The following is a 57,671-nucleotide window of genomic DNA, read 5'->3' as shown; positions in this document are numbered from 1 at the left end:
GCGCTTGCCCGACGTCATCAGCTGGAGGTAGTCGACGACCACGAGCTTGAGGTCGTGGCGCTGCTTGAGCCGGCGGGCCTTCGCACGGATCTCCATCATCGTCATGTTCGGGGAGTCGTCGACGAACAGCGGCGCCTCCGAGACCTCGCTCATGCGGCGGGCCAGGCGGGTCCAGTCGTCGTCGGACATCTTGCCACCGCGCATGTCGGCGAGGCGGATCTTGGCCTCGGCCGACAGCATGCGCATCACGATCTCGGTGCGGCTCATTTCCAGCGAGAAGACGACGCTGGTCAGGCCGTGGCGGATCGACGCGGATCGCACGAAGTCGAGGCCCAGCGTCGACTTACCGACACCGGGGCGGGCGGCGACGATGATCATCTGGCCGGGGTGCAGGCCGTTGGTGAGCTCATCGAAGTCGGCGAAGCCCGTCGGGATGCCCCGCGACTGCCCGCCGCGCGACGCGATCGCGTCGATCTCGTCCATCGTCGGCTGCAGGAGGTCTTCGAGCGCGACGTAGTCCTCGCTGGTGCGGCGCTCGGTGACGTCGTAGATGGCGGCCTGCGCGCGGTCGACGACCTCGTCGATGTTCGCGCCGTCGGCGGCCGCCGCGCCGTAGCCGTACTGCACGATGCGCGTGCCCGCCTCCACGAGCCGGCGCAGCACCGCCTTCTCGGCGACGATCTCGGCGTAGTACCCGGCGTTGGCCGCGGTGGGGACGGTTGCGATGAGCGTGTGCAGGTACGGCGCGCCGCCGACGCGGCCGAGCTCGCCGCGGCGTTCCAGCTCCGCCGACACCGTGATCGGGTCGGCAGGTTCGCCGCGGCCGTAGAGGTCGAGGATGCAGTCGTACACGGCCTGGTGCGCGGGCCGGTAGAAGTCGCCGGGCCCGAGCGCCTCGATCACGTCGGCGATCGCGTCCTTCGACAGCAGCATGCCGCCCAGCACCGACTGCTCCGCCGCCATGTCCTGCGGCGGCTGCCGGTCGAACCCGCCCGGACCCGGGTCACTCGGCCCCGGGTCGGAGTCCGCGTCGTACATCGGACCGCGGTCGTCGGTCAGCGCCACCGCCCCGGACACCTCCTCGACCGGCGGGCTAAGCCGCGGTCATCCCCTGCCACTCGTCACGTCCTGTGTCGAACGGTGCCGCGCGAGCTCTCCTCGTGCGAACACCTGTTCGAGTATGCCGGATCCTCTCCGACTTTCCCAGCCCAACCGCCGGGCCCTTCTTGATGATGGACTGGCGTCCCCTCACCGATGACTTGCCACGCCGGGCGCCACCGTGAGTGCTGGCCGAGAGGGCACGCTAGATCCCCCGGACGGACGAGCGCAATTCAGGGTGTTGACCGTCCTGTGGATAACTTGTGGACGACTGGAGGTAACCAGTCACAGGTAGCCGCCACGCTGTGGACAAGTTGGGGACAGTACTGATCAGCTTCAAAGAATCCCCAGGTCAAGGCCTGTGTAGAGACTGTGGAGAACTTTGTCGAAACTCGTCCGGCGTGTCGCGCGTGGCGCGTCGTTCGGCGTGTCGCCCGGGCGCGTGCACACATGCCTGTGGATGAATGCTACGGAGCGTAGAGGCGGGACACGGTGGGCTGAACGAGCAGCCGCGCCGGCGGCGCACCGGTGTTTCGGCGCTCTGAGTAACCGCTGAGTGAGAACACGCTGGTAGGCCGGTCGCAACACAAAAACCGGGTGGGGTTCACCTGGCGGCAATCTGAACGTGCCGCACTCGAAACCCCACCCGGAGTAGCGCTCTGACGGGTCAGCCCAACGCGCTCTGTGCGGTCCGCAACCGATCCCCGATCGCCTTCGGCGTACCGGGCGTGAACACGACGAGCGAGTCGTCCCGCCCGGGCCGCTCCTCCATCAGCCAGCGCCCCTCGGCGGTGTCCACGAAGTTGATCGGCTTCGGAATCCGCCGGCGCCGCCCCCCGTTCGGCCGCGTCGCGACGTACAACGACCCTGCCCCAGTCCGCGGTGCCTTCAGGATCCGCTGAATCTCCTTCAACGGCGCGAGCGCCTCGTTCCGCCCGGGCCCGGTCTGCATGATCGAACGCTGCGACACATCCTCGGACCCCGCGGCGCGGCCACTGTCGAACTCGGACTTGCTGGTGACCAACGGCTGCCCCGATGCACCCTGGCCTGCGGGCATCATGTCGAGGAACGTCGGGAGCAGCAGATCGGGCCGTTGCCGGACGACGGTGACCGTCTGGTCTCCGATGACCCGGAGCAGCGCGAAGCCGCCGCCGTTGCCGCTGCCGACCAGCACGGCGTAGTTCGAGGGGCTGCCGTCGTCGAACTGCCCGTCGAACCACCCGTAGTACTCGATCTGCGGGTGGCAGATCGACTCGATGAGCGCCAGCAGATCGCGGTCCATGCCGCGCGGGCCCATCAGCCCGAGGTCGGTGAGCACCGCGTTGACGTCCTCGTCGATCCGGCGTTCCGCCACCGGGTCGTAGAAGGTCGCCATGTCGGCGATGGTCTGGTGAGGCTCACCGCCCCGACGCCGGATCAGGGTGAACAGCGTCGGGATGGTGAATTTCGTCGGTTGGTCGAGAGAGATCACGTCGTGGGGCCTCATTCACCGATCACGGGTGGCGCGGTCAGCTCGTCGGTGCCGAAGAGCTCGTTGGCATCCTCTTCGACGAGGTACTTGGTCTGGTGTTCCTCGTCTTCGGTGCCCTTGCCGCCCTTGGCGCCGCCCGCGCCCATGCCGCCCATCCCGGACGTACCGGCCTTCCCGGCCGCGCCGCTCATGGCGCCGCCGCGCATACCGGCACCGGCTGCGCCTTCGCCCGCGCCGAGCCCGGCCGCGGCACCGGACGCCGCACCACCAGCCCCGAAGCCACCACCGAACGCACCGGGCCCAAAGCCCGCGACGGCACCCGAACCGGCGCCGCCGCCGCCGAACCCGCCGCCGCTACCGCCGGGCCCGAAGCCCCCGGCGCCGCCACCCGGCCCGAACCCGCCGGCCCCGCCGGGTCCGAACCCACTCGAGTCGAACGACGACGGCGTGAAGCCCTGCGCGGTCGTGCTGTCGGAACCGGGCGGCGTGTACGTCCCGGTCGGGATGCCGGTGTTGTTGGGATTGTTCGGATCGTTGATGCCGCTGTGGCCGGTCGTGAAGTCGGTCGGCTTCGCGTCGAACTTCGGCATGTTGGCTGGGTTGAAGCTGCCGCCTCCACCCCCGCCGACGCCTCCGCCGCCACCGAAGTTGCCGCCTCCGCCGCCACCACCGAAGTTGTTTCCGCCCCCGCCGTCGGACAAATTGTTGCCCTGCCAAGCGCTGTACTGCGGCAGCTGCTGGGCGTTGCTGTTCGACGCGTTGAAGTAGGCCGTGTAAGCCTGGACGTTCGCCTTCGAATTGTCGTTGTACTGGTTGATCTCGTCGTCTTTGTCGCTCAGCGGGTTGATCCCGTCGAGGAAACCGGCCGACGGCGGGTCCTTCGGGAGGTCCTGGACCTTCGACTTGACGGTGTGGAAGCAGTCGACCTGGTTGCCCAGGTACATGTCGCTCTTGCCGAGGTTGCCGGCCGAGTCCTGCAGCCAGATGCCGAGCGGGTGGGCACCGGCCTGGGCGGCCGTCGCGCCGCCACCTTGCCAGGCAGTGTCCATCTTCTTGTTCAGGTTGTCGATCTCGGTGACACGATCGCTGTGCACCGTCTTGAGTTCGCCGGCGGCCTTCGAGCCGTTCTCAAGCGATGCGGGGTCACCGGCGTGGATCTTCTGGTAGATCGAGTACGCGTCGATCGAGCGGCCACCCAGGTCCGCTGACTGCTGCTGCGCCTCGGGACCACCGCTGAACAGGCCCACCAGACCACCGGCGATCGCGCCGACGCCGGCGCCCACCGCGGTTCCGACACCGGGAACGACGGAACCGATCGCGGCGCCGTACCCGGCGCCGATCGCCATGCCCTTGAGCTCCTTGCCCATGGTGTTGGCATCATTCCCCATAATGAGCCACTCCTTCTGAGGTGTTCAGGTGCTCGATCACGCCGCACCCTTGAGGTGTCCGACCATGGCGGTCGCGAACTTCTGCGAAATCGCACACGGGTTGTTCTTGTTGTCGCCCACGTTGATCGCCGAGATCACGGACACCGCGAGCTGATCGGTGACGCCGACCCAGAGGGTGCAGCCGCCGTCGGGACGGCCGTCGTGGATGTCGGCGAACACGCCGGGATAGCCGTCGATCGACACCGGCTGGAAGTAGACGTCCTGATCCTTCTGGTCGTAGATGTCGCTGATGCCGCCCTTGTTCTGCGGCAAGGGGTAGACCGCGACGGAGTTCTGCTCACTGCGGGTCGACTTCCACATGCACCCGGTGAGCTGGCTGCTGCCGGTGTCCTTCTTGCCCGGCAATGCCAGCCCGACCTGGGTGGCACCGTCTGCCGTCAACACACTGCACGGGTCGCTCAGCAGTACGTCGGTGGGCAGTGCCGCCGGCACCTTCGGGCCCGACCCCGCTGCCGGGCTGCTCGCCGGCGCTGAAGACGAGGGGCTGGTACCGCCACTGCTCTCACCGCTGCATGCCGTGAGAGCGGCCAGCGCAGCGACGGTTCCGGCGGCGATGCGAACGGTGCGGGAGATCATGCGGGACTCAGGCTCCAGTCTTGATGTTGTCGCGCGCTTGCTGCTCCGCGACCGTGATCTTGTTCTTAGCCGCCTTCAGCGCCGTGATGAAGTTGTTGACGTACTTGACCATACGATCGTGCTGGTCCAGCAGCGTCTGCCCCGACGGGTTCGCACCGCCCTTGACGAAATCGCCACTGGCGAACTCGTCCGCGGGTGCCGTCACCTTGGAGATCGTCGTGGCGCGGTTGAGGTCGGTCTGCAGGTTGTCAGCCAGGGCCTGCCACTGGTTGATGACGCCGTCGACCTCGTCGTCATCGAACTGGTAACCGCCGCCGGTTCCGTAGCTGCCGACCTTGATCGGCGGAGTGGGTGGAACTTCGGTCATCGGCGTTACCCCCTTGGGCTACCTCTCGCTCCCCAAACGGCGAGATCAGCAGGTTGGATGGTAACGCACGGCCGTTGGTTCCCGCTCGGGTTCGGAAGACCTCGCGCGGAGGCCGGAACCGATCTTGTGGGTCGCCCGAATGGATGGTTCACGCACAGCAAAGCGCCCCCGGGAAAGACCCGAGGGCGCTTTGCTGGAGCAACTGAAACCGTCAGACCGAAGTCGCCTTGACTTCGAGGCGGACGTCGACCTTCACGTCGGGGTGGAGGCGGGCGTTGACGGAGTGCTTGCCGACCGTCTTGATGTGGTCGCGGAGGTCCAGGACGCGCTTGTCGAGCAGCGGGCCGCCCTGGGCCTTGATCGCGTCGACGATCTCGCCGGCGGTGATGGAGCCGAAGAGCTTCTTCGAGCCCTCCGCCGCCTTGCCCGTCAGCTGGATGGCGCCGAGGCCCTCGAGCGTCGCCTTGATTTCCTTGGCGTGGTCGAGGTCGCGGATGCGCCGGGACTCCTGCGCGCGCTGGATCGTGCGCACGTTCTTCTCGGCACCCTTGCTGGCCACGATGGCGTAGCCGCGGGGCAGCAGGTAGTTGCGGGCGTAACCGTCCTTGACCTCGACGATGTCGCCGGGGCCACCGAGGTTCGCCACGTCCGTGGTGAGAATGATCTTCGCCATGACGAGCCTCCTCAGCGAGCGGTCGAGGTGTAGGGCAGCAGTGCCATCTCGCGCGAGTTCTTCACCGCGATGGCGATGTCACGCTGGTGCTGGCTGCAGTTGCCGGTGACGCGACGGGCACGGATCTTGCCGCGGTCGGAGATGTACTTCCGCAGCAGGTTGGTGTCCTTGTAGTCGATCAGTTCCGGGCGGCCCTTCTTCTCGGCCTTGCAGAAAACGCAGACCTTCTTCTTGGGCTTACGGATGGGTGGCTTGGCCACTGTCTTCTCCTGGATTCAAATCTTGAGGTGTAAAAGTGCGAGATCAGAACGGGGGTTCGTCGGCGAAACCGCCGCCGCCACCGCCGCCTGCGGGGGGCGCGGAGCCCCACGGGTCGTCGGCCGGCATGCCGCCGCCACCGCCGCCTCCACGGTTGCCACCGCCGCCGCCGCCACCGCCGCCGCCGAAGTCACCGCCGCCACCGCGGCTGACCTTGTTGACCTTCGCCGTGGCGTACCGCAGCGAGGGCCCGATCTCGTCGACTTCGAGCTCGACGACGGTGCGCTTCTCGCCTTCCTTGGTCTCGAAGGACCGCTGCTTGAGCCGGCCCTGCACGACCACACGGGCGCCGCGGGTGAGCGACTCGGCGACGTTCTCCGCCGCCTGGCGCCAGATGTTGCAGCGCAGGAACAGCGCCTCGCCGTCCTTCCACTCGCCGGACTGCCGGTCGAGGGTGCGCGGGGTGGACGCGACCGTGAAGTTCGCGACCGCCGCGCCGGACGGGGTGAAACGCAGTTCCGGGTCGGAGGTCAGGTTTCCGATCACCGTGATGACGGTGTCTCCAGCCACGGGGACGTCCCTTCGGCTCAGGCCTTGGCGGCGACGGGCTTGGCCGCGGCGCGCTTGACCTCGCGGCGCATGACCTTGGTGCGCAGCACGGTCTCCTGCAGCGACAGCTGACGGTCGAGTTCCTTGACCGCGTCGGAGTCGGAGTTCAGGTCGAGCAGCGCGTAGATGCCCTCGGCGTGCTTCTTGATCTCGTACGCCAGGCGACGGCGGCCCCAGACGTCGACCTTCTCGACGCTTCCGCCCGAAGTGCGGATCACGTTGAGGAAGTTGTCCAGCGTGGGGGCGACCGTGCGCTCGTCGAGCGTGGGGTCCAGGATGACCATTACCTCGTAATGGCGTGACATAACCACTCACCTCCTATGGGCTCGCGGCCACGGACTGTCCGTGGCAGGAGGGTTTGTCCAGGTAAGACTACCTGGGGGTACCGACAGAGCTGTCAGGAGGCCCGGCGCAGCGCCCAGGTGCGCACCAGCCCGGCCGTCACACCCGCCAGCACGATCACCGCGAGCAGCATCGGCAGCTGGATGTCGGACGCGCCGCCGGAGGTCGCGAGCGACTCCGCGTTGCCGGCGTTGAGCACGTCCGGGCCCTGGCTCTGCGTGTCCTGGCCGCCGGTCACGGGCGCGGCCGAGCCGGGCAGCGTGCCGTTGGCCGGATAGCGGATGCCGGGGGCGACGGCGGTGCCGGGTGTCGCGGTGGGGATGCCGTTGTAGTCGCGCTGCGGCGCGGTGCCGGCGGATCCGGGGATCAGGTTCGCGAGCGGGCCGCCCTCGGAGTTCGAGGGCGAGGTGCTGGTCGAGGGCGAGCTGCTGCTCGGCGTCGACGACGAGGTCGGCGGCGTGTAGTTCGTGGCCAGTGTGGTCAGGCCGCAGTTCGAGGTGACCGAGCTGGTGATCGCGTCGAGCACTTGCTTCTTCGTGTCCGCGCTGTAACCAAGTGCGGCGTTGCCCTGCAGTGCCTGCCCGACGGCGCTGCCGATGCTCTTGCCGTCGATGGTGCCGCCCGACGAGCTGGGCACGGTGCCGACCGTGAGCGTCTTCGCGGACAGTGCGTTGGCGACGCCATCGGGGTTCACGCCGTTGAGTGGGATGATCCACAGCAGCGTCTGCTGCTTCGAAGCAGCGGCTTGCTTCGCGAGCGCGCTGACGGAGGAGCCCGGCAACGCGACCGTGTCGCCCATGCTGCCGCTGACCGAGCCCGTGCACTGGTTGGCGAGGGTCGTGGCGGCCGAAGCAGTGCCCGAGCCGAGGAACGCGCCGCCGGTCACCAGGGCCGCCAGCGCGGTGACGCTGAGTATGCGCCGAGTTCTCAGCCAGGTGGGGTTCTTCGGCACGAGCGCTGTCCTCCAGGGTCTTCGGGCGTCGACCATCGCGACTGGTGAAACGAATGGGACCCCGAAAAGATACTGGTGAGTCGGCCTAACTCGCAGCGGCCATTCGGCGGAGGACCCAGGTGCGAACCAGGCCCGCGCTGACTCCGGAGAGTGCAAGAACTGCCACCAGCACGGGCCAATCCAACCCGTTCGCGTGGTTATCCCCGGTGGGGGGTAACGCCTGCGCCTCGCCCGCGTTCTGCACGCTCGCGTTCCCGGCCGACGGCTGACCCGGGTTCGAGAGGCCGTACTGCGGTGCGTACCCCGGGATCTGGCTGCCGTAGCGCAGCGCGGGCGACGGCGAGAACAGCCCGGCCATCGCCATCGGGATGTCGCTGTAGTCGCGCATCGGCGCGTAGCCGGTGCTGAACGGCAAGTTCGAGAAGTTCGCGAAGCCCGGGAACAGCGACGCGAGACCGCCGCCACCACCCGAGAGCGGCAGCAACGGGCTGTTCACCGGCGGGATCGGCGTCTGGCCGGCGGGAGTGCCACCCTGCGGCGCGCCGGGACCGGTCGCCGGCGGCTGCTGCGGGCTGCCGGGGTTCTGCTGCGCGGGCGCCCCGCCCGTCAGCGCGCGCTGCGTCGAATCGACGCCCTGCTGCAGGGTGTTCGTGGTCCCCGCGACGGTCTGGTTCAGTGCCCCCGCGGCCGGCGCGCCGACCACGGGCACCGGCGCGACGACGGTGTTGACCACGTTCACCGTGACTTTGCAGAGGGCACCGAGAACCGAGTTGACGGCGCCGGTCAGCACACCGGAGACCTGGCCGACCACACCGAGGTCGACCGGCAGCCCCAGCAGCGTTTTGACCTGGACCGTGTCCCCGGGCTTCGCGGTGATCGTCGAGCCGCACTGGGTCACGATGGTCGTCGGAGTGGACGTTGCGGACGCCGTACTCGGCGCGGCGAGCGCGGCCGAGCCGGCCAGCACGAAGGCGGCGGCTCCCAGCGCGGTGGCCCTGCGTGTGCGGTGCTGCCTGGCCATCGAGCCCTCCGCCGCGTTCGGTCTGAACCTGTCTCCCCTGGACAACGACGGTAACGGGAACGAGTGACGCCCGCTCAGCCACCGATGTCAGGCATTCGGGTGGGAAGCGGGTGTCACCGCCCGTGTCGATCAGGCGGTCTTGCGGCGCAGCCACGCGCGCACGAGCGCCGCCGCGACGATGGCCAGCGCGAGCACCGCGATGAGCATCGGCAGCTTCGCCGGCGGCGTCACGGCCGGCAGCGCTTCGGCGGTGCCCGACTTCTTCGCGTCGACGGTCGGCACCTGGTCCGCGGGCAGCTGACCCGGGATGACCTGCGTGATCACCGGCGGCGCCTGCACGAGCCCGGACGGCAGCATGGCGGCGTTGGTGAAGATGCCCGCGATGGAGTCCAGGCCGGACAGGTCGCCCGAGCCGGTGATCACCGGGTCGAGGCTGCTGCCGGGGGCGCCCGGCGGAGTGCTGCCGGGAGGCGTCTGGCCGGGCGGGGTGCCACCGGGGGGATTGTCGCCCGGCGGGTTGTCACCGGGAGGGTTGTCTCCGGGCGGGGTCACAACCGGGGCGGTCACGCCACCGACCAGGCTCCCCGTGGCGTTGCCGACGCTGTTGGCCGTGTTCTGCGCGAGCGGGCAGACACCGTTCGCCGCCGCGTCACCGACCGCCGGCACCTCGCCGACGCCCAGCGTGCGCACGACATCGCCCACCGGGAGCGTGAAGAGCGGGTTGCTCCCGTCGGCCTGCTTGGCCTTCGAGTCGAGGCCGACGGTGAGCCGGTTCGGAGCGTTGAGCGGCGCGCCGGCGTCGAGTGACAAACCCTTGCCGGTCTTGCCGTTCTGCAGCGTGGCCGAGCAGTCGCCGTCGAGCGTGGGGCTCGGGTCCGCGGAAGCCGTGGCGGGGAGCGCGAGCGCGGCCGAGAGAACCGGCAGTGCGACGGCGATCCCCAACGTGGTGATCCGGGCGGCGTGCTTCCCCATGCAAAACCCCTCCGACGGCCCGAACTGGATCACGGAACGCGCTCACGGTACTCCACGAGCGTCACCAACTGGGGCGTCAGGTGCGGATTCACCCGGGGGTAGCGTGCTCTCATGCAGATTGGCGCCCATGTCCGCGACGACGATCCGCTGGCCGCCGTAGCCGAGCGAGAAGCCGACGTCGTCCAGTTCTTCCTGTCCGACCCGCAGGGGTGGAAGGCTCCGAAACCGCACCCGTTCGGGGACGCGATCAAGGAGTCGCCGGTCGAGGTGTTCATCCACGCGCCGTACCTGATCAACGTCGCGTCGCTGAACAACCGCATCCGCATCCCGTCGCGCAAGAACGTCGCGCAGCACGCCACCGGCGCCGCCGTGATCGGCGCGAAGGGACTCATCGTGCACGGCGGCCACGTGGGCGCCGGCGACGACGTCGCCGAGGGCTTGGCCAACTGGCGCAAGCTCTTCGAGCGCGAAGCGGACAAGGGCGGCTTCGCCGTGCCGATCCTCATCGAGAACACCGCGGGCGGCGAGAACGCGATGACCCGCGAGCTCGACGTGATCGCGCGCCTGTGGGACGAGGTCGGCGAGTTCGGCGCCGGGTTCTGCCTCGACACCTGCCACGCCTACGCCGCGGGCTGGGATCTGGCCGACGCCGTCGAGAAGGTCAAGGCCATCACCGGCCGCATCGACCTGGTGCACCTCAACAACTCGCGCGACGAGTTCGGCTCCAACCGCGACCGCCACGCCAACATCGTCGGCGGCGAGGGGACCATCGATCCCGAGCTGCTCGCCGACGTCGTTCGCAAGGCCGGCGCGCCCGTCGTCGTGGAGACGCCGAGCGAGGGCCAGGCGGCCGACATCGCCTTCCTGCGCAAGCAGACCGCCTAGGACTCGGGCACGGGTGGCACCGTCGGCACAGCCCGGCGGTGCTTCCTGAAGCCCGCGAACTTCACGCGGTCACGCGCCCGTTCGAGCACGCCGCCGGCCGGGTCGTCGTCTCCGGCGAGCCGGATGAGGTCCGTGCGCGGCCGGTAGATCTCGCGGATCACCAGCACGCAGAGGCCCACCACGGCGAGGTCGCGCACCACGACCGTGCCGAGGAACCAGCCCTCCGGCAGTCCCTTGTGGTCGATGCCGAGGTAGTAGAACATCCGCGGCGCCCACACCAGCGCGTCGATCACCATCCAGCTCAGCAGCAGCCGCCAGCGCGGGATCGCGAGCACCGCCAGGGGCACGAGCCACAGCGAGTACTGCGGGCTCCACACCTTGTTGGTCAGCAGGAACGCCGCCACCACGAGGAAGGCGAGCTGGCCGAAGCGCGGCCGCCGCGGCGCGGTGAGGGCGACGTACGCGATTCCGGCGCAGCAGAGCAGGAATAGCACGGCGATCACGGTGTTGAGGATCGCCGGCGTCTGTCCTTTTTGGAGCACGCCGTCGAAGCCGGTCCAGCCCGTGGTGTAGGAGATGACGTTGTAGAGCGAGTCCGGGTCCATCGGCCGCAACGTGTTGAGCCGGAAGAACTCCCACCACCCGTGCGTGGCCACGAGGATGAACGGCACGTTCACGATCAGCCACGTGAGCACGGTGAACGCCGCCGTTCTGCCCCACGCGCGCAGCTTCCCCGCGCGCAGGCAGAGCACGAACAGCACCCCGAGCAACAGCAACGGGTACAGCTTCGCCGCGGCACCGAGCCCGAGCAGCACGCCGGCGATCTCCGGCCGTTTTCGCGACCACGCGAGGATCGCCGCGGCGGTGCACGCCGTGGCGATGGCGTCGAAGTTCGTGAACGCCTGCACCAGCACCAGCGGCGAGATCGCCACCAGGACCGCGTCCCACGGCCGGCGTTTCATCGTGCGCCCGGTCGCCCACACCGTGATCAGCCACGCGAGCGCGAGCCAGAACGCGGAGATGTTGAAGTAGATCGCCACCGGCAGCGCGCTGGGCAGCCAGCCGGAGTTCGCGACCGAGAGCCAGCCCGCCGCGAGCTTCGCGTTGACCCACTGGAACAGGCCCGTGAGCACGGGGTACTCCATGTAGCGGGTCTGGTTGTCCGCCGTCTGTGTGTCCTCCTGCCAGGACGAGACGTACGGGAAGGTCTTCGGGTCGTTGAGCCGCTCGGAGCTGTAGAGCGGCACGATGTCCGAGTAGCACATCGCGACGAACGGGCGGCCCGCGCGCCAGTCGAGCTGGCTGGCGCCAGTGGAGTCCTGGTACTGCTGGATGCAGGACGCCTTGCCGAACCAGCACAGCACCAGCGCGAGGATCGCCAGGCCCAGTCCCACGCGCTGCGGTGACCAGAACCAATGCCGGCCCACGGCCGCGTGTTCGCCGAGCGGCCCGCCGATCGGTCTCGTCGCCGCGGCGGCCAGCGGGTCGTTCCAGCTCGGCACGATCCGCTCCGCTGGCGTCAGCGTGCGGGGAGCCGCGTCCGGCTCTTCGGCGGTGGCTTGGTCGGGCACGTCGCGGATGCTATCTGCCCGCAGGTCAGGCGCCTGTCATTTAGGGTCGGAGTAGAACCCGGCAAGCACCTCGAAAGCCCCACCGAGGGCCACGGCTTCCTCCCCGAGGTCGCTCAGCTCCACGTCGATGCGCTGCCAGTGCGGCACCGGCAGCAGCTCGCTCAGCTGCGCCGCCACCGTGTCTCGGTATACGTCGGGCTCCGCGCGGATGGCGCGGCCGAACAACACGATCCGCTCCAGGTCCAGGACCTGCACGAGGTCGGCGAGCCCGATTCCCAGCAGCCGCGCGGCCTCGGCGGGGGTGGCCGCGGAGCGGTGCATGATCTCGACGCAGCCGCGCCGTCCGCAGGCGCAGCGCGGGCCGTCGTACGCGATCGTGGTGTGGCCGAACTCACCGGCGTTGGTGCGCGGGCCGCGGTAGACGTTGCCGTCGACCAGCAGCCCGACGCCGATACCGGTGCCCACGAGCACCACGGCGGTGGCGGTCTCCGGCGTGTCGGGCCACGTGTGGGCGACCGCGGCGGAGTTCGTGTTCTTGTCGAGCGTCACGGGCAGTCCCGTGCGCTCGGCGAGGAGATCGCGAAGGGGCACGTCGTGCCAGCCCGGCATGTTCGTGGCGTCACGGACGCGGCCTTCGCGGTGGTCGAGCGGTCCCACCGCGCCGACGCCGAGGCCCAGCACGCGCGCCGGGTCGACGTCGGCGAGCAGCTTGCGCGTCGCGCCGACCACCGCGGTCACGGCCTGCTCGGGCGTGAAGCCGACGGGCAGCGGACCTTCCACGGTGTCCTCGACCTCGCCGGACAGTCCCGTGCGCAGCACGAGGAATCCGTCGCGGTCCAGCTGCGCGCCGAGTGCGCACTTCGCCGACGGCCGGATCCGCAGCTGCGTGCGCGGCTTGCCGACGCCGGCCGCGGCCTGGCGCTCGACGTCGAGCAGCTGCGTCTCGAGCAGCTCGGCGACGATCTTCGACACCGCCTGCTGCGTCAGCCCCGTGCGCTCGGCCAGCTCCACGCGGCTGAGCCCGCCCGCGCGCAGGATGTGACCGAGCAGCAGCGCTCTGTTGAAGCGGCGCAGCCCGCGCAGGTTGACTCCGGTTTCGGCCATCCGGAGATCCTCTCGAATAACTGGCTAGTTACGCAACAGTGTTGTTTAATGGGCGGCATGGCTGATGACTTGCGAGTCGGCATCCTCGGTTACGGCATCGGCGGCCGCGTCTTCCACGCGCCGCTGGTGGCTTCGACGCCGGGTCTGGTGCCCGCGGCGATCGTGACGGCGAACCCGGAACGCGCCGCTCAGGCCCGCGCGGAGTACCCCGGCACCGAGATCGTGCCCGACGCCGATGCGTTGTTCGCCCAGGCGGGCGACCTCGACCTCGTCGTGGTGAGCACCCCGAACCGTACCCACGTGCCGCTCGCGCTGCGCGCCGTCGAGCTCGGCCTGCCGGTGGTCGTGGACAAGCCGTTCGCGCCGACCGCGGCCGAGGCCGAGCAGGTCGTGGCGGCGGCGAAGGCCAAGGGTGTCGGCCTCACCGTCTTCCAGAACCGCCGCTGGGACTCCGACTTCCTCACCGTGCGCAAGGTGATCGAGTCCGGCCGGCTCGGCGACGTGTTCCGCTTCGAGTCCCGCTACGACCGCTGGGTGCCGAAGATCAAGGACAACTGGCGCGAGTTCGGCGACCCCGCCGAGGCCGGCGGCCTGCTCTACGACCTCGGCGCGCACATCGTCGACCAGGCCCTGCAGCTGTTCGGCCCGGTCACGCAGGTCTACGCGGAGGTCGACCGCCGCCGCGCCGGCGTGCAGGTGGACGACGACGTGTTCGTCGCGCTGCACCACGCCAACGGAGTTCGCTCGCACCTGTGGGCCTCCGCCTTGGCGGCCACGCGCAACCCGCGGTTCCGCGTGCTCGGCGACCGCGCCACCTTCACCAAGTACGGCCTCGACGTGCAGGAACCCCAGATCAAGGACGGCCTGCGCCCCGGCGACGAGGGCTGGGGCGTCGAGCCCGAGGCCGACGCCGGCGCCCTCGGCGTCGACGACGGCACGGACCACACCGAGATCGTGCCCACCGAGGTCGGCCGCTACGAGGACTTCTACGCCCAGGTGCGCGACGCGTTGCGTGGCGAAGCGGCGTTCCCCGTGGACCCGGCCGGTTCCGTGGCCGCGTTGCGCGTGATCGAAGCCGCCCACCGCTCCGGCGCCGAGGGCCGCGTCATGACGCTCGAGTAGCTCGCCGCGACTTCGGCAACCCCCAGTGCCGAGCTCGCGGCCTCCCCCGCTTTTCCTTTGCGGGCGCGAAAAAAGGCTCCCCCCGTCCGGAAACCCGGATGGGGGGAGCCTTTTCTCTTGCGACGCCCTGACTATTCGCTGGGAACGCCCGTGTCGCCGGGATCCCCCGTGTCGGTGGGGTCACCTGACGGCGGGTGCTTCGGCGGCTTCGGCGTTTGCGTGGGGAACGACGGGAAGTTGCCGCCCGGGCCACCGGGGCCGTTCGGGTCGCCGGGGTTCACCGGGTTGTTGCCGTCGCCGCCGCCGGGGTTGTTCGGGTCGTTCGGGTTGTCGGTCGGCGTGATGTCCGACGGCGGGATGTTCGGGTCGCTCGGCGGACCGGACGGCGGGGCCGCGTCGCCGATCAGATCCACCTGCGGGAAGCGTTCGGCTGGCTTGCCCGCGAGGTAGGTGGTCATGAACTTCTGCCACAACGGGCCGGCGATGGTCGACCCGAAGATCGGCGTGCTGCCCTTGCCGTGCAGGTCGAGGTCACCGTTGCCGCCGACCCACACCGCCACGGAAACCGAAGGCGTGTAACCGACCATCCACGTCTGCGCGTTGGCGTTCGCTGCCGAAGCCGGCTCGCCCGGGCGCTTCGTGTGCTGCTGCGTTCCCGTCTTGCCGGCGCATTCGTGGCCGGTCGGGCACTTGAGCTTCGAGAAGCCGATCACGGGCTGCAGTGCCTTGGTCACGTTGCCCGCGATCTGCTTGCTCAGGTCGGCGTCGCCGTCGGCGAATGCCGACTTGGCTGGCTGCGCCTGGGCTTCGTAGGCCACCTCGTTCTGCGAGTTCGTCACCTTCAGCACGAAGTGCCGGTCGCGCTGCTGGCCGTCGCCGGCGAACGTCGCGTAGGCCGAGGCCTGGTCCGCGGGCGTGATCTGGGTGCCGCCACCACCGAGGGAAATGTTGTTGTCGGCGATGGAGATCACCGACTTGCCGCCGTTGTCCTTGGTCTTCACGCCGGCTTCCTCGGCGGCCTGCTCGACCGGGCCCTGCTTGGTGACGTTGAGGACCATGTCGTAGAACACCGTGTTGGCCGAGATCTTCATGGCCTCGGCGACGGTGCACTGCTCCGAGCAGCTGTCGCTGTCACCGGCGTTGCGCACGATGCGCCCGTCGAACTCGCGGTTGTTGCGGCCGTCGAAGGTCGAGTTGATCCCCTTGCCCATCTTGAGGAACGCCGTGAGGTCGTACGGCTTCATCGACGAACCGGGGTTCTGCGGGGTGTCGGCCCAGTCACGGGCTTTCTGCTTCTGGCCGTTGACATCGATGGTCGTGGGCCCGCCGTAGTACGCGAGCACGCCGCCGGTTTTCGGGTCGACGGCCACGAGCGCGTCGAGAAGCCGGTTGTCCGACTGCTTCGCCAGCGCGTCGGCGCCCGCCTGCTGGGCGAGGTCCTGCGCCTTCTTGTCGATGGTCGTCTGGATCGTGTAGCCGCCCGAGTAGTATTGGTCGCTCGAGATGCCGTGGGCTTCGAGCTCCGCCCTCACCTGGTCGGAGATGAAGCGGTACGGCGCGCTCGAGTCTTCCTTGTCCTCCGACAGCGGGACCGGCGTGGGGAAATGCGCCGCCTTGCGGTCCGCCGCGGTGATGTAGTGGTTCTCCACCATGCGGTCGAGCGCGGTGTTCCAGCGGTCCATTGCCACCTTGGGGTTCTCCGACCGGCCCGGCTGCTGGATGAGCCCGGCGAGCAGCGCCGCTTCGGAGAAACTGAGGTCCTTCACGTCCTTGTGGAAGAAGGCCTGCGACGCCGCGCCGACACCGTACGCACCACGTCCGAAGTAGATGATGTTCAGGTACGAGGTGATGATGTCCTGCTTCGAGTACGTCTGGTTCATCTTGAACGACTTCGCCAGCTCGGTCCACTTGCGGGTGAGCGTGGGCGCGTCGTTGTCGGTGGCCTTTTTGATGTACTGCTGGGAAATCGTGGAACCACCGCCGGTGCCGCCGGTGACCTGGTTGTAGACCGCGCGCAGGATGCCGGTGACGTCGAAGCCCGAGTTGGTCTCGAACGACGAGTCCTCGGTCGCGATGGCGGCGTGCTTCATGATGTCGGGGATCTGGTCGGAGGTGAGGATCTGCCGGTTGCCGCCCGCCGGCACGTCCTTGCCCATCGGCGAGCCGTCGGCGTAGAGGTACGTCACGGCCTGGTTCTGGCTCGACGCCACGCTCTGCGGCGAAGGCACGTCGACGCTGAAGTACGTGATCACGAACGCGATCGCGGGAATCACGATGAAGACGCCGACGAACGCGTAGACGCTGCGCCGAATGATCTTCCAGCGCCGCTTCTTCTTCTGGGCGGCGGTGAGGACCGGCCGGCCTTTCTTGTCGAGCTCTGGCTCGTCTGGGTAGACGTCGTCGGGGTCGAGCGGGCCGTCGGCGTCGTAACCCGCGTCGTAGCGGTCGTTGGCGGTGCCGTTGTGCACGTGGTGCGTCATCAGCTCCGGCTCACGCCGCGGTCCGGGCGGCGGCGGGCCTGGCCGGCGCGCGCCGGGAGGCGGCTGACGGAAGCCGGGCGGCGGGGTGCCGGGCCGGTTCGGGGGCACCCGGGGACCGGGCTGGCCGGGCTGCGCCGGGTTGCCCGGCGGGGGCGTGCGAGGCGCGCCGCCCTGCGGCTGGTTGCGGGCCCACGGTGGTGGCCCCTGCCGGCCGGCAGGGGGTGGTTGACGCCGCGGATCGGGATCCCGGTCGGGCCAGGAGCGGTTGCGGTCGTCGTTCACGTGCGGATCCTCTTCTCGGACGCGGGCGTGCTGCGGGCGCAGATCCCCTCTCCACAAGGGGACGCACCGCGGGTGGGGTCGGTTCACTCGACCGGCGGGACGTATCTCTGGGTAACGGCCCCGGCGCGGTGTGAACCGGACAAAACTACGCCCAGGGTGGCGGCTCAGCGATGTCGGCTGGGTCACTTCGAGCCGGGGTTGCGGGTCCGGCACACGACGAAGGGCTCCCCTCCTGACCGGAGAGGAGCCCTTCGGTACGTGCTACCCGCCTGGCTGTCTCGGTGGTGGGGTCACCTCGACCCCGCCTCCGCCGTCGCCGCCACCGCCGTTGCGCCCGGGACCACCGCCGTTGCCGGTGCCCCCGCCGAAGATGCCGCCGGGGCGACTGGTCGTGGTGGGCTCCGACGTGGTCGTCTCGCTCGACGACGTGGTGCTCGACGTCGTGGTCGGGGTCGACTGCGTGGTGGTGGGGCTGGACGTGGTGGTCACCGAGCTGCTGGTGCGGCTCGTGGGAGTCACCGTGTCCGCGTCCTTGCCGATCGGGTCGACCTTCGGGAACTTCTCGGCGGGCTTGCTCTTGAGGTAGGTGTCCATGAACTCCTGCCACGCCGGGCCCGCGATCGTGGCACCGAAGATCGGCTTGTTGTTGTCGTCGTGTAGCGGCCAGTTGCCGTCGCCGCCAACCCAGACAGCCGCCGACACCGACGGCGTGTAGCCGACCATCCAGGTCTGGGCGTTGCGGTCAGCCCATGACTTCGGGTCTTTGGCGTATGGCGTGTACTGCTGCGTACCGGTCTTGCCCGCGCACTCGTGGCCGGTCGGGCACTTCAGGTGAGACTCCTTGATGACCGGCTCGAGTGCGTCGGTGACGTTGCCCGCGATCTGCTGGGTCTTCTGCTCGTCGGGGTCGAAGGCCGGCTTGCCCTGCAGCGTCGTGTCGTCGAACTCGACCTCGTCCTGCGAGTTGGTGAGCTTCGACACGAAGTGCTGCTCGCGGTAGATGCCGCCCGATGCGAAGGTCGCATACCCGGCTGCCATGTCCTCCGGCGTCACTACGGTCTCACCACCGCCAAGCGCGATGTTGGCGTCGTTGATGCCGAGCTTGGCCTTGCCCTCCGGCGCCGGCTGCACCCCGGCTTCCTTCGCGGCTTCGGCGACGGGCGCGGGTTTGGTCACGTTCAACACCATGTCGTAGAACACGGTGTTGGCGGAGACCTCCATGGCCTTCTTGACCGTGCACTCCTTGCCGCAGCTGGCGCTCTCACCCGCGTTGCGAACGATGCGGCCACCGAGCATCCGATTGTTCGAACCGTCGAAGGTCTCGCCGAGGCCCTTGCCCATCTTGAGAAACGCGGTGAGGTCGTAAGCCTTCATCGACGAGCCGGGGTTTCTTGCCTGGTTCGCGCGGTCCTGCCCGAGTGTGTCCTTGCCGGCATCGTCCTTCACGACGTTCGGGCCACCGTAATACGCGATGACCCCGCCGGTTCTCGGGTCGACAGCGACGAGTGCCCCCAAGAGCTTGTCGTCGGTTTGCCCCTTCATGTTGTCCTGCACGGCTTGTACCGCCGCTTGCTGCGCCGCGGGGTCGATCGTGGTGTAGATCTTCGCGCCGCTGCCGTAGAGCTTGTCCTGGTCGTAGCCTTTGGCCTCGAGCTCGTCGAGGATGCGCTGCTGGATGAAGTAGTCCAGCGTGCCCGCGTTCTCCTTGGCCTGAGCGTTCTTGGGGATGAGCTTCGGGAACGTCGCGGCGGCGCGGTCGGCCTGCGAGAGCCAGCCGTTGGCCACCATCTGGTCCATCACGTAGGTCCAGCGTTTCTGGGTGTACGCCGGGTCTTCCGACTTGCTCGGCAGCTGGATCAGGCCGGCGAGCAGCGCCGACTCCGACGGGGACAGCTGGCTCACGTCCTTGCCGTAGTAGGCCTTCGCGGCCGCTGCGATGCCGTTGGCCCCGCGCCCGAAGTAGACGATGTTCAGGTAGCCCGTGATGATGTCCGATTTGGACTCTTCGTTGTTGAGCTTGAACGACTTCGCGAGCTCGGTCCACTTACGGGTCAGCGTCGGGGCTTCGTTCTCCGTGGCCTTCTTGATGTACTGCTGCGAGATGGTCGAACCACCACCGGTACCACCGGTGACCTGGTTGTACACCGCGCCGAGGATGCCCTTGACGTCGAAGCCCGAGTTGGTCTCGAACGTCTTGTCCTCGGCCGAGTACACGGCGTGCTTCACGACGTCGGGGATCTGGTTCGGCTGTAGCAGCTCGCGGTCGCCGCCAGGCGGGACGCTGCGGCCCATCACCTGGTTGTTGGCGTAGTAGAACGTGATGGGCTGGCTCTGCAACGCTTTCACGTCCTGCGGGGAAGGAACCTTCACCAGGAAGTACGTGATCACGAAAGCGACGGCCGGCACCACGACGAACAGACCCACACACGCGTACGCGACTCGCCGGATGATCTTCCAGCGGCGCTTCTTGCGCTGCTTCGGCGTGAGCGGCGGCTTGATCGGCTTGCCGTTCTCGTCGAGCTCCGGGCCTTCGTCCTCGAAGTCGTCCTCGTCCGAGTACTGGGGGTGTTCGGAGCTGTCGTACCGATCGTCGTAACGGTCGTCGTACGGGTCGTAGCCGAACTCCGTGCCGTTGTGCGCGGCGTGGGTGATCAGGTCCGGCTCGCGGTCGGGGTACGCGGGGGGCGGCGGCTCCGGCCGGCCCTGCGGCGGACGGCGGACGGGGCCGGACGGGTTGCGGCCTGGACCACCGGGTCCGGGCGGGCCCGGCTGGCGGAAACCCTGCGGCGGGCTCGCGGCGGGACCGTTCGGCCCCGGTGGCGGCGGTGGAGCCTGCCGGCGCGGCGGCATGCCGCCCTGGCCGTTGGCGTTCGGCACGCGCTGGGACTGCTGGGGACGCTGCGGCGGCCGCTGGGGACGGCGAGGGGGTTCGTCCGCGGGCCACTGATGATCTGAACCGCGTGGATCCGAACCACGTGGGTCTGAACCACGCGGACCGCGAGGACCTGAACCGCGTGGATCCGCAACGCGCGGGTCTGGACCACGGCGGTCTGCACCACGCGGCTCGTCTCCGCTCGGCCACTCGGGCGTGGCACCACGCGGCTGCCGCTGCGCGCCCCCGTTGGGGCCGCGTCGCGGCGGGGCCTGCCGCTGCGGGCGGCGGGGGGCGTCCTCGCCCGGCCAGGCGGGACCCGGTTCTTCCTCCGGCCATTGGGCACGGCGAGGTGCATCTGGCTCCTGGCCGGGCCAGGAGCGGTTGCGATCGTCGTTCACGAATGGGCCTCCGAGGGCGAGACTGCCGGCGCCGGCGTTCGGGAAGAACCGGTGCGCGCCGCCCTGTGCTCTGCAGCGGTTTCGGTACTCGTCACTGGCCGGCTGTCCTCCGCGGCCGGGTGGGCTGGGGCTCGCCCGTGCCGAGGACGTAGGACAGGACCAGGTGGTTCCAGTGGCACGTCCGGCACACCTCTACGTCGTAGACGGTGAACTCGCCGAACAGCCCCGCCATGCGGGCCAGTTCGTCGGGTGTCCGCGCCGATCCCGAGACGTGCTTCAGCTCGTCGCCGTAGACCCACGACACGAGGGTCAACGGCGCCCGGCGGCACATCGGACAGGCGCGGTCGTCCGGCCTGCCGTGGAACTTCGCCGCACGGAGCAGGTACGGGGTCGCGTCGCACACCTCATGGTCGCCGACGCGTCCGGAGCGGACGCCGGCCAGCAGCGCACGGCGCTGCAAGGCGTAGTCCACGACCTGCCGCTGGGTAAGCACGAGGAACAGAGTACGGGCTCTTCCTGTGTGTGCAGTGCCCCCTGCGGGAGGCCACCCAGGGCGACTATTCGGACACGCCGGAAATTCGATAACTCTCTGGTGACGTTCGCCCTGGTCTGGCCACTTCCTGGGGTTACTTCCGCCACTTCGATGTATCGGCGCGATATAGTTGCCGAGTAGGTTGACGGAGGCGGTCGCCCCAGTAGGTCCCACCAGCCACTGGGGCAACGGCGGCCGCTGCGGTTTGTTCCCGTAAGGGGGTGCGGTGTGCTCGAACTCGCGATCCTCGGGTTGCTGCACGAGGCCCCCATGCACGGGTACGTGCTGCGCAAGCGTTTGCACGAGACGCTCGGGATGTTCCGGGCGTTCTCGTACGGCTCGCTGTACCCGACCTTGCGTCGGTTGCTGCGGGCGGGATTCCTCGTCGAGGAGCTCGACGAGGCGGACGACCGGGCCTGGTCCCGGCGCGGCCGCCGCGTCTACAAGCTCACCGCCGAGGGCAAGGAGCGGTTCGCCGAGCTGCTCGGTGACGCGGGTCCGCAGACCTGGGACGACGAGGGGTTCGGCGTCCACCTGGCGTTCTTCTCGCGGACACCGGCCGACGTCAGGATGCGGATCCTGGAGGGCCGGCGGCGTCGCGTGGAAGAGCGTCGCGAGGGTTTGCGCGAGGCGCTGTCCAGGGCCGAGGAGAGGATCGACCGCTACACCCGCGAGCTGCACCGGCTGGGACTCGAGTCGAGCGAGCGGGAGGTGCGCTGGCTCAACGAGCTGATCGCGCACGAACAAGCCGAGCAGCGTGGCCCGCAGGAGTGAGGGCGCGCCGCTCGGGCCGCAACGTCGCGGCCAGACCTGCAGATGAAGTAACGGATTGAAGGAGAAACCGGCATGGGCGAGAACCGCCGCGTTCGGGTGGCCATCGTGGGCGTCGGCAACTGCGCCTCCTCGCTGGTCCAGGGTGTGCAGTACTACCGCGACGCGGATCCCGGCACGCGCGTGCCCGGTTTGATGCACGTCCGGTTCGGCGAGTACCACGTCAGCGACATCGACTTCGTCGCCGCGTTCGACGTCGACGCCAAGAAGGTCGGCCACGACCTGTCCGAGGCGATCTTCTCGAGCGAGAACAACACGATCAAGATCGCCGACGTGCCGCCGCTCGGCGTGCCGGTGCAGCGCGGGCACACCTACGACGGGCTCGGGCGGTTCTACCGCGAGACCATCTCGGAGTCGGACGAGGCGCCCGTCGACATCGTCGGCGCGCTGCGCGACGCGAAGGTCGACGTGCTCGTCTCCTACCTGCCCGTGGGCTCCGAAGAGGCCGACAAGTTCTACGCGCAGGCCGCGATCGACGCCAACGTGGCGTTCGTGAACGCGCTGCCCGTGTTCATCGCGTCGGACCCGGTGTGGGCCAAGAAGTTCGAAGACGCCGGCGTGCCGATCGTCGGTGACGACATCAAGTCGCAGGTCGGCGCCACGATCACGCACCGTGTGCTGGCGAAGCTCTTCGAAGACCGCGGCGTGCAGCTCGACCGCACGATGCAGCTCAACGTGGGCGGGAACATGGACTTCCTGAACATGAAGGAGCTCGAGCGCCTCGAGTCGAAGAAGATCTCGAAGACCCAGTCGGTGACGTCGCAGGTCGACCGCGAGCTCGGCAAGGGCAACGTCCACATCGGACCGTCGGACTACGTGCAGTGGCTCGACGACCGCAAGTGGGCCTACGTGCGCCTCGAGGGCCGTGCGTTCGGCGACGTGCCGCTGAACCTGGAGTACAAGCTCGAGGTGTGGGACTCCCCCAACTCGGCCGGCATCATCATCGACGCCGTGCGCGCCGCGAAGATCGCGAAGGACCGCGGCATCGGCGGGCCGATCCTGTCGGCGTCGTCCTACTTCATGAAGTCGCCGCCGGAGCAGTACGACGACTCCACCGCGCGCGACGCGGTCGACAAGTTCATCCGCGGCGAGCTGGAGCGCTGACGCGCTTTTCTCGCCGGCAGAAGGGCTCCTCGGTGTTCCGGGGAGCCCTTCTCGGTGTCTAGAGGTCCAGCGCCGCCGGGAGTTCGTTGATGTCGCGAACTACGGCGGTGGTTTGCTCCAGCACGGCCGGGTCCGGCGGGAAGTGCGGGTTCGGCACCGCGTACACGGCCATCTTCGCCGCCAGCGCGGCTTTCAGCCCGTTGGTCGAGTCCTCCACGGCGGCGCACTGCGCGGCCGGCACGTTCAGCAGCTTCGCCGCGCGCAGGTAGACGTCGGGCGCGGGTTTGCCGGCGCCGACCTCCTCGCTCGACACCGCGACGGGCACCAGCGACGTGAGGTCGCACGCCTGCAGGAACGCCTGGATCAGCACCGGCGGCGACGAGCTCGCGATCGCCACCGGGTAGCGGCGGGCGACGGCGCGGACCACGTCGGGCGCGCCGTCGATCACGGGCGGTCCCGAGGCGTAGCGCTGCGCCATCCGGTCGATCACCGCCCGCGCGATCTCGTCGGGCGTCAGCCGCGCGCCGAGCGTGCCGACCAGGTAGGCAGCCCACTCGGGGGTGCTCATCCCTTGCTGTTCTCTGGTCGATTCGGGTAACCAGGTACCGCCGTGCTCCGCGACCACGGCGCGGCGCACCTCGTCCCACGTTTTTTCCGAGTCCACCAGCACGCCGTCGAGGTCGAAGATCACCGCGTCCATGCCTGCAGCCTAGTCTGTGAGGCGAATTACTTCGCTAGCCTAACTAAATTTGTTAGCCTGGCTAAGTGACTTCCCCGATCGTCGACCTCGCGCACCGGCTCCGGCCGGTCGTGTTCCGGCTGTACTACCTGGTGCGCCGCGAAACCCCGCAGCTGCTGACGCTCACGCAGGGGTCCGTGCTGGCCGAGCTCGTGGGCGGCGGCCCGAGCCGGATGAGCCGGCTCGCGCAGCTCGAAGGCGTGCGGATGCCTTCGATGACCGACGTCGTCGGCCGGCTGGAGCGCCTCGGCATGGTGAGCCGCCGCCCCGATCCCGACGACGGCCGGGCCGTGCTCGTGGAAGCCACCGAGGCGGGCGAGCGCTTCTACGCCGAGCTGCTCGCGGCGCGGGAGGCGCAGCTGCGCGAGCGGCTGATGGTGCTCGACGACGCCGAGCGCGCCGCGATCGACGCCGCGTTGCCCGCCCTCACGAAGTTGATCAGTGATTTCCACAGTGATGCACCGAAGGCTGATCAACCCAAGAAGGAGTCACCCGAAAACCCGGAGGAGGAACTGATCAGCGATGAACGCTGAGCACCACTCGAGCCTGCTGGACGCGATCAAGGGTCAGCCCAAGCAGGTGTGGATCACGGCGTTCGCCGCGGTCATCGCGTTCATGGGCATCGGCCTGGTCGACCCGATCCTGTTGTCGATCGCCAAGGGCCTGAACGCGTCACCGTCGCAGGTCACGCTGCTGTTCACGTCGTACCTCGGCGTGCAGGTGATCGCGATGCTGTTCACTGGTTCGATGTCCGCGCGCTTCGGCGCGAAGCGCACCGTGCTGGTCGGGCTGACGTTGATCGTCGCCGCGACCGCGCTGTGCGCCGCGGCCGGTTCGATCGAGCAACTCGTGGGCCTGCGCGCGGTGTGGGGCCTCGGCAACGCGTTCTTCATCGCCACCGCGCTGTCGGTGATCGTCGGCGCCGCCACGGGCGGGCAGTCCGGCGCGATCCTGCTGTACGAGGCAGCGCTGGGCGTCGGGCTGTCCGTCGGCCCGCTGCTGGGCGCGCTGCTCGGCACGATCTCGTGGCGAGGCCCGTTCCTGGGCACCGCGGTGCTGATGGCCGGCGCGCTCGTGCTGTGCTCGGTGTTCCTGAAGAGCGATTCGCATGAGAAGCGCGAGCCGATCAAGCTGCTCGACCCGATCCGCGCGTTGAAGCACCCGGGTCTGCTGCGGACTTCGGTCGCGTCGGCGCTGTACACGGCGGCGTTCTTCGCGGTGCTGGCCTGGTCGCCGTTCGTTCTCGGCTGGAGCGCGATCGCCGTCGGGCTGATCTTCTGCGGCTGGGGCCTGTGCGTGGCGGTGGCCGGCGTCGCGTTGGCACCGAAGCTCGCCGCTCGGTTCGGTGAACGGCATGCGGCCGCGCTCGCCGTGGTCGGCTACACCGTGCTGATGCTGGTGCTGGCCGTGCCGAACAAGACGGTCGTGGTGATCGGCATCGTGCTCTCGGGTTTGGTTTCGGGGCTGCTGAACACGCTGTTCACGGGCACCGCGATGTCGATCAGCAACGCGCCCCGCCCGGTCGCCAGCGCGGGCTACAACTTCTGCCGGTGGCTCGGCGGCGCCGTCGCGGCCACGCTCGTGGGGCACGTCGCCGACTGGCTGGGCTGGGAGCAGGGGCCGTTCGTGATCGCGGCCGCGCTGTGTGTCATCGCCGCGGTGCTGCTGTCGTTGCGGGAGAAGAAAACCGACCCGCACGAGGTGCCCAAGGAAGCCGCGTTGGTGGGCGAAGAGGAACTCTGAACCCCCGTCGAATACATCTATTGTTCACCTGAAGATCCGATTTGGCCGAATATGGTCGCTTTGTTCCCTTACTGAAGCGACCTGGAGGCCCTGTGTCCACGGAACGCGGGCGGCTGCTGCCCCTGTTCGCCACTCACCCCGGCGGGCGTTCTCCCCTGACCTGCGAATACCGCTGTGGCAACGCGTGCGCGCACGAAGCGCCGAACCCCACGGACAATGAGTACTTCGGTGACGTCGCGAAGGGCGTTTCGCGGCGTGGCGTGTTCAAGGCCGGTGCCGTGATGGCCGCCGCGGCCGGCGGGTTCGCCGCGCTGTCGGGCACGGCGGCCGCGGCTTCGCCGGCCCACCACGGCGGACACCCCGGCGGCCACAGCGGGCACGGTGGCGGTCACCCGCGTCCGGTGCCGGGCACCGATTTCGACGCCGTGGCGCCCAACAAGCTCGACCGCGTGAGCATCCCCGAGGGCTACGACCAGCACGTGGTCATCCGCTGGGGAGACGCCGTGGCACCGGGTGCGCCGAAGTTCGACTTCCACGCGAAGACCGCGGCCGCGCAGGCCAAGCAGTTCGGCTACAACAACGACTTCGTCGGCCTGATCCCGCAGGATTCCCTGGGGCTGCGCAACTTGCTCGTGGTCAACCACGAGTACACCACCGAGGTGCACCTGTTCCCGGCCGACCAGTACGACCCGGCCAACCCGACCGAGGAGCAGGTGAAGATCGCGTGGGCGGCCCACGGCCTGTCCGTGGTCCAGACGCTGCGCGACCCGATCGGCGGCGGGCTGCGCACCGTGCCCAGCCCGCTGAACCGCCGCATCACGCTCGACACGATCTTCGAGGTCCGCGGCCCGGCGGCCGGCTCGAAGTACCTCAAGACGTCGGCCGACCCGTCGGGCAGACGCGTGCGCGGCACGCAGAACAACTGCTCCGGCGGCGTCACGCCTTGGGGCACCGTGCTTTCCGGCGAGGAGAACTTCCACCAGTACTTCGCCAACGCCGACAAGGTGACCGACCCGACGCAGGCCGCGCGGCTCAAGCGGTACGTGATCGGCACCGGCGAGAGCACGCGCAAGTGGGAACGCTTCGACAAGCGCTGGGACGTACCACGCGAACCCAACGAGCCCAACCGCTTCGGCTGGGTCGTGGAGATCGACCCGAACGACCCGCACGCCGCGCCGGTCAAGCACACCGCACTCGGGCGGTTCAAGCACGAGGCCGCCAACGTGAAGATCACCGCCGACGGCCGCGTCGCCGTGTACTCCGGTGACGACGAGCGCTTCGAGTACATCTACAAGTTCGTGTCGAAGGGCAAGTGCAAGAAGGGCACGTCCGCCCTGGCCCGCCGCCACAACTCGGCACTGCTGGACGACGGCACGCTCTACGTCGCGAAGTTCACCGGCGACAGCCCGGCCGCGGAGATCGACGGCACCGGAAAGCTCCCGGAAGACGGCGAGTTCGACGGCGCCGGCGAGTGGATCCCGCTGGCGAGCGGCAACAAGTCGTTTGTGGACGGATTTACCGCCGAAGAGGTGTACGTCTTCACGCGCCAGGCCGCCGACAAGGCGGGCGCCACGAAGATGGACCGGCCCGAGGACATCGAGCCCAACCCCGTGAACGGCCGGATCTACGCGGCGCTGACCAACAACACCGACCGCGGAGCGGCCGGCAAGGCGGGCGTCGACGAGGCGAATCCGCGGGTCGGCAACAAAAACGGCCACGTGCTCGAGTGGGAAGAAGCGCGCGGCGACTCGGCGTCGACGCGGTTCGCCTGGCGGCTCCTGCTGGTCTGCGGCGATCCGGCCACGGCCGACACCTACTTCGGCGGCTTTCCGAAGAGCCAGGTCAGCCCGATCTCGTGCCCGGACAACGTCGCGTTCGACCCCCACGGCAACCTGTGGATCTCCACCGACGGCAACACGCTCGGCGCCAACGACGGCCTGTTCTCCGTGCCCGTGTCGGGTCCCGAACGCGGGCACGTGAAGCAGTTCCTGTCCGTACCGGTCGGTGCGGAGACGTGCGGGCCGGTCGTCACCGACCACCTGGTGCTCGTGGCCGTGCAGCACCCCGGTGAGAACGCGGCGAGCTCGGCGAACCCGTCGTCGCACTGGCCCGACGGCGGCACCTCGCAGCCGCGGCCGGCCATCGTCTCGGTGTGGCGGAAGGGCCGGTTCGGGCTCGCCGGCCGCATCGGCGTGCGGTAACTCTTTGGAGTGGCTTCCACTGCGCCGAACCCGTGCGGAGTAATAGCTTCGGTGGGTGAGGCGGGCAGGAAAAGTCGCGATCGGACGTTCGGCGGGCGCGTCGGCCTGCACCCTGGTGCTGGCCGGCGCGCTCGTCGTCGTCCTCCCGGGTTCCGCGCCGGCGGCCGACACCTCGGCGTGCGGCGGAGTGGCCCCCAACCCGAGCGTGGAGCAGGCGAACGCGCCCGGCGGAGCACCGGCGGGCTATGTGTTCACGCCTGCCGCGCCCGTGCCGCGCAGCACGCCGCCGGACAAGGTGCCGAGGCTCGTCACGAACTCCGCGCACGCGTCCGACGGCAAGCTCAACGCGCAGATCCAGACGCCCGACGGCCGTGCCAGCTCCGCCACCCAGACCCTGCCGGCGACGCCGGGCGGCATCTACACGCTCTCGGCGGCGACGGGTTCCGTCGGCTCCGCGCTGGCCGACCGCGCCAACGCCCAGTCGACCGGACTGCGTTTCACCGATTCCGCTGGGCGCACGCTGCTGGAGAAATCGCAAAACGTCACGCACGACGTGCAGTCCGACGGCAAGCTCTCGCGCCAGGACTTCCCCTCGCAGACGGCGCCGGACAAGACCACGTCGGTGGTGTTCTTCGCGACCACCAACCGCAACTGGGTGATGTGGGACTGCGTGGACCTGCAGCTCGCCGCGTACACGGTGAAGCTGGAGGTGCAGAACCCCGCGACCGGCGAGTGGGGCCCGTCGGCCACGATCCCCGCCGGCGAAACCGCGCACTACCGCACGACCGTCACGAACTCGGGCTCGCAGCCGCTGACCGGCGTGCTGCTGAAGGACTCGTGGTGCTCGTCGCTGCCGCCCGCGTTCAGCCTGGCGCCCGGCGCGTCGAACGCCGTGCCCTGCGACCACCCGAACCTGGCGGAGAACGACACCGGCCACGTGAACAAGGTGCGGATCACCGGCGTCACCTCGCCGAGCGGCACGCTGACCGACCAGTCGGCCACGGCGACGATCACCGTGACGCCGCTGCCGCTGATCGACAAGATCGGCGACCGCGTGTGGCGCGACACCGACCGCAACGGCCTGCAGGACGACGGCGAGCCCGGCGTCGCCGACATTCCCGTGACGCTCAAGGACGGCGCCGGCGGCACCCTCGCCACCACGAAAACCGCGGCCGACGGCTCGTACCTGTTCGACAAGCGCAAGGACGGGACCTACCAGGTCTGCTTCGACGTCTCGCACCTGCCGGACGGGCTCACCGTGACACGGCAAGCCGCCGGCGACGCGGCGCGCGACTCCGACGTCGACCCGGCCACGGGCTGCACGGCGGCGTTCACCCTCGGCGGGACGACGCACGAGAACCTCAACGCGGACCTCGGGCTGGCACCGCCGCCCCCGCCGCCTCCGGCACCGGCCCCGACGTCGAGCACGACTCCGCCACCGCCTTCGGAAACCCCGGCACCTACGGAAACCCCGGCCCCTTCGGCGAGTCCGGCACCCACGCACTGAAACAATCACGGCATCGCCGCTACCAGCGCCGCGAGTCACCCGTTCCCCCGGATGCGAGACTGGGAAAAGACCACCGGGGAGAGGGGCCATGACCACAGCCACCACCGTCACGACGAAATCCGTGGCGGCACCCACGACGTGGCTCAAGTCCCCCACCACCTGGCTGACCTTCGCGACGCTGGCGCTCTGCGCGTACCTCTCGTGGCGCCGCCGCTGGATGTCGGACGACGGGTTGCTCGTCCTGCGCACGGTCCGGCAGATCCTCGCCGGTCACGGGCCCGTGTTCAACGTCGGCGAGCGGGTCGAGGCCAGCACCAGCCCGTTGTGGACCTGGCTGCTGGCCGCGCTCGGCACGATCCCGGGCCCGGCGCTGGAGTGGCTGTCGGTCGGCACCGGCCTGGTCTGCGCCGTCGGCGGGCTGTTCTTCGCGATGGACGGTGCCCGCCGCCTCTACGACAGCCCGGTCGTTCCGGCGGGGGCGCTGATCGTCTGTGCGCTGCCGCCGTTCCGGGACTTCGCGACGTCCGGCCTCGAAACCGGGCTGGCGATGCTGTGGATCGGCCTGACGTGGTGGCTGCTCGTGCGCGGCAAGGCGCCCAAGGCCACGGCCTTCGTGATCGGCCTCGGGGTGCTGGTGCGGCCTGACCTGGCGTTGTTCAGCATCGTCGCGTTCGCCGCGCTGGTCTTGCTGCGGCGGCCGAGCCTGCGGACCGGCCTCGGCTGGCTCGGCGTCGGAATCGCGTTGCCGGTGGCCTACCAGGTTTTCCGCATGGGCTACTACGGCCTGCTCGTGCCGAACACCGCGCTGGCCAAGGAAGCGGGCACGAGCAACTGGTCACGCGGGTTCGACTACCTGCTCGACCTCGTCGACCCGTACTACCTCTGGCTGCCGATCCCGGCGCTGGCGGTCGCGGCGTTCCTGAGCCGGAAGTCGCGGATCCTCACGCTCGCGCCGGTGGCGGGCGCGGTGCTGCTGGCCGCGTACGTGGTGCGCGTCGGCGGCGACTTCATGCACGGCCGGATGCTGCTGCCCGCGTTGTTCGCGCTGCTCCTGCCGGTGATGGCGCTGCCGCTGACGCGCAAGACGTTCGCGCTGCTGGCGGGCGTCGCCGTCTGGTCGGTGGCCGCGGCCGGGTGGCTGCGCGTGCCGTACGCGAACGACCACGCCGCTGTCGGCGTCACCGACGAGCGCGCGTACTGGTCGTGGGTCACCGGGCACGAGCACCCGGTGCTGGCGTCGGACTTCCTGGGCGAGCCGGTGATGCGCACGGCCGTCGAGGTCACCGACGCGACGCGCGCGCCGGCGGTGCTCGTGTACAGCTACGGGGAAAAGCGCTGGTACACGTTCCCGACGGACCGGCCGTACGTCACGCTCGCGGCCGACAGCATGGGCGCGATCAGCAACCTGGTGTCGCTCGACGTGCGCGTCCACGACGGCTACGGCCTCGCCAGCGACCTCGGCTCGCACTCCACGTCGATCGCCGGCGGGCGGCCTGGGCACTCGAAGTGGCTCACGGCCGCGTGGGAGATCGCCGACGCCGGCCACGGCGACGTCGCGACCGACGGCCGGATGCACGTCTTCACCCCGGCCGAGATCGAGGCCGCCCGGCAGGCGCTGCGCTGCCAGGGCGAGCAGGACGTGCTCATCTCGACGCGGAGCCCGTTGACCTTTGGTCGATTTGTCGACAATCTGTCGGGATCTTTCACCCGCACGGGCATCCGGTTCGACCGCGACCCCCGCGTCGCGGCGTCCTGCTGACGCTTACGGTGGATCGCATGACCGATCTTCCGCTCGCCCTGGTCACCGGTGCCTCGCGTGGCATCGGCGCCGCCGTCGCCCACCAGCTCGCCCCGACGCACCGCGTGCTCCTCGGCGGCCGCGACGAGGCCGCGCTCGAGAAGGTGGCCGCCGAGCTGCCGGGCGCCGAGCCGTGGCGCATCGACCTCACCGACGCGGCTTCACTGGCGGCCGCCGCTTCGCAGATCGAGCGCCTCGACGTCCTCGTTCACTCCGCCGGCGCCGCCCGGCTGAACACCATCGCCGAAGCCACCGCCGAAGACTGGCGCGTGAACTACGAGGTCAACGTCGTCGCCGTCGCCGAGCTGACACGCCTGCTGCTGCCCGCCCTGCGCGCCGCGCGCGGCCACGTCGTCGTGATCAACTCCGGCTCGGGCCGGACGTCCCGCGCGGGCTGGGGCCCCTACGCCGCGAGCAAGTTCGCCGCCCGCGCCTTCGCCGACGCGCTGCGCGAAGAAGAACCGGACCTGCGCGTCACCACCGTCTACCCGGGCCGCACCGACACCGACATGCAGCGCGCCGTCATCGCCCACGAGGGCGGCGAGTACGACCCGGCGCGCTTCCTCCGCCCGGACTCCGTGGCGACGGCGGTGCTCACCGCGGTGAGCGCGAGCCCGGAAGCACACCTGACGGAAGTGATCCTCCGCCCCCGTTGAGCGGCACTGAGGGGCGCTGACAGGTCAGGCGCGCAGCCGGGCCGCGGTGTCGGCGACGGACGCCTGGATCTTCGCGCGGTCCACGCGCGTCGGCTCCGCGCCGGCGACGACCTGCTCGCCGGCGACCCACACGTCGCGCACACGGCGGGAACCCGCGGCCCACACGAGGTTGGACAGCAGCTGCTCGTCGGGCACGTCCAGGCCGGCGGCGAAGGCCGGGTCGTCGAGGTCGACGTGGACGAGGTCGGCCCAGCGGCCCGGCTCCAGGGCGCCGATGTCGGTGCGGCCCAACGCGTCGGCGCCGCCGCGGGTGGCCATGACGAAGACGTCGGCGGCGGTCAGGACCGTGGAGTCGTCGTTGGCGAGGCGGGCGAGCATGGCCGTGAGCTGGAGCTCTTCCCACAGGTCGATGTCGTCGTTGGACGCGGGGCCGTCGGTGCCGAGGCCGATGGCGACGCCGGCCGCGCGCAGGTCCTTGATACGGGCGATGCCGGACGCGAGCTTCGCGTTCGAGCCCGGGCAGTGGGCCATGCCGACGCCGCGGGCGGCGAAGAGCGCGATGTCCTCGTCGGACAGGTGGATGGAGTGCGCGGCGAGGGTGCGGCCGGCGAACACACCGAGCGAGTCGAGCAGCGCCGGCACCGAGCCGTACTCCTTGCGCTGGGCGAGGTCCTCGTTCGCGGCCTCCGCCACGTGGATCTGCACCAACGCGCCGCGCGCGGCCGCCGATTCCGCGGTGGCGCGCAACCCCTCCGGGTTGAGCATGTACGCGGAGTGCGGGCCGTAGCCCAGCTCGACCCGGTCGCCGGGGCCGAAGCGCAGGCCGTCGGTGTCGATCCAGCGGTCGATGGCCGCCAGCGACGTGCGCCAGTCCATGCCCGGCAGCTCGATCACCGGCGGCGCCACGAGCACGCGCCCGCCGGTGGTGAGCACCGCGTCCACGAGCTGCTCGCCCTCGAAGTACATCTCCGCGCTGGTCGTGACGCCGTGGCGCAGCATCTCGACGGAACCCAGCAGCATGCCGGTCCGCACGTCCTCGGGCCGCAGCTTCGCCTCGGCCGGCCAGATGATCTCGCGCAGCCACCGCAGCAGCGGCAGGTCGCCACCCATGCCGCGCAGCAGCGTCATGGGGCTGTGCGCGTGGGTGTTCACCAGGCCGGGCAACAGGATCCCGCCGAGCCGCGTCACCTCGCCGGTGAACTCGGGTGCCTCGGCGACCGGGCCCACGAACGTGATCCGGCCGCTGTCGTCGACGTCCACGACGGCGTCGCGCAGCAGCGAGCAGGCGGGATCGGCGGGCAGGACAACGGGCGCGTGGAAACGGTGTGACATGCGGAGATAGTACGGGCGTCCCAGACAGCTGTGGTCAGGGTGTCTTCTTGATCAGCTTGCCGTCGGCGCCCACGGCGAACCACAGGTTGTCCACGCCCTGGCCGTCGACGTCGCCGGGGCCCTGGTCGCCGACGTAGTAGTACAGCGGCCACTTCCCGTACTTCGCCTGCTCGACACCCGGCGTTCGTTCGGTCGCCGTCAGCAATTTCTGATCCGCGCCCGTGCCCGCGTGGAAATCCTTGTCGCCGGTCAGCGCGGGCCACGTGGCGAGGCAATCGTCGCCACACGTGCTGGTGCCCGAAATGTCATCGGCGAAGGCATAAAGGGTCCTTCCCGAGGAGTCCGTGAGAATGGGGCCGAGGCCGGACTGGCCGATTTTCACCTCACCCGACGACGCCGGTGAGGCCGGTGACGAACCTTCGGGAGCGGAAGCAGATCCGCTGGTCGCGGTGCTTCCGCAGGCAGCGAGGGTGCCGAGCAGGGCGGCACCGGCCAGGACGATCGAGACACGCATGAGAACTCCTCCACCGATTCACGTCGAATTCGGGACGAGACACGGCGGGCGCGGCGAAACGGTTCAACCGGATTTTCCCCTGAACCACCGAACGCCGGATTCCGTGTCGGCTGGAGAATCCGAAGTGAAAGGACGAACCCCATGCGAGCACGAATCGCGGCACTGGCCGCGCTGACCGCCGGCCTCGGCCTGCTCGGCGCTGTCACCGCCACCGCCAGCCCGATGCCCGGCACCCCGACCACGCCCGACATGCCCGGCATGAACATGGACATGCCGGGCATGGACATGTCCGGCCAGGGTGCCTCGACCCCGGCCAAGGCGCCGGCCAGCCTGTCGACGGCCATCCAGCGCTCCCAGCAGAAGCCGATCTTCCTGCAGGCCAAGCTGACCGGCGCCAACGAGGTCCCGGTCGCCGGCAAGCCCGCCGTCGGCGACCCGAAGGGCAGCGCCACCGGCATCGTCGAGGTGCAGGGCAACAAGGTCACCTACGCGTTCTCGTGGAAGGGCATCAGCGCCCCCACCCTGGGCCACATCCACGAAGGCAAAGCCGGTGTGAACGGCGACGTGAAGGTGCCGCTGTTCGGCACCGCGATGCCCGACACCGTCACCGCGGCGGCCGGCACCGCCACCATCACCGACCAGGCCACGGCCGACGGTCTGCGCAAGAACCCGTCGGGCTTCTACCTCAACCTGCACACCAAGGAGTTCCCCGGCGGCGCGGTGCGCGGCCAGCTCACCCCGCTGCGGTCGTCGGTCGACATGCTGAAGCTGCTGCAGGGCGGTGGCCTGCACGCGTTCATGTCCGGCAACCAGGAGGTCAAGGCCGCCCCGGGCGAGCCGAAGGCCGGTGACCCGAAGGCCAACGCCGTCGGCTTCGTCCGCCCGACCGGCACGCAGGTGCAGTTCTCGTTCGCGTGGTTCGGTCTCCAGCCGACGCTCGCCCACATCCACAAGGGCAACTTCGGCAAGAACGGCGCCGTGGTGGTCCCCCTCATCGGCACGACCGTGCCCGCGGGCGTGTTCGCCGTGTCCGGCACCGCGACCGGCCTCGACTCGGCCCTGGTGAAGGACATCGCGCGGCACCCGCTGTCGTACTACGCGAACTTGCACGACGCCGCCTTCCCGGGTGGCGCCGCGCGTGGCCAGCTCTTCTGATCCAGCATGAAAAACGGGGGCCGGCTCACCAGCCGGCCCCCGTTTTCCGTCGCGAGAAACTCAGTCCACAACCCCGCTGCGCCAAGCCCACGCGGCGATCTCCACCCGGTTGCGCGCTCCGACCTTGCCCTGCACCGAAGCCAGGTGCGTCTTCACCGTCGACAGCGACAAGTACAGCTCCGCGCCGATCTCCGTGTTCGTCAGACCGCGAGCGGTGGCCTTCACCACGTCGAGCTCACGCGCGGTGAGCGGTTCGGACGGCGGGGGCACGTCGCGCTTGTGCCCGTTGGCGCTGTCGAAGTGCTTGAGCAGCCGCACGGTGATCTGCGGCGACACGAGCGCGTCGCCGCGTTCGGCCGCGCGGATGGCCTCGATCAGCAGCGCCGGGCCGGCGTCCTTGAGCAGGAAGCCGCTGGCGCCGTTGCGCAGCGCGGTGTGCACGTACTCGTCGAGGTCGAACGTGGTCACGACCACGACCTTCAGCGGGTCGGTGACCTCCGGGCCGGCAAGCTGCCGCGTGACCTCGAGGCCGTCGAGGCCCGGCATGCGGATGTCGAGCAGGCAGACGTCAGGGCGCAGCTCCCGCGCCTTGGTGACGGCCGAGACGCCGTCGGCGACATCGGCCACCACCTCGATGTCGTCCTGCGCGTCCAGGATCATGCGGAAGCCCATCCGCACCATCTCCTGGTCGTCCGCGATCAGTACCCGGATCACCCGTCATCCCCGTTCGCCTCGAGTGGCAGCCAAGCTTCCACGCGCCAGCCGCCGTCGGGCCCGCGCCCGGCCGTGATCCGGCCGTGCAGCAGGGCGACGCGCTCGCGCATGCCGACCAGACCGTAGCCGCCCGACCCACCGGCCGGTCGGTGAGCCTTCTCCCGGCCGTCGTCGCGCACCGACAGGTGCAGCTCGCGACCGGTGACCTCGGCGTGGACCAGCGCTTCCGTGGCGTCGGCGGCGTGCTTGCCGACGTTGGTGAGCGACTCCTGCACCAGCCGCAGCGCCGACCGCCCGACCTCGTGCGGCAGGTTCGGCGGCAGGTCCAGCATCAGCGTGGTCTTGATGCCGTGGTTGGCGCCGTCGACGAGTTTGCGCAGGTCGGCGTCCAGATCGGTGGTGGCTTGCTCGCTCAGGTCACTCGCGCCGGCGGGCGCGTCGCCGCGCATGCTGCGCACGAGCCGGCGCATCGCCGCGAGCGCTTCCGTGCCCGCGTCCTCGATGCGGCCCATGGCTTCGAGCGCGAGCTGCGGGTTCTTCTCGCCCATCATCCGCGCGGCCTGGGCCTGCACCACGATGCCGGTGACGTGGTGGGCCACCACGTCGTGCAGCTCGCGCGCGAGTGCCATCCGCTCAGTGGTCTGGGCGTCGGTGACCGCGGCCTTCATCACCTGGGTGCGCTCGGAATCGCGTGAACGCAGGAACATGCCGACCGCGATGGCGATGCCCAGCACCAGGCCCGCGCCCACCGCGAACGAGCCGATCTCCTGCGGATCGGTGAGCGGGGAGAAGCTCGACCGGCGCGTGTTGAGGATGGTCCCGACGCCCACCACGGCCGACAGCACGGCGATGCGCGGCCACGCCTTCACCAGCGGCACGGCGCGGACCAGGTTCACCACCACGCCGATCCCGGCCACCATCTGCGCCGGCGGGATCCCGCCTGCCAGCTGGTAGTCGTAGCCCAGCTTCAGGAAGGGGATCACCAGCGCGGACAGCAGCATCAACCCGGCCACGCCGAGCATCGCGTCGCCCGGCCGCCGGGGCGAAAGCACCGCCACCACCGCGGCGCCGATAGAGCAGAACAGTACCGGGAAGCCCGACGCCCCGCCGTCGTAGGTGAAGCCGAACTCGAACAGCAGCGTGATCGCGAGCGCGACGATCAGCGGCCACTGCCCCATCGCCAGCGCGTTGACGCGGCGCAGCTTGCGCAGCCGCTGCTCGCGCACTTCGCGGGGCCCGTCCGACTGCGTGCGGCCCGCCACCCCGATCACGACTGCCGCCGTGAGCAGGGTGGCGCCGAACAGCATCGCGGACACGATCGAGGAGGACGCGACGTCGCCGTAGCTGTAGCGCCCGAACACCGCGATCAGCGCGCCCACCACGAGCGACGAGATCGCCGCGAACGCGACGCCGGGGCGGGCCCGGCGCGCGAGGTAGTAGACCATCTCCGTGCCCGCCACCACGTCGGTGATCGAGAGGTTCGCGAGCACGCTCGAATACGCCGGCGTGTGCAGGTAGCGCTGGAAGATCGTGAAGAACGCGAGCGCGAAGGCCGCGACCATCGCCGCCACCGCCGCGCGCCGGCGAGCCCAGATCGCGCACCCCACCATCGCGAAGATGCCGGGGAACAAGGCGAAGTCGACGAACTTGGGGCCGTGGTCGTCCAGGGCCGCGTCGGTCACGAACACGAGGTCGAACAGCAGCGCCGCGAGCAGCACCACCACGGGCATGCCGAGGCGGCGCACGAGCTCGGTCACGCGTGCGGAAAAGGACGAGGACGGCGGAGCTTGGGACACAACCGAACGGTAGAGGATCGCGGGCCGAGCGCACCTTGGCCAGGTGGTTCGAGCCGCATCGGCCGATCGGCCGATGCCGGTGATCGTCGGACTGGCCGTCTGCCCGAAGTGGACACCCGCCCCGATCCGTGAAGGTGGTTCCCAACGAAGTCGCAGACCAATGAGGGAGAGACCCCCGGATGAGCAATCCACAGTGGACTTCCGGCCCGGTGCTGTCGGGGCGGGGGCTGGTGAAGCGGTACGGCGGGCAATACGCGCTGGCCGGTATCGACATCGACATCCAGCCCGGGGACGCGGTGGCCATCGTGGGCCCATCCGGGTCGGGCAAGACGTCGCTGCTGCACGTGCTGGCCGGCATCCTGCGCGCCGACGGCGGCGAGATCCACCTCATGGGCCGGCGCATCGACAACCTGAACGAGAAGAAGCGCAGCGAGCTGCGGCGCACGGAGTTCGGGTTCGTCTTCCAGTCCGGGATGCTCGTGTCCGAGCTGACCGCCGAGGAGAACGTGGCGCTGCCGTCGCTGCTCGCGGGCAAGGCCCGGCGCGAGTCGGTCGCCGCGGGCCGCGAGTGGCTGGCGCGCCTCGGCCTCGCCGGCAAGGAAACGCGCCGCCCGGGTGAGCTGTCCGGCGGTGAGGCGCAGCGCGTGGCCATCGCCCGGGCGCTCACGCACCGGCCGAAGGTGATCTTCGCCGACGAGCCCACCGGCGCCCTCGACACGCGCACCGGCCGCGAGACTATGCAGGCGCTGCTCGGTGCCGCGCAGGAGTCCGGCGCCGCCGTGATCGTCGTGACCCACGACCGCGAGCTCGCCGAGTCGATGCCCAAGACCGTGGCCATCCGCGACGGCTTGATCGCGGCAGCGTCTGAGCAAAAGAGGTTGGCGGTATGAACTCGCTCCAGCTCGCCCTGCGCGTGCTCCGTGTCGACCGGCGGACCCGCACCTCGGCGATCCTCACCGCGGTCGGCGTCGCGGTCGCGACCGGGCTCGTGCTGCTGCTCGCGTCACTGCCCTTCGCGACGCAGGTCCGCGAACAGCGCGGCATCTGGCAGTCGTACTACAACTTCGACACCAGTGGCACGCCGGTCATGCTCGTCAGCGGGGCCAAGGACTACTTCCACGGCCAGGAGATCACCCGCGTCGACGTCGCGGTCACCGGCAACACGGCCGGGCTGAAGCTGCCGGCGGGGATTTCGAAGCTGCCCGGGCCGGGTGAGACGCTCGTGTCGCCCGCGTTGGGCCGCCTGCTGAACAACACGCCGGCCAACCAGCTCGGCGACCGGTTCGGCAAGCCCGTCGCCGCGCTCGGCGACCAGGCGCTGAAGTACCCGGAACAGCTCGTGGCGCTCGTCGGCCACAGCGAGCAGGAGCTCAGCGCGACGGAGGCCGAACGCGCGACGGAGGCCGTCGCGCAGCCGGTGAGCGCGTTCCCTGACCAGCAGGCGAAGGCGGATCCGCTCCTGACGCTGCTGGCGTGGGTCGGCATCATCGTGCTGCTGGTGCCGAGCCTGGTGCTCGTCGCGTCGTCGGCGCGGCTCACCGCGGCCCGGCGCGAACGCCGGCTCGCCGCGATCCGCCTGGCGGGTGCCACGCCGGGGCAGGTCACGTCCATGGTTGCCGGGGAAACGATCCTGTCCGCGGGCGTCGGGGCCCTGCTCGGCCTGGCTCTCAGTCCCGCTTTGCACGGTCTGGCGACGTTCGTCCCATGGGGTGGCGGCACCTGGCTGGCCACGGACTTCACGCTGCCGACCGCGCTCGCGGTCTTCATCGTGATCGCCATCCCGGCGCTGGTGGTGCTGGCCGGCGTGCTCGGCCTGCGGCGCGTGCTGCGCAACCCGCTCTTCGCGACCGGCGGCCACAGCGTGAAGCCGCTGCGCTGGTGGCGGCTGCTCGTCCTGCCGGTGGCGGGCCTGTTCTTCCTCTACGCGGTGTCCAGCACCGGTGACGGCGGGCCCACCATGGTGCTGGTCGGCCTGTTCTTGCTGGTCGCGTCGGCGATCGTGGTCGGTCCGTGGGTGACCTCGGCGGTCGGCGGCACCTTCGTGCGGGGGTGGCGGGGGCCGTCGGCGCTGCTGGCCGGACGCCGGCTGCGCGACGACCCGAAGGGCGCCTACCGCGCCACGGCGGGCATCGTGCTCGCGGTGTTCACCGGCTCGATGGCGCTCACGCTGCTGCCGTCGTTCGAGTCGCTCGCCGGTGGCGGGCGGACGTACGCCGACTCGGTGCTCTACGCCGACAGCAGCCCGGACAAGGCCGCGGCCGTCGTGGACCACGCCAACTCCGCGCTGGCCCGCTACGGCCAGCAGGAACGCGCGATCGCCGTGGGCCAGGTCTATCTGGTGCAGGGCACGGGCGAACAGCGGTCGTACCAGCGGGCACTCGTGATGTCGTGCGCCGACGCGGCCCGGCTGACGCGGCTCGGGATTACCGCGGCCGACTGCAAGCCCGGCGTCGGGCTGTACGCGCCGTACGAGCTGAACGCCGCCGAGTACCACGTGGTCGGCGACCCGGAGCCCACTGACCCGGGGCAGCCGCTCGGCTCCGTGCCGGTCGGGACGTTCAAGATGGGCGACGACGTGAGCAGTTCCTACCTGCTCGACCCGTCGGCGCTGCCGGCGGGTGTGAAGCTCGGCGCGGCCACGGTGATCGCCCCGACGACGGACGCCGACCGCGAGATCGTCCGCACCGCACTGGCCTCGGCCGCGACGGGCGCGGAGGTCGGCAGCCGCGACCAGTACCTCTACGACCAGCAGACGCAGCTGTCGGACCTGCGCCGGGTGACCGTGATCGGCCTGGTGGCCGCCGGCATCCTCGCCGGCTGCAGCGCGGCCGTCGCCACGGCCGGCTCGATCATGGACCGGCGCCGGACGTTCGGGGCCCTGATGGCGGCCGGGACACCGGTGAAGGTGCTGTCGAGGGCGCTGCGGATGGAGACGGCGCTGCCCGCGCTGGTCGCGACGATCGGCGCCGGCGTGGTCGGCATCCTCGTCGGGATCGGGCTGTTCAGCACCGCCGACGAAGGCTCCGTCGTGTTCAGCCCGTGGATCTTCGCTCCGGTCGTGCTCGGCGTCGGGGTGGCGCTGCTCGGAGCCTCGATCTGCACGCCCGCCCTGCGGCGCGTGCAGGCGGAGCCGCTGGCCGACGAGTAGCGGGCGGTCCGCCCTTCGCGGGGTTGGGCGGACGCCGGGGGTGAAAAAGGGGAGAAAAAGGGCCGCTGCCGGGGATGGGAACCCGGCAGCGGCCCTTTTTCACCATCTTTCTTAAGACAATTCGTCAGCGTTTCTCGAAAATGAGGTCGTGTGACACGCGGCCTTCGACGTCGGCGCGCTGTTCGAACTTCGTCCGCGGCCGCCATTCGGGCCTCGGCGCCCAGCCACCCGGTTCGTCCGCGTAGCGGTTGCGCAATGCGGGCTCGGCTGAACACACTTCCAGCATCTGCTCGGCGTAGTGCTCCCAGTCGGTGGCGAGGTGGAACGTGCCGCCCTGCGCGAGGCGCGACGCGACGAGAGCCACGAAATCCGGCTGCACGATCCGGCGCTTGTGGTGGCGCTTCTTCGGCCACGGGTCCGGGAAGTACAGCCGCACGCCGGCGAGCGCGCCGGGCTCGACGTGCTCGGTCAGCAGCACCACCGCGTCGCCGTGCATCAGCCGCAGGTTCTCGACGCCGAGCTTCTCCGCGCGCAGCATCAGCTGGCCCAGGCCCGGGTCGTAGACCTCGGCGGCCACGTAGTTGAGCTCGGGCGCAGCGGCCGCCAGCTGCGACGTCGTCTCGCCCATGCCGGAGCCGATCTCCAGCATCACCGGCGCCTCTCGGCCGAACCACTCGGCGAAGTCGACCGGTCCGGCCGGCAGGTCGGCGACCGTGCGGCCCAGCCGCGGCCAGTGTTCGTTCCAGGCACGCTGCTGGCCGACGGTCATCCGGCCGCCGCGGTTGACAAAGCTGACCACGCTGCGCAGCCGGGGCTGGTCCTCGTTCTCCACCCGGACACGATACTGATCCGGCCAAAAGTAGGCCGACCCCCACGCGGCACGTAACCGTTGCAACGAAGCCATTCGGCCGTGACTGTGGTCGGATCAGTATCCGTCGGCACGGCCGGGCGGGTCAGCGGACGGCTTCGAACTCCCCGAGCCGGGAGCGCAGTCCGGCGAGCCCGGACACAGCGATCGGGTGCGGCGTCGTGCCCGTGTGGGCCGGCAGCACGTCGATCCAGCCGGGGTGGCGATCGGTGTTCAGCACGGTCGTCGGGACGGAGTGCCCGGACTTCCCGCGCTCGGACGGCATGAACTCCCAGTAGCCCGATTCGCCGTCGGCGGCCCAGGGCACGAACTCCCAGCCGGAGCGGCGGGAAAGCAGCTGCTGGATGCGGTCTTCGATGCGGAACCCCAGCTCACGGGACTCGAGCCGGCCGCTTGCGACGGCGCGCAGCCACCACGGCGCGGGCAGCGGGCCCTGCATGCCGCTGGCCCTGCGGTAGAGGGCGAGCACGAGGTCTTCGGCCGCGCGGTGCACCCACGCCTGGCGCAGGTCGCCGGGTTTCATCGCGGGCTGCGCGAACCGCGGCAGCTCGATCGCCTGCGACCATTCGAGGTCCAGCATCGGCTCGAGCCGGGGTTGGCGCGGCGCTGCGCGGTGACTTTGGGGTGCGGCTTCACGGTCACTTCGAAGTGTCGCTTCGCCGTGATTTTGTGGTGCCGCTTCGCTGTGACTTTGTGGTGCCGCTTCGCTGTGACTTTGTGGTGCCGCTTCGCTGCGGGCTGTGGGAATGGGACTCATGAGCCCCTGACCAGCGTCCACCGTCAAGGTTCACCTCCGGGGAGCTGAGACGGACGAGCACGCTCTTGATCTCGAATATCCTGGTGACTTTGCCATTATGTCCGCTCCCTGTGAGAGAAGCCACAACGACTTAACGCGGTCTTAATCCGTTTGCCTCGTGGACACCTGTTCTGCACGTGCAGATTAACGCGAATGTGCTCTCGTCAGGCGTCGCGGCGGTTCGCGGTGAGCACGCCGGCGACGTAGAACGCGAGACAAATGCCGCCGAAATACGCGAGGTAGCCCCACGGGCCGAAAGCGGGCGTCACGTTGAGCGCCGCTTGCGTGAAATCCCCACCAGCGAACTGCCCGGCCGCGAAGAACGGCAGCCACGGGTAGACGTCGGGGCCGACGCGCGGGATCAGCAGCACCAGCCCCTCCACGAGCTGCGTCCACACGAGCACGAGCGTCAACGCGAGCGCGGTGCTCCGCAGCAGCAGCCCGACGCCGACGCCGAGCAGCCCGGTGAGCGCGAACGTCACCGTCTGCCCGAGCACCAGCCGCCAGTCGCCCGCCGAGTGCAGGGCGAGATCCGCGTCCGGGCGGACCAGCGACGCGATGCCCCACGACCCCACGCCCGCGAGCAGCCCGAGCACCGCGCAGACGACCACCACCACGGCACCCTTCGCGAGCAGCGCGGGCACGCGCGTCGGCACGGCCTGGAACGTGAGCCGCAGCGTGCCCCAGCTCGCGTCGGACGTCGCGGCGAGCACGGCCAGCACCAGCGCCACCGTGCGGCCGATGCCGGTGGCGAGCTGGGTGTTGCCGACGCTCGCGGTGACCTCCGAGCCGGCGAGCGCGAAGAACAACGTCGTGAACGCCAGCGGCGCGAGCACCGACAGCGCGCCGCACCACCAGGGCGCGCGGGTGGAGAAGAGCTTGATCCGTTCGGCCCGCAGCACGTTCACCGGGTACCTCCGCTCGTGAACTCGGCCGTCTGGCCCGTCAGCTCCAGGTACGCCTGCTCCAGCGACCCGGCCAGCGGGCTCAGCTCGTGGAGGGTGGCACCGACCGTGAACGCGAGATCACCCACAGTGTCGCTGTCCACTTCGGACACCACAAGCGCGTCGCCCTCGTCGGTGAACGCGATCCCGAGCTCGGTCAGCGCCGTGCGCAGGGCGTCGGCCTGGGGCGTGCGCACGCGGACGCCGCGCGAGCCGGCGCGTTGGACGAAATCGGCCATGGTGCCCTGGTAGGTGAGCCGGCCGCGGCCGATCACCACGAGGTCAGGCGCCGTCTGCTCCATCTCCGGCAACAGGTGGCTCGACACGAACACGGTGCGGCCGTCGGCGGCGAGCGAGTGCATGAGCTGCCGGACCCACAGCACGCCTTCGGGGTCGAGACCGTTCACGGGTTCGTCGAACAGCAGCACCTTCGGGTCGCCCAGCAGCGCGGTCGCGATGCCGAGGCGCTGCAGCATCCCGAGGGAGAACTCGCCCGCGCGCTTCTTCGCGACGGAACCGAGGCCCACGAGCTCGAGGACCTCGCCCACGCGCCGGTCGGGCAAGCCGTTGGTCGCGGCGAGCCAGCGCAGGTGCTGCCGGGCGCTGCGGCCGGGGTGGCGCCAGGTCGCGTCGAGCAGGGCGCCGACTGTCCGGAGTGGATCGACCAGCTGCCGGTAGGGCCGGCCGTCGATGTGCGCGGTGCCGGCCGTGGGCGTGTCGAGACCCAGCAGCAGCCGCATCGTCGTGGACTTGCCGGCGCCGTTCGGGCCCAGGAAGCCGGTGACGCGACCGGCCTCGGCGGTGAAGGTGAGGTCGTCGACGGCCAGGGTTTCGCCGTAGGACTTGGTCAGCCCGTGGGTCTCCAGCACGCGCGAACACTACCGAGCCGAGCGCGTGCCGAAAACGAAAAGATCCGGGTCGCCCCCCGAAGTGGCGACCCGGATCTTTCTCCTATCCCCTTTTTCCCCTGTTCAGCCGGTTTCGGCCCCCGCCGCCTCCGCCCGAACGTCCCTGTGGTGGGTCTTTCTGTCAGGCGTCGCGCTTCTTCGCGACGCCGATCGCGACGGCCAGCAGCACGATCGCGATGCCCGCGAAGTAGGCGAGCGACCAGCCCTGCGAGAGCACCGCGTCGGACGGCGGCGGCCCCTGCACCGCCCCGCCCGCACCGCGGAGGAACTTCTCCGCGACGTTGAACGGCAGCCACTCGTGGATCTTCGGGCCGACGGTCGGGATGAGCTGCACCAGGCTTTCCACGGCCAGCACGTAGATCAGCAGCAGCGCGATCGCGCCGGCGCTGTGGCGGATCAGGATGCCGATGGCCACCGCGATCACCGCGGCGAGCGCGAAGAGCACGCCGACGCCGGCGACGTTGATCCACTCGGCCGAGGTGTCGAGCGCCAGCGCGTCCGACGGGCGGATGGCGTAGCCCAGTGCCCAGGCGCCGAACGCGCCGATCTCACCGATCACGAGCGAAAGCAGCGCGACGACGGTGGCCTTGGCGATGAGCACCGAGGTGCGGCCCGGCACGGCCTGGAACGTGGTGCGGATGGTGCCGAAGCGGTACTCGGTGGTCACCGAGAGCGCCGCCAGCACCATGATCACGGCGATGCCGAACTGGTAGCCGAACTGCGTCGTCCCGACGTCGATGGTCGCCGTGCTCGGCGCCGCGCTCGCCACGAGGGCGGAGAAGCCGGCCGTGAGGACGATGGCGATGAGGGCGCACCACCACGGTGAGCGAGTGGTGAACAGCTTGATGCGTTCGACCGCGAGCAGAGTCATGGTTCTTTTCCCCGGAATCCTTGTTGTACGAGTAGTCGTCAGCGGGCGGTGGGCTGGAGGGCTTGCTGCGCCTCGGCCTCGAGCCCGGTGTGGTACTCGACGGAGTCGCCGGTGATCTGCATGAAGGCCTGCTCGAGCGAACCGGTCTGCGGGCTCAGCTCGTGGAGCACGACGTTCGCGGAAGCCGCGAGCTCGCCGATCTTGGCACTGTCCATCCCGGACACGATGAGCGCTTCGCCCGAGTCGGTCACCTGGGCGCTGGCGCGCACCAGTGCCTCGCGCAGCACGGGCAGCTGCGGCGAGCGCACCTTCACGGTGTTCTCCGCGGCGCGCGCCACGAACTCCTCGGTGGACGACTGCGCGATCAGCTGACCCTTGCCGATCACCACGAGCTCGCTCGCGGTCAGCGCCATCTCCGAGAGCAGGTGGCTCGACACGAACACCGTGCGGCCGTCGTCGGCCAGGCGGTGCATGAACTTGCGGATCCAGAGGATGCCCTCGGGGTCGAGGCCGTTCACCGGCTCGTCGAACAGGAGCACCTCCGGGTCGCCCAGCAGCGCGCCCGCGATCCCCAGCCGCTGCGACATGCCGAGCGAGAACCCGCCGGCGCGCTTGCCGGCCACGCTGGTGAGACCCACGATGTCGAGCACTTCGTCCACACGCGACGCCGGGATGCGGTTGGACTTCGCCATCCACATCAGGTGCGCGCGGGCCGAGCGGTTGGGGTGCACCCACTTCGCGTCGAGCAGCGCGCCGACGGTGCGAAGCGGGTCCTTCAGGTCGTGGTACCGCTTGCCCCCGATGCGGACCTCACCGGCGGTGGGGTTGTCGAGCCCCAAGATCATGCGCATGGTCGTGGACTTGCCGGCGCCGTTCGGGCCCAGGAAGCCGGTGACCTTCCCCGTGGCCACGCTGAACGACAGGTTGTTCACCGCCAGCGTGTTCCCGTAACGCTTGGTGAGACCTGATGCCTCGATCATCCCTGCTCCCTCTTCGACGGCTGTGTGCCGCTTACCCGCCATATCGTGACCGAGGTGGACCGGTCTTCGCGTCATCCTGTGGGTCGAACTCGTCACCCGACCTGAGTAGTACCCAACCGCCTCGGCGGTTGATGTGCGATCGGTGAAACCCCTGAGACGACCCTGAACTTCGGCGTCGAAGACCAGCACAGTGGATCAAGAGCGGGTGGGGACCTCAGCCGAGGCCGGGGCGCGCGAGGCCGGTTTCGTAGGCGAGCACCACGGCCTGCACGCGGTCGCGCAGGTCGAGTTTCGCCAGGATACGGCCCACGTGCGTCTTCACCGTGGCCTCGGAGAGGAAGAGCGTTTCGGCGATCTCGAGGTTCGACATGCCCTTCGCGATGAGCACGAGAACCTCGCGTTCGCGGTCGGTCAGCACGTCGAGCTCCCTCGCGTCGCGCACCGGCGAGCCGCCTGCGCCCACGAAGCGGTCGAGCAGCCGCTTGGTCACCGAGGGTGACACCACGGCGTCGCCCGACGCGACGGACCGCAGCGCCGACACGAGGTGGTCGGGCGGGGTGTCCTTGAGGAGGAAACCCGACGCGCCGCCCTGCAGGGCCGCATAGACGTACTCGTCGAGGTCGAAGGTGGTCATCACCAGCACGCGCGCGGTCCCGGCGGCCACGATCTGCTTCGTGGCCTCCACCCCGTCGAGCACCGGCATGCGCACGTCCATGAGCACGACGTCAGGCCGCAGCTCGTCGGCGAGCTTGATGGCCTGCGCGCCGTCGCCGGCCTCGCCCACCACGTCGATGTCGGCCTGCGCACCCAGCACCATGCGGAAGCCGACGCGCATCAGTTCCTGGTCGTCCACGACCACCACTTTGATCACGGCGCCAACCTAACGGGCAGCACGGCCCGCACCTGCCACCCACCGGCGGGCGCGGGGCCCACCTCCAGCGTTCCGCCGTACACGTTCGCGCGCTCCCGCATCCCGATCAGTCCGTTTCCGCCCGCGACCTGCAGCCGCGGAGCCTTCTTCGACGGCGCTCCCGCGCCCACCGTCACCTGTTCGAGCTGGCGCGCGCGGCCGGCCCCGTCGTCGCGGACGAGCACCTCGACCACGTCGCCGGTCTTGCTGTCGCCCTTGCGGTGCACGTGGACCTCGGCGCGCGCGCCGGTGCCGGCGTGCTTGAGCGTGTTCGTGAGCGACTCCTGCACGATGCGGTAGATGCCGAGGGAGACGCCGGCGGGCAGGTCGGTGAGGCCTTCGCCCACCTCGAGGTCCACTGGGACGCCCGCGCCGCGCATGCGTTCGGCCAGCTCGCCCAGCGCGTTGGCGTCGGGCTGCGGTACGCGTGGCTCGCCGTCGCCGTGGTCGCCGCGCAGCACCTCGAGCAGCCGGCGCAGCTCGCCGAGGGCGCCGCGGCCGGTTTCGGAGATCGTCTGCAGCGCGCGGCCGGCCAGCTCCGGGTTCGTGGGCAACGCGAGCGCCGCGCCGTCGGCCTGCACCACCATCACGCTCACGGAGTGGGCGACCACGTCGTGCAGCTCGCGCGCGATGCGGCCGCGCTCCTCGGCCACGGCGATGCGCGTGGCCTGGTCGCGTTCGGTCTCCAGCAGGTGCAGGCGCGCTTCCACCTCCAGCTGGTACGCGCGCCGCGCACCGACGAACTCGCCGAGCGTCCAGCACAGCGCGATGCCGAAGGCGGTGAACAGCGCGTTGCCCAGCCACGGCGTCGACTTGTCGGTGAACACCTCGACGCCGGTCATCAGCACGAGCGCGCCGACGTAGATCAGCCCCTGCTTGCGGCCGATGTAGACCAGGATCGAGTACAGGCTCATCGCCAGCGCTGCGACGGAGGAGAAGCCGAGCGACAGCGCCCCGTGCGCGATGGCGACGAAGTACACGACGTAGGCCGAGACCAGCGGCTTCTTCCGCCGGAACACGAGCGGCGCCACCATGGCGATGTCGATCGGCAGCGAGATGAACCACGGCGGCGGGTGGTTCTCGTGGCCGACGCTGCCGCCGACGAACAGCACGAAGTCGATGAACAGCAGGACCACGGCGAGCAGCGTGTCGCCCGCCATGGGGTGGGCACGCATCCAGAGGCTCAGCCGTCGCACCCGACAAGATTAGGTGGGCGACCGGGCACGCCGCGTCATCCTCCGGTAGCACTGTCGGTCGCACTCGCGGTGGTCGGACATGGCACGATTTCCCGGCAGTAGAGCAGCGAACGAGAGGGGACCGGGGCGTGACGGAGCAGGGGCGCCTCGCGGGCCCTTTGTCGATGTCGGTCGCCAACCTGTGCCACCGGCTCGCCTCGCAGGTTTCGCCGCGCACGGCCGCCGGGTTCGCCGAGGTGCAGCGCCGGCTCGCCGCGCCGCTGCAGGTGGCCGTGGCCGGGCGGATCAAGTCGGGCAAGTCCACGCTGGTCAACGCGTTGATCGGCCGCCGGGTCGCGCCCACCGACGTCGGTGAGTGCACGCGCCTCGTCACGCGTTTCCAGTACGGCACGGTCGACCGCGTCGAGGTCGTGTTCACCGACGGCGCCAAGCAGGTGCTGCCCTTCGCCGCCGACGGGTCGATCCCGGCCGAGCTCGGCGTGGACATCACGAAGGTCTCGCACCTCGAGGCCTACCTGACCAACGCGGTGCTGCAGGGCATGACCGTGATCGACACCCCGGGCCTGGGCTCGCTCGACGCCGCGTCCGTCTCGCGCACCGAGCAGCTGCTCGGCGCCGCGCAGGAGGACACCGGTTCGGACAACCTCGACGACACCTCCCGCAACGCCGTCGCCGGCGCGGAAGCCGTGCTCTACGTGGTGACGCAGGGCGTGCGGGCCGACGACCAGCAGGCGCTCGCCGCGTTCACCGCCGCCACCGCGAGCCGCGAGGCGGGCCCGGTGAACGCGATCGCCGTGCTGAACAAGGCGGACACGATCGTCGCGGAGACCGTCGAGGGCTCGGGCGGCGACATCTGGCTGGCGGCGAAGCTGCTCGCGGAAAAGCAGGCGAGCACGCTCAAGCCGCGCGTCGCCGACGTGCTGCCGGTGATCGGCCTGATCGCCGAGTCCGCCGAGTCGGGCGGCTTCACCTCGGCCGACGCCGACGCGCTGCACCAGCTCGCCGACGTCGACGACGACGTCCTCGAGACCATGCTCATCTCGGCCGACATCTTCACCAGCTGGGAGTGCGACGTGCCCGCCGGCGTCCGGCTGCGGTTGCTGGAGAAGCTCGACCTCTACGGCGTTCGCCGCGCCGTCGACGCGATCCGCGCAGAGCCCGCGATCACCGCGGGGGCGCTGCGTCGGGTGCTGCTCGACGCGTCGGGCCTCGACGCGGTGCGCCAGCGCCTGGCCATCGTCTTCGCCGCGCGAGCCGACGGGATCAAGGCCGCCGCGGCGCTCGCTTCGGTGACCGCGCTGGCCCACGCGTCGGGCGATCCCGGCGAACGCCAGCGCGTGCACGACGCGATCGAGGTCCTGCTCGCCAAGCCGGAGGCACACCAGCTGCGGCTGCTGGAGGCGTTGACGCTGGTGGCCTCCGGAGCCGTCGACATGCCGGAGGACCTCGCGGAAGAGGTGCTGCGCGTCGGCAGCAACGCCGACCTCGGCGCGCAGCTCGGCCTCCCCGGCGCCGCCCGGCCGGAACTGACCGCTCACGCCCTCGAACGCGCGGGCTGGTGGCGCTCCTTTGCCTCGTTCGGCGCAACGCCCGCGCAGAGCCGCGTGGCGCACGTCGTGCACCGGGCCTATTTCCTGATCTGGCAACAGATCCGCATCCCGTAGGAATGTCGCCGTTCACGCGTAGGGTGGATTTCGTGCGGCTGGAGAACACCACCTCGTGGCGGGCGTCCTGGGGGAGCGAGCAGGAGATCGACATCGCTCTGTACCTCCGGGACGTGCTCGCGTTGTCCGTCGCCGAGGGCCAGCTGCTGCCGCCGGTGGAGCCCGCGGTGCCGGTGCGCGTGCCGCCGGCCATCGACCGCGCCGCCGTTCAGGCCCAGTGGGCGGACTGGTGGACCGATCTCCTGGAGTTCGTCCGGCTCCGCGGCGAATCGGGTTCGCGGAAGCCCCGCAGCCGCTTCGGCCGGCCCGCTCCCGGCGACGGCTCGGCCATCGACCTGGCCATCCAGCACTTCACGTCCGCTGCCGCGCGCCACTTCACGGAGGCCCGCCGGCCGGCTCTGCACGCCGCATTGGGGGCCGCGGGCTTCTACCGGCGGCAGATCGTGGCGGGCGACCGGCTGGGGCAGCTCGTCCGCGAGACCGAGGTCGACCTCGGCCGGCGTGCGCGGCCCTTTCGACTGTCGGTCATCGAGATCTCCGTGGCGGGCCGCGTCTGGCTCCGGACGGCCGAGGACCAGATCCTCGTGTCTTCGCGCTTCGCCGAAGACGTGCCTTCGCTGGAGCAGGCGATGCGCTCGGTGATCCGCGACCTCGCCTGACGGCGCGCGCAAGCGTTTGCGCTCCCGGATTCGCGCCCGACTGGCGAAGATCTGCTCCAGACTGGTGGAATCCCGGCGGGCCGAACGGGCGGTCCGCGGGGCAAGGCGGGGGTGACTGCTGTGGCCTGGTTCCGCAACCGCGGCACGGAACCCGCCGGCGGGGAGCCCGGAACCACCGCCGACACGTCCGCGTCGAACACGGATGTGGACGTCGTAGCTGCCCCCGGTGATCTCGAACGCGCGCTGGCCGATCGTCAGGCGCTCATCCAGCTCTGCCTCTACGCGCTCGACCGTGCCCGCAGCGGTGGTGTGGTCCAGCGGCTCGAACACGGCCTCGCCGACATCGGCGTCACCGCGCTGCGCCCCGACGGCGAGCGCTTCGACCCCGCGTGCCACGAGGCCGGCGGCGCGATCCCCACCGATGACCCGGCGCTCGACGGCGTGGTCGCCGAGACCGAGGTGATCGGGTTCGCAGAGGGCGAGCGGCTGTTGCGCGCGCCCATCGTCGCCGTCTACGCGAAGCGAGCCCAGTGACCTCACCCAGCCTTCCCGCCCAGGTCCAGGCCGCGCGAGAGCAGCTGCTCACCGTGGTCCGCGAAGCCGATCAGCAGGCTGCCAAATGGGTGGACGACGTGCGCCGGGCGCGCGCGGCGAAGCCGTCGGTCGTGGTCGTCGGCGAGACCAACCGCGGCAAGAGCACGCTGGTCAACGCGCTGCTCGCGACCCCGGGACTGTCCCCTGTGGACGCCGACGTCGCCACCGCCACCTACCTCGTCTTCGAGCACGCGGAGCAGTGGGGCGCGCAGGCCTGTTACCCCGGGCAGCTCGCGCCGGTGCCGATCCAGCTGACCGAGCTGGTCAACTGGGTCTCGGCCGCCCACGAGCTGCCGCCGGGTCAGATCCCGCCGCGCTACGTCGAGGTGTCCGGGCCGGTGCCGCTGCTGGAGCGCGTGACGCTCGTCGACACCCCGGGCGTCGGCGGCCTCGACTCGCTGCACGGCGAGCTGGCCCGCGAGGCGGCGGCGAGCGCGACGGCGCTGGTGTTCGTGCTCGACGCGTCGGCGCCGTTCACGTCCACCGAGCTGCAGTTCCTCCGCGATGTGGCCGACCGCGTCGAAACCGTGCTGTTCGTGCTGGCCAAGACCGACGCGTTCCGCGGCTGGCGCGAGATCCTCGAGGCCGACCGGCAGCTGCTCGCCCAGCACTCCCCGCGCTTCGCCGACGCCGTCTTCCATCCCGTCTCGGCCCGCGTGTTCGAAACGGCCGCGAAAGCGCCGAACGAGCAGGTCGCGGCCATGCTGCGCGAGAAGTCGGGTATCGCCGCCGTGCAGATCGCGTTGCAGGAAATGCTCGTCGGCCGCTCGATGATGCTGGCCGAGGCCAACGCCCTGCGCGCGCTCTCCAGCGCGCTGGCCGGCATCAAGGCGAAGCTTCAGGCCGAGAGCCGGGCGCTCTCGGCGGGTGAGGCCGAGGCTGAGCAGCTGCGCGAACGCCGCGACCACCTGCAGGCCGAACGCCGTTCGTCCACCCGTGGCTGGCAGCTGAAGCTGCGGGGCGAGATCCAGCGCACCCGCGTGGAGGTCGGCCACGAGAGCAGCCGCGAAATGCGCGACGCCCAAACGCACTTCCGCCAGCGCATCGACTCGGCGAAGCGAGACGAGCTGGCCGCGTTGCCGCAGCAGGTGGACCTCGCGTTGCAGACGACGTCGCAACGGGTCTCGATGCTGCTGTCGCAACGGCTGAACCACGTGACCAACGTGGCGTTGTCCGAGCTGTTCTCCCCCGAGGAGCTCGACGTGATCCGCGCGCAGTTCGCGCGGACTGGCGGGCCGCCCGTGGTGCTGCGGCCGCCGGACAAGAAGCCGCCGACGGCGGAGGACAAGCTGCTGGTGTTCATGGGCATCTCGGGTGGTGTCGGCGCGGGCAAGATCGCCGCGTTGCCGCTGGCCGGTGTCGCGATCCTGAACCCGGTGGTGCTGCCGGCCACGATCATCATCGGTCTCGGTGCCGGCTGGTGGATGGCCCGCACGCGCAAGCACGCCGCCGACAAGCAGCACATGAAGCAATGGCTGGTCGAGGCCATCGCCGACGCGCGCTCCACGCTCGACCAGCTCGTGGCCGAGCAGCTCATCGAAGCCGAGCAGCAGCTGTCGATGGCGCTCGACGAAGCGCTGAGCCGCCGTATCGAGGCGATCGAGGCCGAGCTCAAGGACGTGGACCGCACGATCAAGATGGGCGCGCAGGAGCGGGCGAAGAACATCGCGATCGTTTCGAAGCGACTGAAGGAGGCCACCGACGGCCACGCGAGGGCGGAATCGCTGCTCGGGCGCATCCGAACGCTGCGTGACCGGGGGTGATCAGCTTGTGGACAGGAACCGAACCGGCCTAACGTGAGTCCTACCGATCGACAGCTGAACGCAGCCGGCGAGACCCGGTCCTAAAAGGGGGCTTTTCCCATGTGGGTCGACGAGAGTGGCGGCACCGACACCGACGCCAGCGGACCCGAGGCCATGACGGTCCACGTCGAAGGCCAGGACTACCAGGCCGAGGTCAACTACGACGTCGACTCCGACGGCGTGAACGACACCGCCATCGTGGAGCACGACGACGGCACAGCGCAGGCGTTCATCGACTCGGACGGCGACGGCGTCGCCGACCAGTACGCCGTGCTGGACAGCTCCGGCCACGTCGTGGACCAGGCGGTTTACGACGAATCGAGCGGTGTGTGGGTCGAGTCCGGCGGTGCTGAGCACCCGGGCGGCACCGAGTCGCACTCGCAGGACGACTCCACGACCGGCCACATCCACGCCGACCTGCCCGACGGCGAGGTCGACGCCGGCGTCGCCACGATCGACACCGACCACGACGGGCACAACGACACCGCGATCGTCGAGACCAAGGACGGCGGCACGATGGCGTTCACCGACACCGACGGCGACGGCGAGGCCGACGTCGCGGTGGAGATCGGCGCCGACGGCAGCACCACCACCTACGAGCACACCGGCGCCGGCCAGTGGACCGAAGCCGAAAGCGCCGGCGTCCGCGCGGCCGACCCGGCGAGCGACTCGATCTGGGGCGACGACGGCACGCAGCTTCTTTCGGGCGTCGCGAAGATCGATTCGGGAACCGGACAATGGATCAGTCCCAACTGACCCATTTGTAACTCACGTCACAACGGGCCCGGCACTCGCCGGGCCCGTTGTCGTTTCGCCGAACGCGGTGATCTTCGCCCGAATTGAGCACCCCGCATCGAAAGAATTTCCGGCGCTGGACCAATCCGGTGACAACTGAATCGATTCCCTTATCGTTCTTGTGAGAGAACCGACAGGTCAGCTCTCGGTTACCTGCCGGTCATCCGGCTACAGTCGAGGAATCCCAAAACCCGCACACCGGCTCACCCCCGGTGTGCGAAGCCATTCGGTCGCCGGCAACGAGGCCCGCACCCGGACACCGCGGTCCGGCGTGTGGGCTTATTTGTCGTCGGAAGTCAGGAGTAGAGATGACCGCAGTCGCCATCCCCGGACTGGACAATGCGCCGACGACGCACAGTGGCGTGCTGTCCTGGGTCCGGGAGGTCGCCGAACTGACCACCCCGGACCGCGTGGTGTGGGTCGACGGGTCCGACGAAGAGGCCGCGAAGATCAACGACGAGCTGGTCGAGGCCGGGACCTTCGTGAAGCTGAAGGCCAAGCCGAACTCCTACTGGGCCACTTCCGACCCGGGCGACGTCGCTCGTGTCGAGGACCGGACGTTCATCTGCTCGCAGCGTGAGCAGGACGCCGGCCCCACGAACCACTGGGTCGCGCCGGCCGAGATGAAGGCCACGATGACCGAGCTGTACCGCGGGTGCATGCGGGGTCGCACGATGTACGTGATCCCGTTCTGCATGGGTCCGCTCTCCGACGAGAACCCCAAGCTGGGTCTGGAAATCACCGACTTCGCCTACGTCGTGGCGTCGATGCGCGTGATGACCCGCGCGGGCAAGGCGGCGCTGGACAAGTTCATCAACCCCGACGGCACCGAGCGCGACTTCGTGCCGGCGCTGCACTCCGTGGGCGCGCCGCTCGAGCCGGGCCAGAAGGACGTCGCCTGGCCCTGCAACGACACCAAGTACATCTCGCACTTCCCCGAGGAGCGCGCGATCTGGAGCTACGGCTCGGGTTACGGCGGCAACTCCTTGCTGGGCAAGAAGTGCTACTCGCTGCGCATCGCCTCGGTCATGGCGCGCGACGAGGGCTGGCTCGCCGAGCACATGCTGATCCTGAAGCTGATCTCACCCGAGGACAAGGTTCACTACGTCGCGGCGGCGTTCCCGAGCGCCTGCGGCAAGACCAACCTCGCGATGCTGCAGCCGACCATCCCGGGCTGGCGCGCCGAGACCCTCGGCGACGACATCGCGTGGATGCGCTTCGGTGAAGACGGCCGCCTCTACGCCGTGAACCCGGAGTTCGGGTTCTTCGGCGTCGCGCCGGGCACCGACTGGCACACCAACCCGAACGCCATGCGCACCATCGAAAAGGGCAACACGGTCTTCACGAACGTCGCCCTCACCGACGACGGCGACATCTGGTGGGAGGGCATGGAGAACACGCCCGAGCACGCCACGTCGTGGAAGCACCAGGACTGGACGCCGGCGTCCGAGGAGAAGGCCGCGCACCCGAACTCGCGCTACTGCACGCCGATGTCGCAGTGCCCGATCCTCGCGCCGGAGTGGGACGACCCGCAGGGTGTGCCGATCTCGGCGATCCTGTTCGGCGGCCGCCGCAAGACCACGGTGCCGCTGGTGAACGAGGCCCGTGACTGGCAGCACGGCGTGTTCATGGGCGCCACGATGTCGTCGGAGACCACGGCGGCCGCGGCCGGCGCGGTGGGCAACGTGCGCCGCGACCCGATGGCGATGCTGCCGTTCCTCGGCTACCACGCCGGTGACTACTTCAAGCACTGGCTGACGCTGGGCAAGAACGCCGACGCGAACAAGCTGCCGAAGATCTTCTACGTCAACTGGTTCCGCCGCGGCGACGACGGCCGCTTCCTGTGGCCGGGCTTCGGCGAGAACTCGCGCGTGCTCAAGTGGGTCATCGAGCGCGTCGAGGGCAAGGGCAACGCGGTCGAGACGCCGATCGGCTTCGTGCCGCGCGCCGAGGACCTCGACACCGAGGGCCTCACCGAGCCGGCTTCGGACATCGAGGCGGCGCTGCAGGTCAACGCCGAAGAGTGGCGCGCGGAGCTGCCGCTGATCGAGGAGTGGTTCGAGAAGATCGGCGAGGTGCCCACCTCGCTGCGTGACGAGCTCGACGCGCTGGCCCACCGCCTGAGCTGACGTTCTGTCCGTCCGAAGGGGACGTTCGTGCCGTTGTGGTGCGAACGTCCCCTTCGTGCTCCGGCAGCCTCAAGATCGTCAGGGGTGCCCGGTAGCGTGAGCTGCATGGAAGCCTTCGCGCAACGGTGGTCCCGACGATGATCATCGACGCCCGCGGCCTCGGCGTGAAGGCCGGCGACCTGTGGCTGCTCGACGACCTGGACTTCTCCGTCGACCCCGGCGAGTGCGCCGTCCTCGTCGGCCCCAACGGCGTCGGCAAGTCCACCCTGCTCCGCTGTCTGTACGGCATGCAGGAACCCCAGCGCGGCCGCGTCCACATCGACGGCGAGAAGCCCGACGAACGCAGCGTCGCCTTCCGCCGCAAGGTCTCCGTGCTCTTCGACGACTCCGACTTCTTCGCGGAGCTCACACCGATGCAGCACCTGGAACTCCTGGCCGGCTCTTTCGGTGTCGATCTGGGCGACTTCGACGCGTTGCTGGCGGACGCCGGCCTCGCCGACCGCGCGCGCGTCACCGCCGGCCACTTCTCCGCGGGCCAGCGCCGCCGCCTGCTGCTCCTCGGCGTCACGGCCCGCCCGCACAAGGTCCTCCTCCTCGACGAACCCGAACGCGCCCTCGACACCGCGGGCAAAGACTGGCTCGTCGACCTCATCAAACGCTCCACCTCCTCCGGCGCCGCCGTCGTGGTCGCCACCCACCACCAACCCCTCCTCGACGCGGCCGACAGCGTCCTCGAACTGTGGTGACCCCGGCTTCCCCCGCTCGCGTGGCCGAAAGCGGGGTCGCTCCGTGGTAGCCCTCGGTACCCGCCTCCGCGTCCCCGGCCGGAAGCGCTTCGGCGGGATCTTCAGCGGTGACAGCGCCACCTTCGTCCTCATCTTCGGCGTCGGCTTCCTCTTCACCGCGTTCTTCCGCACCGACGCGTGGCATCGAGTCCTTTTCGGACCGTCCCCTGTGGACTACCCCGCCGTCCTCGGGTTGGTCACGCTCTGCTGCGCGGTGGGCTGGCGCAGCCTGCTCCGGCGAGGCTTCGTCTGGACCGAACCCGCGGAACTCACCTGGATGGATTTCGCCCGCGTAGACCGCCGCCGCGTGGTGGCGAGCCGGCTGGCGGGCGGTCTGACCGGTTTCGTCATCGTCGTCGCCTACCTCGCCGGACTGATGCTGGCCGTGGGCGGCAGCTCATTGGACCTGTGGCGCGCGGCGCTCGCCCTGGTCGTGAGCAGCGCCGTGCTGGTGTTCGCCACCGCGCGGCGCACGGCGTTGCGCATCGACATCGGCGGGCCGGTGTTGCTGGCCGTGCTGGGCGTCGTGATCGCGGCCGCGCACCTCGGGCCCATCGCGGTGCAGTACGCGGGCGCCGGCATCCTGCTCTGCGCCGTCGCGTTGTCGTTCGGCGGTGAACCGGTTACGCGCGCGGGCCGCGCGAACCTGCTCGACGGCTGGAACGCGCGCGTGCTGCGCTCGGTCGCCGTCACGTTCCTCGACCCGATGATGATGCTGCCCGAAGCCACGGCGTCGGGCCGGTGGTCGCTGAGCCGGCCGACGCCGCTCAGGCTGGCCGTCGCGGGCATCGCGGGGCGCTCGCGCTACGCGGGGATGCTGCTGCTCGTCGCGCTCGCCGTGGCGGTGGGGCACGTGGCCGTGCCGACGCTGCCGGGTTCGGTGCTCGTCGGCCTCGGGGGTTACGTCGCGCTGACCCCGTTCGGCGCCGGCCTCGGCGTGCTGTGGCGCAACCCCGGCCGACGGCGGTGGCTGGGCTCCACGGATTCCGAGCTCGTCATCGCCCACGGCGTGGTGCTCACCGTCGTCGCCGTCGTGTGGTCGGCGCTGCTCGCGGCCGCGCTCGCGGCGCTCGGCACGTCGGTCGACGCGCTGTCGTGGGTGACCGTGGCACTCGCTGTGCTGTCGGTGTTGCGCACGGTCACGCGCAAGCCTGTGGACTACAGCAGTGCCGGATTCGTCGACACCCCAGCGGGTCCGCTGCCCGCGAACCTCGCCCGCCAGCTCTTCCGCGGACCCGACCTCCTCGTGGTCGGCATCGCGGCCCTCTCGCTGCTCGGCTGAGCCGCGCCCGGCGGGTTAGGCTCCCACCGGACGAGAGGAGCTGACGTGGGCGGTGCACACGCTCCGGGCACCGGCCGCCGGGCAACCAGCGAGTTCCCACCCGGCTGGACCGACGAGCAGATCATCGCGGTGATCAAGGACGTCGCCAATGATCCGAGCGAACCCCGCACCCGGCAGTACAACGGTCGTTGGCGCTGCGTCGGTGAACGCTACG

General features: G+C 70.0%; 52 protein-coding genes (2 of these 52 running past the window's edge). 22 read left to right on the top strand and 30 right to left on the bottom strand.

The genetic code is table 11. From position 1 onward, the window contains the following. From dnaB to AB0H62_RS12765, 12 genes are all read right to left on the bottom strand, one after another. Positions 1 to 1,065 carry the 5' portion of a replicative DNA helicase gene (gene dnaB, locus AB0H62_RS12820; RefSeq protein WP_220245354.1) on the bottom strand. The gene continues 342 nt to the left of window position 1, outside the view, so only the first 1,065 of its 1,407 coding nucleotides appear in the window; its start codon is at positions 1,063 to 1,065; the stop codon falls past the left edge of the window. Positions 1,066 to 1,765: 700 nt separating this feature from the next. Continuing rightward, on the bottom strand, positions 1,766 to 2,569 hold the full coding sequence (locus AB0H62_RS12815; protein WP_255638561.1) for an ESX secretion-associated protein EspG: 804 nt from the start codon (positions 2,567 to 2,569) through the stop codon (positions 1,766 to 1,768). Positions 2,570 to 2,580: 11 nt separating this feature from the next. After that, positions 2,581 to 3,957, bottom strand: coding sequence for a hypothetical protein (locus AB0H62_RS12810; protein WP_255638560.1), 1,377 nt, complete (start codon positions 3,955 to 3,957; stop codon positions 2,581 to 2,583). Positions 3,958 to 3,993: 36 nt separating this feature from the next. After that, positions 3,994 to 4,593, bottom strand: coding sequence for a DUF3558 domain-containing protein (locus tag AB0H62_RS12805; RefSeq protein ID WP_220245350.1), 600 nt, complete (start codon positions 4,591 to 4,593; stop codon positions 3,994 to 3,996). 7 nt (positions 4,594 to 4,600) lie between these two features. Next, positions 4,601 to 4,960: a hypothetical protein gene (locus tag AB0H62_RS12800; RefSeq protein ID WP_220245349.1), complete on the bottom strand. Its 360-nt coding sequence runs from the start codon at positions 4,958 to 4,960 to the stop codon at positions 4,601 to 4,603. Between the two features lie 211 nt (positions 4,961 to 5,171). Continuing rightward, the gene (rplI, locus tag AB0H62_RS12795; RefSeq protein WP_220245348.1) at positions 5,172 to 5,633 is read right to left on the bottom strand and encodes a 50S ribosomal protein L9; all 462 of its coding nucleotides are present in this window, start codon (positions 5,631 to 5,633) and stop codon (positions 5,172 to 5,174) included. A gap of 11 nt (positions 5,634 to 5,644) precedes the next feature. Continuing rightward, entirely contained in the window at positions 5,645 to 5,893 is a 249-nt protein-coding gene (gene rpsR / locus AB0H62_RS12790; RefSeq protein WP_003098744.1) for a 30S ribosomal protein S18, read from the bottom strand. 43 nt (positions 5,894 to 5,936) lie between these two features. Continuing rightward, positions 5,937 to 6,461 carry a single-stranded DNA-binding protein gene (locus tag AB0H62_RS12785; protein WP_360585937.1) on the bottom strand — a complete coding sequence of 175 codons (525 nt, stop codon included), beginning with the start codon at positions 6,459 to 6,461 and terminating at the stop codon, positions 5,937 to 5,939. 17 nt (positions 6,462 to 6,478) lie between these two features. Then, positions 6,479 to 6,805: a 30S ribosomal protein S6 gene (rpsF, locus tag AB0H62_RS12780; protein WP_220245346.1), complete on the bottom strand. Its 327-nt coding sequence runs from the start codon at positions 6,803 to 6,805 to the stop codon at positions 6,479 to 6,481. A 92-nt stretch (positions 6,806 to 6,897) separates the two neighbouring features. Next, a complete protein-coding gene (locus AB0H62_RS12775) occupies positions 6,898 to 7,794 on the bottom strand; it encodes a hypothetical protein (RefSeq protein WP_360585934.1) in 897 nt (298 codons plus the stop codon). 85 nt (positions 7,795 to 7,879) lie between these two features. Beyond that, entirely contained in the window at positions 7,880 to 8,815 is a 936-nt protein-coding gene (locus AB0H62_RS12770; protein WP_220245344.1) for a hypothetical protein, read from the bottom strand. A gap of 129 nt (positions 8,816 to 8,944) precedes the next feature. Beyond that, positions 8,945 to 9,787, bottom strand: a complete 843-nt coding sequence (locus tag AB0H62_RS12765) for a hypothetical protein (protein WP_360585932.1) — start codon at positions 9,785 to 9,787, stop codon at positions 8,945 to 8,947. 111 nt (positions 9,788 to 9,898) lie between these two features. Here AB0H62_RS12765 and AB0H62_RS12760 point away from each other — a divergent pair, with 111 nt between their 5' ends. Beyond that, the gene (locus AB0H62_RS12760) at positions 9,899 to 10,672 is read left to right on the top strand and encodes a deoxyribonuclease IV (protein WP_220245342.1); all 774 of its coding nucleotides are present in this window, start codon (positions 9,899 to 9,901) and stop codon (positions 10,670 to 10,672) included. On the opposite strand, the gene AB0H62_RS12755 is transcribed toward AB0H62_RS12760, so the two are convergent. Further along, complete coding sequence (locus AB0H62_RS12755; protein ID WP_220245341.1) at positions 10,669 to 12,243, bottom strand: glycosyltransferase 87 family protein; 1,575 nt, start codon at positions 12,241 to 12,243, stop codon at positions 10,669 to 10,671. The genes AB0H62_RS12760 and AB0H62_RS12755 overlap by 4 nt on opposite strands. A 36-nt stretch (positions 12,244 to 12,279) precedes the next feature. Then, the gene (locus tag AB0H62_RS12750; RefSeq protein ID WP_360585929.1) at positions 12,280 to 13,347 is read right to left on the bottom strand and encodes an ROK family transcriptional regulator; all 1,068 of its coding nucleotides are present in this window, start codon (positions 13,345 to 13,347) and stop codon (positions 12,280 to 12,282) included. A 57-nt stretch (positions 13,348 to 13,404) separates the two neighbouring features. Between AB0H62_RS12750 and AB0H62_RS12745 the strand changes: the two genes are divergently transcribed. After that, positions 13,405 to 14,469: a Gfo/Idh/MocA family oxidoreductase gene (locus tag AB0H62_RS12745; RefSeq protein ID WP_220245339.1), complete on the top strand. Its 1,065-nt coding sequence runs from the start codon at positions 13,405 to 13,407 to the stop codon at positions 14,467 to 14,469. Between the two features lie 131 nt (positions 14,470 to 14,600). Here the strand turns inward: AB0H62_RS12745 and AB0H62_RS12740 are convergent, their stop codons facing one another. The 3 genes from AB0H62_RS12740 to AB0H62_RS12730 form a co-directional block, all read right to left on the bottom strand. Further along, complete coding sequence (locus AB0H62_RS12740) at positions 14,601 to 17,231, bottom strand: transglycosylase domain-containing protein (RefSeq protein WP_220245338.1); 2,631 nt, start codon at positions 17,229 to 17,231, stop codon at positions 14,601 to 14,603. A gap of 261 nt (positions 17,232 to 17,492) precedes the next feature. Further along, on the bottom strand, positions 17,493 to 20,108 hold the full coding sequence (locus AB0H62_RS12735; RefSeq protein ID WP_360585926.1) for a transglycosylase domain-containing protein: 2,616 nt from the start codon (positions 20,106 to 20,108) through the stop codon (positions 17,493 to 17,495). A 487-nt stretch (positions 20,109 to 20,595) separates the two neighbouring features. After that, on the bottom strand, positions 20,596 to 20,997 hold the full coding sequence (locus AB0H62_RS12730) for a DUF5318 domain-containing protein (RefSeq protein ID WP_220245337.1): 402 nt from the start codon (positions 20,995 to 20,997) through the stop codon (positions 20,596 to 20,598). 267 nt (positions 20,998 to 21,264) lie between these two features. On the opposite strand from AB0H62_RS12730, the gene AB0H62_RS12725 reads away from it, so the two are divergent. After that, complete coding sequence (locus AB0H62_RS12725) at positions 21,265 to 21,810, top strand: PadR family transcriptional regulator (RefSeq protein WP_220245336.1); 546 nt, start codon at positions 21,265 to 21,267, stop codon at positions 21,808 to 21,810. Between the two features lie 72 nt (positions 21,811 to 21,882). Further along, positions 21,883 to 22,971 (top strand): inositol-3-phosphate synthase, encoded by a 1,089-nt coding sequence (locus AB0H62_RS12720; RefSeq protein ID WP_220245335.1) that lies wholly within the window; start codon positions 21,883 to 21,885, stop codon positions 22,969 to 22,971. Between the two features lie 58 nt (positions 22,972 to 23,029). On the opposite strand, the gene AB0H62_RS12715 is transcribed toward AB0H62_RS12720, so the two are convergent. After that, a complete protein-coding gene (locus AB0H62_RS12715) occupies positions 23,030 to 23,671 on the bottom strand; it encodes an HAD family phosphatase (protein WP_220245334.1) in 642 nt (213 codons plus the stop codon). A 65-nt stretch (positions 23,672 to 23,736) separates the two neighbouring features. On the opposite strand from AB0H62_RS12715, the gene AB0H62_RS12710 reads away from it, so the two are divergent. The 6 genes from AB0H62_RS12710 to AB0H62_RS12685 all read left to right on the top strand — a co-directional run bounded on the left by AB0H62_RS12710 (position 23,737) and on the right by AB0H62_RS12685 (position 31,615). Further along, the gene (locus AB0H62_RS12710) at positions 23,737 to 24,243 is read left to right on the top strand and encodes a MarR family transcriptional regulator (protein WP_220245333.1); all 507 of its coding nucleotides are present in this window, start codon (positions 23,737 to 23,739) and stop codon (positions 24,241 to 24,243) included. Further along, a complete protein-coding gene (locus tag AB0H62_RS12705; RefSeq protein ID WP_220245332.1) occupies positions 24,233 to 25,453 on the top strand; it encodes an MFS transporter in 1,221 nt (406 codons plus the stop codon). Before AB0H62_RS12710 ends, AB0H62_RS12705 begins: the two co-directional genes overlap by 11 nt. A gap of 92 nt (positions 25,454 to 25,545) precedes the next feature. Further along, positions 25,546 to 27,654: a PhoX family phosphatase gene (locus AB0H62_RS12700; RefSeq protein ID WP_360585920.1), complete on the top strand. Its 2,109-nt coding sequence runs from the start codon at positions 25,546 to 25,548 to the stop codon at positions 27,652 to 27,654. Positions 27,655 to 27,709: 55 nt separating this feature from the next. Further along, positions 27,710 to 29,161 carry an SdrD B-like domain-containing protein gene (locus tag AB0H62_RS12695; RefSeq protein ID WP_360585918.1) on the top strand — a complete coding sequence of 484 codons (1,452 nt, stop codon included), beginning with the start codon at positions 27,710 to 27,712 and terminating at the stop codon, positions 29,159 to 29,161. An 88-nt stretch (positions 29,162 to 29,249) separates the two neighbouring features. Further along, entirely contained in the window at positions 29,250 to 30,920 is a 1,671-nt protein-coding gene (locus tag AB0H62_RS12690) for a hypothetical protein (RefSeq protein WP_360585916.1), read from the top strand. 17 nt (positions 30,921 to 30,937) lie between these two features. Next, on the top strand, positions 30,938 to 31,615 hold the full coding sequence (locus tag AB0H62_RS12685; RefSeq protein WP_220245328.1) for an SDR family oxidoreductase: 678 nt from the start codon (positions 30,938 to 30,940) through the stop codon (positions 31,613 to 31,615). 24 nt (positions 31,616 to 31,639) lie between these two features. Here the strand turns inward: AB0H62_RS12685 and AB0H62_RS12680 are convergent, their stop codons facing one another. Then, positions 31,640 to 32,947: an amidohydrolase gene (locus AB0H62_RS12680; protein ID WP_360585914.1), complete on the bottom strand. Its 1,308-nt coding sequence runs from the start codon at positions 32,945 to 32,947 to the stop codon at positions 31,640 to 31,642. A gap of 34 nt (positions 32,948 to 32,981) precedes the next feature. Then, positions 32,982 to 33,461 (bottom strand): hypothetical protein, encoded by a 480-nt coding sequence (locus tag AB0H62_RS12675; RefSeq protein ID WP_220245326.1) that lies wholly within the window; start codon positions 33,459 to 33,461, stop codon positions 32,982 to 32,984. 141 nt (positions 33,462 to 33,602) lie between these two features. Here AB0H62_RS12675 and AB0H62_RS12670 point away from each other — a divergent pair, with 141 nt between their 5' ends. Further along, the gene (locus AB0H62_RS12670) at positions 33,603 to 34,616 is read left to right on the top strand and encodes a CHRD domain-containing protein (protein WP_220245325.1); all 1,014 of its coding nucleotides are present in this window, start codon (positions 33,603 to 33,605) and stop codon (positions 34,614 to 34,616) included. Between the two features lie 60 nt (positions 34,617 to 34,676). On the opposite strand, the gene AB0H62_RS12665 is transcribed toward AB0H62_RS12670, so the two are convergent. Further along, positions 34,677 to 35,330: a response regulator transcription factor gene (locus AB0H62_RS12665; protein WP_220245324.1), complete on the bottom strand. Its 654-nt coding sequence runs from the start codon at positions 35,328 to 35,330 to the stop codon at positions 34,677 to 34,679. Further along, entirely contained in the window at positions 35,327 to 37,126 is a 1,800-nt protein-coding gene (locus tag AB0H62_RS12660) for a histidine kinase (RefSeq protein ID WP_360585911.1), read from the bottom strand. Before AB0H62_RS12660 ends, AB0H62_RS12665 begins: the two co-directional genes overlap by 4 nt. A 179-nt stretch (positions 37,127 to 37,305) precedes the next feature. Between AB0H62_RS12660 and AB0H62_RS12655 the strand changes: the two genes are divergently transcribed. Both AB0H62_RS12655 and AB0H62_RS12650 read left to right on the top strand, forming a co-directional pair. Continuing rightward, on the top strand, positions 37,306 to 38,016 hold the full coding sequence (locus AB0H62_RS12655) for an ABC transporter ATP-binding protein (protein ID WP_220245322.1): 711 nt from the start codon (positions 37,306 to 37,308) through the stop codon (positions 38,014 to 38,016). Further along, positions 38,013 to 40,274, top strand: a complete 2,262-nt coding sequence (locus AB0H62_RS12650) for an ABC transporter permease (RefSeq protein ID WP_220245321.1) — start codon at positions 38,013 to 38,015, stop codon at positions 40,272 to 40,274. Before AB0H62_RS12655 ends, AB0H62_RS12650 begins: the two co-directional genes overlap by 4 nt. Before the next feature lie 124 nt (positions 40,275 to 40,398). Here AB0H62_RS12650 and trmB read toward each other — a convergent pair whose 3' ends face one another. The 8 genes from trmB to AB0H62_RS12610 all read right to left on the bottom strand — a co-directional run bounded on the left by trmB (position 40,399) and on the right by AB0H62_RS12610 (position 47,711). Next, complete coding sequence (trmB, locus tag AB0H62_RS12645; protein WP_255638557.1) at positions 40,399 to 41,106, bottom strand: tRNA (guanosine(46)-N7)-methyltransferase TrmB; 708 nt, start codon at positions 41,104 to 41,106, stop codon at positions 40,399 to 40,401. 121 nt (positions 41,107 to 41,227) lie between these two features. After that, complete coding sequence (locus tag AB0H62_RS12640; protein WP_220245320.1) at positions 41,228 to 41,722, bottom strand: hypothetical protein; 495 nt, start codon at positions 41,720 to 41,722, stop codon at positions 41,228 to 41,230. 380 nt (positions 41,723 to 42,102) lie between these two features. Beyond that, entirely contained in the window at positions 42,103 to 42,846 is a 744-nt protein-coding gene (locus AB0H62_RS12635) for a hypothetical protein (protein ID WP_220245319.1), read from the bottom strand. Continuing rightward, entirely contained in the window at positions 42,843 to 43,751 is a 909-nt protein-coding gene (locus tag AB0H62_RS12630) for an ATP-binding cassette domain-containing protein (protein ID WP_360585908.1), read from the bottom strand. Before AB0H62_RS12630 ends, AB0H62_RS12635 begins: the two co-directional genes overlap by 4 nt. A gap of 160 nt (positions 43,752 to 43,911) precedes the next feature. Then, positions 43,912 to 44,661: an ABC transporter permease gene (locus tag AB0H62_RS12625; protein WP_220245317.1), complete on the bottom strand. Its 750-nt coding sequence runs from the start codon at positions 44,659 to 44,661 to the stop codon at positions 43,912 to 43,914. A gap of 38 nt (positions 44,662 to 44,699) precedes the next feature. Next, positions 44,700 to 45,641: an ABC transporter ATP-binding protein gene (locus tag AB0H62_RS12620; protein ID WP_220245316.1), complete on the bottom strand. Its 942-nt coding sequence runs from the start codon at positions 45,639 to 45,641 to the stop codon at positions 44,700 to 44,702. Between the two features lie 214 nt (positions 45,642 to 45,855). Next, positions 45,856 to 46,512 (bottom strand): response regulator transcription factor, encoded by a 657-nt coding sequence (locus AB0H62_RS12615; protein ID WP_220245315.1) that lies wholly within the window; start codon positions 46,510 to 46,512, stop codon positions 45,856 to 45,858. Continuing rightward, entirely contained in the window at positions 46,509 to 47,711 is a 1,203-nt protein-coding gene (locus AB0H62_RS12610) for a histidine kinase (RefSeq protein WP_360586026.1), read from the bottom strand. Before AB0H62_RS12610 ends, AB0H62_RS12615 begins: the two co-directional genes overlap by 4 nt. A gap of 200 nt (positions 47,712 to 47,911) precedes the next feature. Here AB0H62_RS12610 and AB0H62_RS12605 point away from each other — a divergent pair, with 200 nt between their 5' ends. From AB0H62_RS12605 to AB0H62_RS12565, 9 genes are all read left to right on the top strand, one after another. Then, complete coding sequence (locus tag AB0H62_RS12605; RefSeq protein WP_360586024.1) at positions 47,912 to 49,411, top strand: dynamin family protein; 1,500 nt, start codon at positions 47,912 to 47,914, stop codon at positions 49,409 to 49,411. A gap of 32 nt (positions 49,412 to 49,443) precedes the next feature. After that, the gene (locus AB0H62_RS12600; RefSeq protein WP_220245314.1) at positions 49,444 to 50,070 is read left to right on the top strand and encodes a hypothetical protein; all 627 of its coding nucleotides are present in this window, start codon (positions 49,444 to 49,446) and stop codon (positions 50,068 to 50,070) included. Positions 50,071 to 50,274: 204 nt separating this feature from the next. Further along, the gene (gene grpE, locus AB0H62_RS12595) at positions 50,275 to 50,604 is read left to right on the top strand and encodes a nucleotide exchange factor GrpE (RefSeq protein ID WP_360586022.1); all 330 of its coding nucleotides are present in this window, start codon (positions 50,275 to 50,277) and stop codon (positions 50,602 to 50,604) included. Beyond that, positions 50,601 to 52,427: a dynamin family protein gene (locus AB0H62_RS12590; RefSeq protein ID WP_360585905.1), complete on the top strand. Its 1,827-nt coding sequence runs from the start codon at positions 50,601 to 50,603 to the stop codon at positions 52,425 to 52,427. The genes grpE and AB0H62_RS12590 overlap by 4 nt, the downstream gene beginning before the upstream one ends. A gap of 99 nt (positions 52,428 to 52,526) precedes the next feature. Beyond that, positions 52,527 to 53,222, top strand: coding sequence for a hypothetical protein (locus AB0H62_RS12585; RefSeq protein WP_360585903.1), 696 nt, complete (start codon positions 52,527 to 52,529; stop codon positions 53,220 to 53,222). A gap of 347 nt (positions 53,223 to 53,569) precedes the next feature. Then, on the top strand, positions 53,570 to 55,390 hold the full coding sequence (locus AB0H62_RS12580; protein WP_220245311.1) for a phosphoenolpyruvate carboxykinase (GTP): 1,821 nt from the start codon (positions 53,570 to 53,572) through the stop codon (positions 55,388 to 55,390). A gap of 140 nt (positions 55,391 to 55,530) precedes the next feature. Continuing rightward, on the top strand, positions 55,531 to 56,136 hold the full coding sequence (locus tag AB0H62_RS12575; RefSeq protein ID WP_220247255.1) for an ABC transporter ATP-binding protein: 606 nt from the start codon (positions 55,531 to 55,533) through the stop codon (positions 56,134 to 56,136). A 43-nt stretch (positions 56,137 to 56,179) separates the two neighbouring features. Next, a complete protein-coding gene (locus AB0H62_RS12570) occupies positions 56,180 to 57,457 on the top strand; it encodes a DUF6297 family protein (RefSeq protein WP_220245310.1) in 1,278 nt (425 codons plus the stop codon). 45 nt (positions 57,458 to 57,502) lie between these two features. Further along, positions 57,503 to 57,671 carry the 5' portion of an EndoU domain-containing protein gene (locus tag AB0H62_RS12565; protein ID WP_360585900.1) on the top strand. Its footprint extends 407 nt past the window's final position, so the window shows 169 of its 576 coding nt (coding positions 1-169); its start codon is at positions 57,503 to 57,505; its stop codon lies beyond the right edge, outside the window.

This window comes from Amycolatopsis sp. NPDC050768 (assembly GCF_040654155.1).
Taxonomy (GTDB): domain Bacteria; phylum Actinomycetota; class Actinomycetes; order Mycobacteriales; family Pseudonocardiaceae; genus Amycolatopsis.
The sequence above is the reverse complement of the archived record's forward strand: the minus strand, read 5'-3'. Positions and strand labels throughout refer to the sequence as shown.

Coding starts and splice junctions, on each gene's coding strand:
- AB0H62_RS12810 (WP_255638560.1), bottom strand. CDS start 3,957: ATGGGGAATGATGCCAACACCATGGGCAAGGAGCTCAAGGGCATGGCG.
- AB0H62_RS12805 (WP_220245350.1), bottom strand. CDS start 4,593: ATGATCTCCCGCACCGTTCGCATCGCCGCCGGAACCGTCGCTGCGCTG.
- AB0H62_RS12800 (WP_220245349.1), bottom strand. CDS start 4,960: ATGACCGAAGTTCCACCCACTCCGCCGATCAAGGTCGGCAGCTACGGA.
- rplI (WP_220245348.1), bottom strand. CDS start 5,633: ATGGCGAAGATCATTCTCACCACGGACGTGGCGAACCTCGGTGGCCCC.
- rpsF (WP_220245346.1), bottom strand. CDS start 6,805: ATGTCACGCCATTACGAGGTAATGGTCATCCTGGACCCCACGCTCGAC.
- AB0H62_RS12770 (WP_220245344.1), bottom strand. CDS start 8,815: ATGGCCAGGCAGCACCGCACACGCAGGGCCACCGCGCTGGGAGCCGCC.
- AB0H62_RS12765 (WP_360585932.1), bottom strand. CDS start 9,787: ATGGGGAAGCACGCCGCCCGGATCACCACGTTGGGGATCGCCGTCGCA.
- AB0H62_RS12760 (WP_220245342.1), top strand. CDS start 9,899: ATGCAGATTGGCGCCCATGTCCGCGACGACGATCCGCTGGCCGCCGTA.
- AB0H62_RS12750 (WP_360585929.1), bottom strand. CDS start 13,347: ATGGCCGAAACCGGAGTCAACCTGCGCGGGCTGCGCCGCTTCAACAGA.
- AB0H62_RS12745 (WP_220245339.1), top strand. CDS start 13,405: ATGGCTGATGACTTGCGAGTCGGCATCCTCGGTTACGGCATCGGCGGC.
- AB0H62_RS12720 (WP_220245335.1), top strand. CDS start 21,883: ATGGGCGAGAACCGCCGCGTTCGGGTGGCCATCGTGGGCGTCGGCAAC.
- AB0H62_RS12715 (WP_220245334.1), bottom strand. CDS start 23,671: ATGGACGCGGTGATCTTCGACCTCGACGGCGTGCTGGTGGACTCGGAA.
- AB0H62_RS12705 (WP_220245332.1), top strand. CDS start 24,233: ATGAACGCTGAGCACCACTCGAGCCTGCTGGACGCGATCAAGGGTCAG.
- AB0H62_RS12690 (WP_360585916.1), top strand. CDS start 29,250: ATGACCACAGCCACCACCGTCACGACGAAATCCGTGGCGGCACCCACG.
- AB0H62_RS12685 (WP_220245328.1), top strand. CDS start 30,938: ATGACCGATCTTCCGCTCGCCCTGGTCACCGGTGCCTCGCGTGGCATC.
- AB0H62_RS12680 (WP_360585914.1), bottom strand. CDS start 32,947: ATGTCACACCGTTTCCACGCGCCCGTTGTCCTGCCCGCCGATCCCGCC.
- AB0H62_RS12675 (WP_220245326.1), bottom strand. CDS start 33,461: ATGCGTGTCTCGATCGTCCTGGCCGGTGCCGCCCTGCTCGGCACCCTC.
- AB0H62_RS12670 (WP_220245325.1), top strand. CDS start 33,603: ATGCGAGCACGAATCGCGGCACTGGCCGCGCTGACCGCCGGCCTCGGC.
- AB0H62_RS12655 (WP_220245322.1), top strand. CDS start 37,306: ATGAGCAATCCACAGTGGACTTCCGGCCCGGTGCTGTCGGGGCGGGGG.
- AB0H62_RS12650 (WP_220245321.1), top strand. CDS start 38,013: ATGAACTCGCTCCAGCTCGCCCTGCGCGTGCTCCGTGTCGACCGGCGG.
- AB0H62_RS12640 (WP_220245320.1), bottom strand. CDS start 41,722: ATGCTGGACCTCGAATGGTCGCAGGCGATCGAGCTGCCGCGGTTCGCG.
- AB0H62_RS12625 (WP_220245317.1), bottom strand. CDS start 44,661: ATGACTCTGCTCGCGGTCGAACGCATCAAGCTGTTCACCACTCGCTCA.
- AB0H62_RS12620 (WP_220245316.1), bottom strand. CDS start 45,641: ATGATCGAGGCATCAGGTCTCACCAAGCGTTACGGGAACACGCTGGCG.
- AB0H62_RS12610 (WP_360586026.1), bottom strand. CDS start 47,711: ATGGCGGGCGACACGCTGCTCGCCGTGGTCCTGCTGTTCATCGACTTC.
- AB0H62_RS12605 (WP_360586024.1), top strand. CDS start 47,912: ATGTCGGTCGCCAACCTGTGCCACCGGCTCGCCTCGCAGGTTTCGCCG.
- AB0H62_RS12585 (WP_360585903.1), top strand. CDS start 52,527: ATGTGGGTCGACGAGAGTGGCGGCACCGACACCGACGCCAGCGGACCC.
- AB0H62_RS12580 (WP_220245311.1), top strand. CDS start 53,570: ATGACCGCAGTCGCCATCCCCGGACTGGACAATGCGCCGACGACGCAC.